This window comes from Alcanivorax jadensis T9 (assembly GCF_000756655.1).
Lineage (GTDB): Bacteria > Pseudomonadota > Gammaproteobacteria > Pseudomonadales > Alcanivoracaceae > Alcanivorax > Alcanivorax jadensis.
Window position 1 is genome coordinate 173,015 of the sequence record NZ_ARXU01000004.1, and the last position, 56,149, is coordinate 229,163.

General features: G+C 58.9%; 56 protein-coding genes (2 of these 56 cut by a window edge). 28 read left to right on the plus strand and 28 right to left on the minus strand.

From position 1 onward, the window contains the following. The 4 genes from T9A_RS07560 to T9A_RS07575 all read left to right on the plus strand — a co-directional run. Positions 1-49, plus strand: the final stretch of a protein-coding gene (locus T9A_RS07560) for a lipopolysaccharide assembly protein LapA domain-containing protein (RefSeq protein ID WP_035246561.1). 182 nt of this gene lie to the left of the window's left edge; the window shows 49 of its 231 coding nt (coding positions 183-231); the start codon falls outside the window, past its left edge; the stop codon is at positions 47-49. Then, on the plus strand, positions 46-1,215 hold the full coding sequence (lapB, locus tag T9A_RS07565) for a lipopolysaccharide assembly protein LapB (protein WP_035246563.1): 1,170 nt from the start codon (positions 46-48) through the stop codon (positions 1,213-1,215). Before T9A_RS07560 ends, lapB begins: the two co-directional genes overlap by 4 nt. 280 nt (positions 1,216-1,495) lie before the next feature. Beyond that, positions 1,496-2,191 carry an orotidine-5'-phosphate decarboxylase gene (gene pyrF, locus T9A_RS07570; protein ID WP_035246566.1) on the plus strand — a complete coding sequence of 232 codons (696 nt, stop codon included), beginning with the start codon at positions 1,496-1,498 and terminating at the stop codon, positions 2,189-2,191. 93 nt (positions 2,192-2,284) lie between these two features. Then, the gene (locus tag T9A_RS07575) at positions 2,285-2,587 is read left to right on the plus strand and encodes a ComEA family DNA-binding protein (RefSeq protein ID WP_052042612.1); all 303 of its coding nucleotides are present in this window, start codon (positions 2,285-2,287) and stop codon (positions 2,585-2,587) included. A 168-nt stretch (positions 2,588-2,755) separates the two neighbouring features. On the opposite strand, the gene T9A_RS07580 is transcribed toward T9A_RS07575, so the two are convergent. Beyond that, complete coding sequence (locus T9A_RS07580) at positions 2,756-4,078, minus strand: succinylglutamate desuccinylase/aspartoacylase family protein (RefSeq protein ID WP_408605294.1); 1,323 nt, start codon at positions 4,076-4,078, stop codon at positions 2,756-2,758. 14 nt (positions 4,079-4,092) lie between these two features. After that, the gene (locus tag T9A_RS07585) at positions 4,093-5,973 is read right to left on the minus strand and encodes an ATP-binding cassette domain-containing protein (RefSeq protein ID WP_035246568.1); all 1,881 of its coding nucleotides are present in this window, start codon (positions 5,971-5,973) and stop codon (positions 4,093-4,095) included. A gap of 308 nt (positions 5,974-6,281) precedes the next feature. On the opposite strand from T9A_RS07585, the gene T9A_RS07590 reads away from it, so the two are divergent. After that, positions 6,282-7,412, plus strand: coding sequence for a sterol desaturase family protein (locus T9A_RS07590; RefSeq protein ID WP_035246571.1), 1,131 nt, complete (start codon positions 6,282-6,284; stop codon positions 7,410-7,412). A gap of 111 nt (positions 7,413-7,523) precedes the next feature. Beyond that, positions 7,524-7,931 carry an SMI1/KNR4 family protein gene (locus T9A_RS07595; protein ID WP_035246574.1) on the plus strand — a complete coding sequence of 136 codons (408 nt, stop codon included), beginning with the start codon at positions 7,524-7,526 and terminating at the stop codon, positions 7,929-7,931. 169 nt (positions 7,932-8,100) lie between these two features. Here T9A_RS07595 and trmY read toward each other — a convergent pair whose 3' ends face one another. Then, complete coding sequence (gene trmY, locus T9A_RS07600; RefSeq protein ID WP_035246577.1) at positions 8,101-8,700, minus strand: tRNA (pseudouridine(54)-N(1))-methyltransferase TrmY; 600 nt, start codon at positions 8,698-8,700, stop codon at positions 8,101-8,103. Between the two features lie 362 nt (positions 8,701-9,062). On the opposite strand from trmY, the gene T9A_RS07605 reads away from it, so the two are divergent. From T9A_RS07605 to T9A_RS07615, 3 genes are all read left to right on the plus strand, one after another. After that, on the plus strand, positions 9,063-9,389 hold the full coding sequence (locus T9A_RS07605) for a hypothetical protein (RefSeq protein WP_035246579.1): 327 nt from the start codon (positions 9,063-9,065) through the stop codon (positions 9,387-9,389). Between the two features lie 121 nt (positions 9,390-9,510). Further along, complete coding sequence (locus tag T9A_RS07610) at positions 9,511-9,846, plus strand: hypothetical protein (RefSeq protein ID WP_035246580.1); 336 nt, start codon at positions 9,511-9,513, stop codon at positions 9,844-9,846. A gap of 95 nt (positions 9,847-9,941) precedes the next feature. Next, the gene (locus T9A_RS07615) at positions 9,942-10,157 is read left to right on the plus strand and encodes a TIGR02450 family Trp-rich protein (RefSeq protein WP_035246582.1); all 216 of its coding nucleotides are present in this window, start codon (positions 9,942-9,944) and stop codon (positions 10,155-10,157) included. 75 nt (positions 10,158-10,232) lie between these two features. Here the strand turns inward: T9A_RS07615 and mscK are convergent, their stop codons facing one another. From mscK to T9A_RS07670, 12 genes are all read right to left on the minus strand, one after another. Next, positions 10,233-13,601, minus strand: a complete 3,369-nt coding sequence (gene mscK, locus T9A_RS07620; RefSeq protein WP_035246584.1) for a mechanosensitive channel MscK — start codon at positions 13,599-13,601, stop codon at positions 10,233-10,235. Positions 13,602-13,689: 88 nt separating this feature from the next. After that, a complete protein-coding gene (locus T9A_RS17355) occupies positions 13,690-13,821 on the minus strand; it encodes a hypothetical protein (RefSeq protein ID WP_269530021.1) in 132 nt (43 codons plus the stop codon). Between the two features lie 81 nt (positions 13,822-13,902). Further along, positions 13,903-14,757, minus strand: a complete 855-nt coding sequence (locus tag T9A_RS07625; protein WP_232222035.1) for a PA2778 family cysteine peptidase — start codon at positions 14,755-14,757, stop codon at positions 13,903-13,905. A 153-nt stretch (positions 14,758-14,910) separates the two neighbouring features. Beyond that, positions 14,911-15,300, minus strand: a complete 390-nt coding sequence (locus tag T9A_RS07630) for a PA2779 family protein (RefSeq protein WP_035246588.1) — start codon at positions 15,298-15,300, stop codon at positions 14,911-14,913. Positions 15,301-15,347: 47 nt separating this feature from the next. Then, positions 15,348-17,507 carry a slr1591 family oxidoreductase gene (selD, locus tag T9A_RS07635; RefSeq protein WP_035246592.1) on the minus strand — a complete coding sequence of 720 codons (2,160 nt, stop codon included), beginning with the start codon at positions 17,505-17,507 and terminating at the stop codon, positions 15,348-15,350. Then, entirely contained in the window at positions 17,507-18,280 is a 774-nt protein-coding gene (locus T9A_RS07640; RefSeq protein ID WP_035246595.1) for a PhzF family protein, read from the minus strand. Before T9A_RS07640 ends, selD begins: the two co-directional genes overlap by 1 nt. A 37-nt stretch (positions 18,281-18,317) precedes the next feature. Beyond that, positions 18,318-19,838: a PhnE/PtxC family ABC transporter permease gene (locus tag T9A_RS07645; protein WP_156964861.1), complete on the minus strand. Its 1,521-nt coding sequence runs from the start codon at positions 19,836-19,838 to the stop codon at positions 18,318-18,320. After that, on the minus strand, positions 19,835-20,485 hold the full coding sequence (locus T9A_RS07650; RefSeq protein WP_035246599.1) for an ATP-binding cassette domain-containing protein: 651 nt from the start codon (positions 20,483-20,485) through the stop codon (positions 19,835-19,837). The genes T9A_RS07645 and T9A_RS07650 overlap by 4 nt, the downstream gene beginning before the upstream one ends. Positions 20,486-20,497: 12 nt before the next feature. Further along, entirely contained in the window at positions 20,498-21,370 is an 873-nt protein-coding gene (locus T9A_RS07655) for a putative selenate ABC transporter substrate-binding protein (RefSeq protein WP_035246602.1), read from the minus strand. 358 nt (positions 21,371-21,728) lie between these two features. After that, on the minus strand, positions 21,729-22,832 hold the full coding sequence (gene mnmH / locus T9A_RS07660; protein ID WP_035246604.1) for a tRNA 2-selenouridine(34) synthase MnmH: 1,104 nt from the start codon (positions 22,830-22,832) through the stop codon (positions 21,729-21,731). Between the two features lie 420 nt (positions 22,833-23,252). Continuing rightward, positions 23,253-24,122, minus strand: coding sequence for a MaoC family dehydratase (locus T9A_RS07665; protein WP_035246608.1), 870 nt, complete (start codon positions 24,120-24,122; stop codon positions 23,253-23,255). 234 nt (positions 24,123-24,356) lie between these two features. Next, a complete protein-coding gene (locus T9A_RS07670; RefSeq protein ID WP_035246611.1) occupies positions 24,357-25,004 on the minus strand; it encodes a TetR family transcriptional regulator in 648 nt (215 codons plus the stop codon). A gap of 301 nt (positions 25,005-25,305) precedes the next feature. Between T9A_RS07670 and T9A_RS07675 the strand changes: the two genes are divergently transcribed. From T9A_RS07675 to T9A_RS07690, 4 genes are all read left to right on the plus strand, one after another. Continuing rightward, positions 25,306-26,424, plus strand: coding sequence for a ferredoxin reductase (locus tag T9A_RS07675; protein ID WP_232222036.1), 1,119 nt, complete (start codon positions 25,306-25,308; stop codon positions 26,422-26,424). A 64-nt stretch (positions 26,425-26,488) separates the two neighbouring features. Beyond that, a complete protein-coding gene (locus tag T9A_RS07680) occupies positions 26,489-27,646 on the plus strand; it encodes a fatty acid desaturase family protein (RefSeq protein WP_035246614.1) in 1,158 nt (385 codons plus the stop codon). Positions 27,647-27,771: 125 nt separating this feature from the next. Continuing rightward, positions 27,772-28,791 (plus strand): AraC family transcriptional regulator, encoded by a 1,020-nt coding sequence (locus T9A_RS07685; protein WP_035246616.1) that lies wholly within the window; start codon positions 27,772-27,774, stop codon positions 28,789-28,791. A gap of 161 nt (positions 28,792-28,952) precedes the next feature. Next, on the plus strand, positions 28,953-29,231 hold the full coding sequence (locus T9A_RS07690) for a hypothetical protein (RefSeq protein ID WP_035246619.1): 279 nt from the start codon (positions 28,953-28,955) through the stop codon (positions 29,229-29,231). 77 nt (positions 29,232-29,308) lie between these two features. Here the strand turns inward: T9A_RS07690 and T9A_RS07695 are convergent, their stop codons facing one another. From T9A_RS07695 to T9A_RS07705, 3 genes are all read right to left on the minus strand, one after another. Further along, positions 29,309-30,634 carry a Na+/H+ antiporter family protein gene (locus T9A_RS07695; protein WP_035246621.1) on the minus strand — a complete coding sequence of 442 codons (1,326 nt, stop codon included), beginning with the start codon at positions 30,632-30,634 and terminating at the stop codon, positions 29,309-29,311. A 150-nt stretch (positions 30,635-30,784) separates the two neighbouring features. Then, on the minus strand, positions 30,785-31,300 hold the full coding sequence (locus T9A_RS07700) for an FxsA family protein (RefSeq protein ID WP_035246624.1): 516 nt from the start codon (positions 31,298-31,300) through the stop codon (positions 30,785-30,787). 57 nt (positions 31,301-31,357) lie between these two features. Then, positions 31,358-32,272: a LysR family transcriptional regulator gene (locus T9A_RS07705; protein ID WP_035246627.1), complete on the minus strand. Its 915-nt coding sequence runs from the start codon at positions 32,270-32,272 to the stop codon at positions 31,358-31,360. A 96-nt stretch (positions 32,273-32,368) separates the two neighbouring features. Between T9A_RS07705 and T9A_RS07710 the strand changes: the two genes are divergently transcribed. Further along, positions 32,369-33,286, plus strand: coding sequence for a sterol desaturase family protein (locus tag T9A_RS07710; RefSeq protein ID WP_035246631.1), 918 nt, complete (start codon positions 32,369-32,371; stop codon positions 33,284-33,286). A 566-nt stretch (positions 33,287-33,852) separates the two neighbouring features. Here the strand turns inward: T9A_RS07710 and T9A_RS07715 are convergent. Next, a complete protein-coding gene (locus T9A_RS07715) occupies positions 33,853-35,271 on the minus strand; it encodes a 3-oxoacyl-ACP reductase (RefSeq protein ID WP_035246633.1) in 1,419 nt (472 codons plus the stop codon). Positions 35,272-35,585: 314 nt separating this feature from the next. Here T9A_RS07715 and T9A_RS07720 point away from each other — a divergent pair, with 314 nt between their 5' ends. The 6 genes from T9A_RS07720 (at position 35,586) to T9A_RS07745 (ending at position 40,787) form a co-directional block, all read left to right on the plus strand. Then, a complete protein-coding gene (locus tag T9A_RS07720) occupies positions 35,586-36,872 on the plus strand; it encodes an acetyl-CoA C-acetyltransferase (RefSeq protein ID WP_035246635.1) in 1,287 nt (428 codons plus the stop codon). Positions 36,873-37,058: 186 nt separating this feature from the next. Next, complete coding sequence (locus tag T9A_RS07725) at positions 37,059-37,367, plus strand: PepSY domain-containing protein (protein ID WP_035246637.1); 309 nt, start codon at positions 37,059-37,061, stop codon at positions 37,365-37,367. Continuing rightward, entirely contained in the window at positions 37,354-37,689 is a 336-nt protein-coding gene (locus T9A_RS07730; RefSeq protein ID WP_052042629.1) for a PepSY domain-containing protein, read from the plus strand. Before T9A_RS07725 ends, T9A_RS07730 begins: the two co-directional genes overlap by 14 nt. Beyond that, positions 37,689-38,357 carry a response regulator transcription factor gene (locus tag T9A_RS07735; protein ID WP_035246642.1) on the plus strand — a complete coding sequence of 223 codons (669 nt, stop codon included), beginning with the start codon at positions 37,689-37,691 and terminating at the stop codon, positions 38,355-38,357. The genes T9A_RS07730 and T9A_RS07735 overlap by 1 nt, the downstream gene beginning before the upstream one ends. Continuing rightward, entirely contained in the window at positions 38,354-39,697 is a 1,344-nt protein-coding gene (locus tag T9A_RS07740; protein ID WP_035246644.1) for an ATP-binding protein, read from the plus strand. The genes T9A_RS07735 and T9A_RS07740 overlap by 4 nt, the downstream gene beginning before the upstream one ends. An 85-nt stretch (positions 39,698-39,782) precedes the next feature. Beyond that, a complete protein-coding gene (locus T9A_RS07745) occupies positions 39,783-40,787 on the plus strand; it encodes an alpha/beta fold hydrolase (RefSeq protein ID WP_035246646.1) in 1,005 nt (334 codons plus the stop codon). 4 nt (positions 40,788-40,791) lie between these two features. On the opposite strand, the gene T9A_RS07750 is transcribed toward T9A_RS07745, so the two are convergent. Next, entirely contained in the window at positions 40,792-41,394 is a 603-nt protein-coding gene (locus T9A_RS07750; RefSeq protein ID WP_035246647.1) for a TetR/AcrR family transcriptional regulator, read from the minus strand. A 223-nt stretch (positions 41,395-41,617) separates the two neighbouring features. Between T9A_RS07750 and T9A_RS07755 the strand changes: the two genes are divergently transcribed. Beyond that, positions 41,618-43,636, plus strand: a complete 2,019-nt coding sequence (locus T9A_RS07755; protein ID WP_035246658.1) for an NADPH-dependent 2,4-dienoyl-CoA reductase — start codon at positions 41,618-41,620, stop codon at positions 43,634-43,636. 160 nt (positions 43,637-43,796) lie between these two features. Here T9A_RS07755 and T9A_RS07760 read toward each other — a convergent pair whose 3' ends face one another. Next, positions 43,797-45,050: an NADH:flavin oxidoreductase/NADH oxidase family protein gene (locus T9A_RS07760; RefSeq protein WP_035246662.1), complete on the minus strand. Its 1,254-nt coding sequence runs from the start codon at positions 45,048-45,050 to the stop codon at positions 43,797-43,799. Positions 45,051-45,149: 99 nt separating this feature from the next. On the opposite strand from T9A_RS07760, the gene T9A_RS07765 reads away from it, so the two are divergent. Then, entirely contained in the window at positions 45,150-45,485 is a 336-nt protein-coding gene (locus tag T9A_RS07765; RefSeq protein ID WP_052042632.1) for an ArsR/SmtB family transcription factor, read from the plus strand. A 12-nt stretch (positions 45,486-45,497) separates the two neighbouring features. Beyond that, a complete protein-coding gene (locus tag T9A_RS07770) occupies positions 45,498-45,932 on the plus strand; it encodes a hypothetical protein (protein ID WP_035246665.1) in 435 nt (144 codons plus the stop codon). 35 nt (positions 45,933-45,967) lie between these two features. Here the strand turns inward: T9A_RS07770 and T9A_RS07775 are convergent, their stop codons facing one another. Beyond that, the gene (locus T9A_RS07775) at positions 45,968-46,363 is read right to left on the minus strand and encodes an NINE protein (protein ID WP_035246668.1); all 396 of its coding nucleotides are present in this window, start codon (positions 46,361-46,363) and stop codon (positions 45,968-45,970) included. Between the two features lie 16 nt (positions 46,364-46,379). After that, positions 46,380-47,573, minus strand: a complete 1,194-nt coding sequence (gene purT, locus T9A_RS07780; protein ID WP_035246670.1) for a formate-dependent phosphoribosylglycinamide formyltransferase — start codon at positions 47,571-47,573, stop codon at positions 46,380-46,382. Between the two features lie 232 nt (positions 47,574-47,805). On the opposite strand from purT, the gene tadA reads away from it, so the two are divergent. After that, positions 47,806-48,258: a tRNA adenosine(34) deaminase TadA gene (gene tadA / locus T9A_RS07785; RefSeq protein WP_035246673.1), complete on the plus strand. Its 453-nt coding sequence runs from the start codon at positions 47,806-47,808 to the stop codon at positions 48,256-48,258. A gap of 167 nt (positions 48,259-48,425) precedes the next feature. Here the strand turns inward: tadA and T9A_RS07790 are convergent, their stop codons facing one another. The 4 genes from T9A_RS07790 to T9A_RS07805 form a co-directional block, all read right to left on the minus strand. Then, positions 48,426-49,604 (minus strand): OmpA family protein, encoded by a 1,179-nt coding sequence (locus T9A_RS07790; protein ID WP_035246676.1) that lies wholly within the window; start codon positions 49,602-49,604, stop codon positions 48,426-48,428. Between the two features lie 193 nt (positions 49,605-49,797). Continuing rightward, positions 49,798-50,595 carry a GGDEF domain-containing protein gene (locus tag T9A_RS07795; protein WP_035246679.1) on the minus strand — a complete coding sequence of 266 codons (798 nt, stop codon included), beginning with the start codon at positions 50,593-50,595 and terminating at the stop codon, positions 49,798-49,800. Between the two features lie 81 nt (positions 50,596-50,676). Beyond that, on the minus strand, positions 50,677-51,189 hold the full coding sequence (locus tag T9A_RS07800; RefSeq protein ID WP_035246683.1) for a chalcone isomerase family protein: 513 nt from the start codon (positions 51,187-51,189) through the stop codon (positions 50,677-50,679). Continuing rightward, a complete protein-coding gene (locus T9A_RS07805) occupies positions 51,171-51,719 on the minus strand; it encodes a nuclear transport factor 2 family protein (RefSeq protein ID WP_232222037.1) in 549 nt (182 codons plus the stop codon). Before T9A_RS07805 ends, T9A_RS07800 begins: the two co-directional genes overlap by 19 nt. 98 nt (positions 51,720-51,817) lie before the next feature. Between T9A_RS07805 and T9A_RS07810 the strand changes: the two genes are divergently transcribed. The 4 genes from T9A_RS07810 to T9A_RS07825 are packed head-to-tail and all read left to right on the plus strand — an operon-like array spanning position 51,818 to position 55,423. Further along, positions 51,818-52,357: a DUF2878 domain-containing protein gene (locus T9A_RS07810; protein ID WP_035246892.1), complete on the plus strand. Its 540-nt coding sequence runs from the start codon at positions 51,818-51,820 to the stop codon at positions 52,355-52,357. Next, complete coding sequence (locus T9A_RS07815) at positions 52,350-53,123, plus strand: DUF1295 domain-containing protein (protein WP_035246688.1); 774 nt, start codon at positions 52,350-52,352, stop codon at positions 53,121-53,123. Before T9A_RS07810 ends, T9A_RS07815 begins: the two co-directional genes overlap by 8 nt. Beyond that, positions 53,120-54,142, plus strand: a complete 1,023-nt coding sequence (locus tag T9A_RS07820) for a cyclopropane-fatty-acyl-phospholipid synthase family protein (RefSeq protein WP_084573431.1) — start codon at positions 53,120-53,122, stop codon at positions 54,140-54,142. Before T9A_RS07815 ends, T9A_RS07820 begins: the two co-directional genes overlap by 4 nt. 18 nt (positions 54,143-54,160) lie before the next feature. After that, positions 54,161-55,423 (plus strand): sensor histidine kinase, encoded by a 1,263-nt coding sequence (locus T9A_RS07825; protein WP_035246691.1) that lies wholly within the window; start codon positions 54,161-54,163, stop codon positions 55,421-55,423. Between the two features lie 12 nt (positions 55,424-55,435). On the opposite strand, the gene T9A_RS07830 is transcribed toward T9A_RS07825, so the two are convergent. Continuing rightward, positions 55,436-56,149: the 3' portion of a GAF domain-containing protein gene (locus T9A_RS07830; protein ID WP_084573432.1), read on the minus strand. It continues 126 nt past the right edge of the window; 714 of the gene's 840 nt are visible here — the last part of the coding sequence; the start codon falls outside the window, past its right edge — the gene reads right to left on this strand; its stop codon occupies positions 55,436-55,438.

The window sequence follows — 56,149 nt, forward strand, 5'->3', positions numbered from 1 at the left end:
CTTGCTGGCCGGTATCGGGCTGCGCGGCCTGAAGAGCCTGTTTTCATGAGTGAATCGTTCTGGCTGCTGCCGTTCTTTTTTGTTGCCATCGCTGCCGGGTTTTTCCTTGGTCGGCGTGAGAGCAAGCGCCGGCAGCGTCGGCGCATGGCCTCCCTGTCCAAGGACTATGTGGCCGGCATCAACTTCTTCCTCAATGAAGAGCCGGACAAGGGCATCGAAGCCTTGCTCAAGAGTCTGGACGTGAGCGAAGAGGGTCTCGATACCCATCTTGCCCTGGGCAAGCTGTTCCGCAAGCGGGGTGAATTCGACCGTGCTGCCCAGCTGCATACCCACCTGCTGGAGCACGGCGACTATGGCCGCCCGGTGCAGGAAGAAATCCAGCTGGAACTGGCCCAGGATTACCTGGCCAGCGGCATCTTCGATCTGGCCGAGCAGGTACTGCTGGAAATGCTGGATCAGGATTGTCAGGCCAAGGATGAAGTCTGTCAGCAACTGATGGGCCTGTACGAGCAGGAGCGCGACTGGGTCAATGCCATCAGCATGGGCGAGCGGTTGATCAAGAACCGCCCGGCGCTGGGCTCGGTGCTGGCTCAGTACTGCTGCGAGCAGGCAGAAAACCTGCGCCGCGACGGCGACATCAATCCGGCCCGCCGCATGCTGAGGCGGGCGCTGTCATTCGATGAGCAGTGTGTCCGCGCCAGCTTTGCGGAAGGCGAGCTGGAGATGGGCGAGCAGAACTGGGATGCCGCTATCCAGGCCCTGCAGCGCATCTGGGTGCAGGACAGCGATTTCTTCGATGAAGCGCTCGACAAGCTGCGTACCAGCTATCAGCAGCAGGAGAAGGACGAGGAATTTATCCAGATGCTGGCTGACTACAGTGCCGAGAAACCCAGCACCAGCCGCATCCTGCTGCTCGCCGAAACGCTCAAGGAGCGCTACGGCGACAAGGAAGCGTCGGACTTTATTGCCGAATACATGAAAGCCAACCCCTCGGTACGTGGTCTCAACCGCATCATCGACATGAGTCTGGCCGGCAGCGCGGAAGGGGAAACCCGCGAGCACCTGGGCGTGCTCAAGCAATTGTCCGAGCAACTGCTCAACGACAAGAGCCTCTACAAATGCCGCCGCTGCGGCTTCGAAACTCCCTTGATGCAATGGCGCTGCCCGAGCTGCAAGCGCTGGGGCTCGATCAAGCCGGTGGTCAAGGAAGTCTGACTGTCCTCCCCACTAGGAGCGTCGCTGGCGGCGCGATACCGGTCTTCTTTAAAAGCGATTTCACCACAGAGGGCACAGAGCACACAGAGAAGAAGCTTCTTTTCCTCAGTGATCTCTGTGCCCTCTGTGGTAAATCCGTCTTTTCAGGTTTTGGGTTTATGCACTTCGTGCACCCTTCGGGCGTTGCTCCGCTGCGCGAAGCTCCTACGGTGAGGGTTGCTGGTTGAACCGTCCTCCCGCAACTCATAACATAGCGCCACCAATCCCCGAGGACGCTCCCATGCCTATTGCCAGCCCTGTTATCGTCGCCCTGGACTATCCTGATGCCGCCCAGGCGCTGGCCATGGCCGATCAGCTGGACCCGACCAGGGTGCGCGTCAAAGTGGGCAAGGAAATTTTCACTCGCAGTGGCCCGGCCATTGTCGAAGGTCTGCATAAGAAAGGCTTCGAGCTGTTCCTGGACCTGAAATTCCACGACATTCCCAACACCGTGGCCGGCGCAGTGTCGGCAGCGGCGGATATGGGTGTGTGGATGGTCAATGTGCACGCCAGCGGTGGCCAGCGCATGATGGAAGCCGCGGCCAATGCCATCGCCAACCATGCCCGTCGGCCCCACCTGATTGCAGTGACCGTGTTGACCAGCATGGAAGCGGCCGATCTGGAGCAGGTCGGGGTGACGGACGAGCCCCGGGTGCAGGTGCAACGCCTGGCCGAGCTGGCCAAGCGCTCCGGCATGGACGGGGTGGTGTGTTCCGCCCAGGAAGCGAGCATGCTCAAGGCGGCCTGCGGTCAGCAATTCGAGCTGGTTACCCCGGGTATCCGCCCTGCAGGTGTCGATGCCGGTGACCAGCGTCGCGTGCTGACGCCTGTGCAGGCGCGCGATGCGGGCGTGGACTATATGGTGATCGGCCGTCCGATTACCCAGGCCGCTGAACCTACAACGGTAGTGGACGAGATACTACAAAGTCTTGCCTGAGCCACTTACGCAATCTGTCACCCCCGGCTGATAACGCCTCCTCACTCGGCTTTCTATGGTGTGGTCTCCAACGTATAAAAAATGGAGATCAATATGAAAGCATTGAAAGCGGTTGTGATGTCCCTGCTGTTGGCGTTGAGCCTGCCGGCTCTGGCGGTGGAAATGGAAGCGGTCAAGGACGCAGCCAAAACCCAGGTTGAAAACCGTATCGATCTGAACACGGCGGACGTTACCCAGCTGCAGGAACTCAAGGGTGTGGGCCCGAAAACGGCGGAAGCCATCGTGCAGTGGCGGGACAGCCAGGGGCCCTTTACCAGCGTGGATCAACTGCTGGCCATCAAGGGGATCGGTGAAAAGACCCTGGCCAAGATGCGCGACAGCCTGGTCGTGCAGTAAACAAGTCCCCGCCCCGTTGGAGCTTTGCTCGCAAAGCGAAGAGGTAGCGGATACCGTTCGCCTTGTGAACAAGGCTCCAACGAATGGGAGTTGGGTGCAGGTTTTAAGGCATCCACAAAAAAGGCTTCCTGGAAGAAGCCTTTTTTGCTGTCTCTCTGCTTGATCGTCTCACTCTTCCGAGTGGCTTTCCTCTTCTTCCGCCTGGCTCAGGTCATCGGCGCGGTCTGCTTCAGGCTCCGGTGCCGATGAGTCGTGGGCGGGGCTGTCTTCTGATGGCTGGGTTTTCTGTTCTTTCTCCCGGGTGGCTTTTTCTGCTTTCGCTTCCACTTCCTCAGTGGTTTTTTCTTCGCCGATACGGAAGGCGGCAAAGCCGGCGTGGACCACCTGGTTCACTGCCATTCCCAGAACCCGGCCGTTATAAGGGGCAATGACGGCACTGCCGGTATTGCTGATCGGGTCGGTGACAGTGCCGAGCACCTGGCCTTTCTTCACTTTCTGGTTCAGCTCCACCTCGGCAAGCAGAATGCCGCCCTGGGTGGCACGAATCCATTCCGACTCATAGAACACCGGTTGCGGCGCACTCCAGAAACGGCTGGCCTTACGCATACCCAGATTTTCCAGCAGGGTATCGATGGCCTGTACGCCGTAGCTGACGGCCTCGGTTTCCAGCCGGTTGGGGCCGCCGGCTTCCATGGTCACCGCGACAATGTCTTTTTTCACCGCCGCGTCGCGCAGCATGCCGGTGACACCGGGGCTGTGCAGTACGGTCATGCCGCCGAAGTGCTTGGCAAAGGCGACCACATCCGGGTTGTCCAGGTCGGCGCGAAGTTGCGGCTGGTTGACCCGTTTCTGGGAGCCGGTGTGCAAATCCACCAGGTAATCACAGTGGCGCACGATATTACTGAACAGGGAGTGAGCCACGCGACTGGCGGCACTGCCTTTCTTGTTGCCGGGGAAGTAGCGGTTCAGATCCCGGCGGTCACTCAGGTAGCGTGAGCCATTGCGAAAGCCATCCAGATTGACGATGGGCACGCCGATCACGGTGCCGGCCAGCTGGTCCGGTTCCAGCTCGTACATGAGCCGGCGCACCATCTCGATGCCGTTCAGTTCATCGCCATGAATGGCCGCAGTGAGACACAGCCGTGGCCCGGGCTTGTCGCCATGGGCGACCAGCACGGGCACCGGGGTGGCGATGGAGGCGAACGATTGATCCGGGGTCCAGTGCAGGGTGGCAAAGCTGCCCGGTTCCACTTGCCGTCCCAGCAGGGGCAAGGGCAGTGGAGCCGGTTCGGCCGGGTCATCCGCTACGGCGCTGTCGGCTTTGTCCGTGTCCGTATTGCCGTCACCGGCAGTGGCCTGGCCATCGCTTTCCTGCTGGCGTTCCACGGCCCGTTCCTCGTCTTCCACTTCATTGGCCCAGCCTGGCGTTGCCGCCAGGCCGAACAGGACAAACATTGCCGTGATAGCGAATGAGGACCATGTTTTATACACAAAAACTCCTTGATTCAGCCAAGCTGATCCAGCTCGTCCCAGCGAGCGAAGGTGGTTTCCAGTTCCGCCTGTAGCTCGGTTTGTTGCTGTTGGGCGGCGCTGATCTCGGCCGGATCACCCTTGAAGAAAGCCGGGTCCGACATACGAGCCTGCACCGCTTCCAGTGCCGCTTCCAGTTGCTCGATCCGTTCCGGTAATTGCTCCAGCTCCCGCTGATCCTTGTAGGACAGTTTTTTGGCTTTGGGTGCCGTCGGGGCAGGTTCGAGCACTGGCTTGGCGGATTTGACGGTTTTTCCCTTCACAGGTTCCGGACGCTGCCGCAACCAGTCCTGATAACCGCCCACATAGCTGTTGAGCTCGCCGTTTTCGAACACCAGGGTCGAGGTCACCACATTGTCGATGAACTCCCGGTCGTGGCTGACCAAAAGCAGGGTGCCCTGGTAGTTCATCAGCTGCTCTTCCAGCAGCTCCAGGGTTTCCGCGTCCAGGTCGTTGGTGGGCTCATCCAGGACCAGCAAGTTGAAGGGGTTGGTGAACAGCTTGGCCAGCAGTAGCCGGTTACGCTCGCCGCCAGACAGGGACTTCACCGGCTGGCGCACCCGGCTCGGGTCGAACAGGAAATCCTGCAAATAGCCGATCACATGCTTGTTCTGGCCGTTGATGGTGACCACATCGGAGCCTTCGGCCACGTTGTCGATCACGCTCTTTTCCTCGTTGAGGGTATCGCGCAGTTGATCGAAATAGGCCACCTGTAGCTGGGTGCCCAGCTTCACGTTGCCGCTATCCGGTGCCAGCCGACCCAGCAGCAGGCGAATCACGGTGGATTTACCGCAGCCATTGGGGCCAAGGATACCGACCCGGTCGCCGCGCAGCAGATTGACCGAGAAATCCTCCACAATGGTCTTGCCGTCCACGGTGTAATTCAGGTGCTCGGCTTCCACCACCACCTTGCCGGAGTTGTCGCCGCTCTGGATGGTCAGGCTGGCGGTGCCGGTGCGGTTGCGGCGCTGGGCGAATTCATCACGCATGGCCTTGAGCGCACGTACCCGGCCTTCGTTACGGGTACGGCGTGCCTTGATGCCCTGGCGAATCCACTTTTCTTCCTGGCTGAGTTTCTTGTCGAACTCGGCATTGGCACGCTCTTCCGCTTCCAGAGCCGCCTGCTTGCCGCTCAGATACTTCTCGTAGCTGCCCGGCCAGCTGGTCAGCTTGCCCCGGTCCAGCTCGATGATGCGAGTGGCCAGCGAACGGATAAAGGCCCGGTCGTGGGAAATGAACACCAGGGTGGCGCCGTAGCTCTTGAGAAATTCTTCCAGCCACTGGATGGAATCCATGTCCAGGTGGTTGGTAGGCTCGTCCAGCAGCAGGATATCCGGCTCCTGTACCAGCGCTCGGGCCAGCAGCACCCGGCGTTTCATCCCCCCGGAGAGGCCGGCAAAGGCCTGATCGCCATCCAGTTTCAGTTTGGACAGCACCGTATCCACCCGCTGGGACAGCTGCCAGGCACCACAGGCCTCGATCTCACTGCTCAATTGTTCAAACCGGGCCAGCATTTTGTCGTCAGCATCGCCAAGGTGGTGGACCAGCTCGGCGTGCTCGCTGAGCAGGGCACCGTGCTCGCCCAGCCCTTCAGCTACCATGAAGTGGACGCTGTGATCCTGGTCGTCCGGCACTTCCTGCTCCAGGCGGGCCACGGTCAGCCCCTGGGTCTTCTCGATCTGGCCGTCATCTGCATGGATCTCTTCGGCAATCACCTTCATCAGGGTGGATTTGCCGGCGCCATTACGACCAATCAAACAAAGCCGCTCCCCCGGGTCGATGGACAGGGTGACGTGATCCAGCAGCGGCTGCTGCCCATAACTGAGCTGAATGTCGCGGAGGGTAATGAGAGGCATACTGTGTGAATAACCAAAGTTTTGAATAATGGGTTGCCGGTGTGACAATATTCACCGGCTCTGGAATGAGTTGAAAGTTCAAAAGCGCGGGAGGGGAGGCTGCTTTGATGGCAAATGCCGTGCCAGCGCTTGGCTGCCTTTAATCGCGGCCGCCCCGTTTTCCGGATGGCGGCCAGGCTTGCCCGCGTTTCAACTTTGAACTTTCAACTCGTAACTCAACTGAACGCGCAGTGTAGCAGCTTGTTACGGGCGTGTAGTGGTGTCTGAACGGATCATCGGGCAGCCTTGGCCCAGAAGGAGAACAACAGATGACAGACTTTTTGCGGGAACGTTACGAAGAGGTGGATCTGACCCCGGGCCAGGGCAAGATCACCGCCACCGTGTCCATTGGATTGGGGGTTCTGGCGCTGATGGGCAGCTTCTGTTTCCTCTACCCGGAGCTGCTGACCACCCCGGAATTCCGTGCCTTCTACAACGCCGAGGTGCTACGCATTGCCCTGTTCATCGGCATCGGTATCGGCTTTGTCTGTGGCTTTTTCAGTGTGCTGCGTCATCAGGAAAAGCGCTACGGCATTATCGGCATGGTGCTGGCCTGCATGGCCGCGCTGATCGGCTCCGGGCGGCTGGATGTGCCGCCGGTGGAAGGTCGCAGCCTCTATGCCGGGCTCGACTATTTCATCCTTACCCTGTTGGTACTGGCGCTGGTGTTTATCCCCCTGGAACGGGCCTTCCCCAAAGACCCGGACCAGAAAACCCTGCGCGGGGGCTGGGTCACGGATATCAAATACTTCCTGTTCAGCCATGTGGGCCTGCAGCTGATCAGCTTCTTCACCATCATCCCCATTCAGGTGGTGCTCCACGACAAGGTGGACATCGGCTTCCAACAGGCCATCGCCAGCCAGCCCCTGTGGCTGCAGTTCATCGAGATTCTTATCGTTATCGATCTGGGCAGCTACTGGATTCATCGGGCCTTCCACGAAGTGCCATGGCTGTGGAAATTCCATGCCGTGCATCATTCCACTACCCAGATGGACTGGCTGGCCTCCTCACGCCTGCATGTGGTGGAAATCATCGCCAACCGCTTTATCGGCTACCTGCCCATCTTCATTCTGGGCTTTTCGCCGTCGGCGGTGTACGCCTACCTGGTGTTCGTGTCCTTCCACGCCATCTTTATCCACGCCAATGTGCGCTTCCGCTTTCCGGGCATCCGCTGGCTCATCGCCACCCCGGAATTCCACCACTGGCATCACTCCTCGGAAGACCAGGCCGTGGACAAAAATTACGCCGCGTTTCTGCCCATCTACGATAAACTGTTCGGCACCCTGATCATGCCCAACCGGCTGGCTGCCGAGTACGGCACTCGGGCCAGCACCAAGGTGCCGGAAGGCGTGGTCGACCAGTTCCTGTTCCCGTTCCGTCGGGATCACCGCCAAGGGTAAAAATTGTATCGTTGGAGCTATGCTTGCATGGCGAATTGTCCAGGCGAAATTCGCCATGCAAGCATAGCTCCAACAACCATTCTGCTGACAATGCCAACCGGGACGCTGTAAATGGATGACCTGATCGACCTGCTGCGCGAACGCCACCAGGGCGCACTGGTAGCCCTGGAACTGCCGGACGAAGACCGGCTGGTAGAAATCGAAGAACAGCTGCTTATTTCTTTGCCGGGGGAGTACAAGGAATTCCTGCTCACCACCGGCGACATTATTTGCGGCAGCCTGGAACCGGCCACCGTCACCGACGACTACGCCCACAACTTCCTCCCCGAGCTGGCCGCCCAGGCCTGGAGCCAGGGCATGCCCCGTTCGCTGATTCCTGTCTGCCAGGCCGAAGAAGGCGTTTACGCCATCGGCCAGGACGGCCAGATCGTCTTCTGGGTACCGGGGGAGGGCGTCAACGAGGACGAGGATTGGAGTTCTATCTGGCAGTGGGCACGTGAGGTGTGGCTGGAAAGCTGATTAAGAGCAGTTAATAGCTAAACCCGACATCCAGCCGACCTGACGAAGCCGCTGTAGGAGCTATGCTTGCATGGCGATCTGAGCCTTGGCGAAGAAACGGCGCCCGCCCGCGCGCCCAATCCATCACGATGAATACGGCTCCGGAGGCTTTACGCCTCGTGAGAGCCTTCTACATCCCTGCCAAATCCAGCTCATTCTGAATCAACACCACACACTGCGACGCAAACAGCATCCGCGGCCCCAGGCTGATCTTCTCCGCTCCCAGTCGCTTCAAACTGTTGAAGGTCTTCTTCGGCATGGGGATATGGTCGGTGAGTAGAAAGCAGGGGTTCTCCCCGAAATCCAGCTCACGGATGCTGTCGCCCTTCTTGTCCATCACATACAGCTGATGGTCCTCCGCCAGATCCTTCACCAGCCGCTCAAAACTCAGTGTCCGCACCCGGATGCCCGGCTCCACGGCCCGTTCCTGCTCCTTGCCCAGTCCCTGAGACACATCCAGGGCGTTGGCCACCTTGGCCAGCAACGCTTTCTCATGGAAGCCGCCAATATTCTGCATCTCCGCCCCGGTGAAACTGATAGTGCGGGAGTAATCCTGGGTGCTTTCCAGCACCAGATGCACCACCACGTCATCCCGGTGAGACTGGGCCACAAACAGGCTGTTCATCAGCGTATGGGCGAGAATTTCCGTATGGGCATCGCCACCCACATTGGCCAGCAGAGCCTGGCTATCGGTGGGCGCGGCGCGGGCGCGGAGGACGAAAGTACGCATTATATAGGGCTCAGGAGAGTGTGAGGTGATTGTACATCAGTCGCTGCCGGGTCGTAGATCCTTGCCCATAAGCTGGCAATAGTTGCCCGTTTTCAACGGAACGTTCCGACTATCCTGCAGAGGCCAATTCCAATGCACTGATTTCAATGACAATTCCTACACGGGGTGCGAGGTTGGCAGGAACAGAATTCAAAGGAGTGTTCCTTTGAACTCTGTGTAGGAAATTTGCCATTTCACTCTAACCGATTGATATGGGAGTATTTTGCTAGATCGTGTGGGGCGGGTGACTCGGAGTTATGCAGAACTGGGTTATACGGAACGTTCTAACTAATACGCTGTTATGCATTAAATAAGGGAGAAGAATGCAATTACTTAATGGTCTTATGACGGGCGCTATGTTCGCAGCAAGCGCTTACCTGGTTATTACTCTTAATGGGATTGCGAATACAGCAGGGGAGAAGGGTAAGAAGCTTCTGAAGAATGCGCTTCTGTTTTTGGTGATAATTCCAGTGGTTGCTGGTTTTCTTAAAGGTGTGTTGGGGCTTGGAAATGAGACTGCGTCTGGTCTATATATTGGCTATTTTGCGTATGTCTCTGGCATTGCAGGTGTCTTTTTTCTCGCAAAAGGGCTTCGGCAAGCCATTCTTGAGGCTTCAATGCCAAAAAATGTCGAAACTGAAGAAGCATAACAATGCCATGCATGCGACAAGCGCATGATGGCCGGCGTTATGCATCGCCAATTTGAGATGTTCGATGGAAATCTATTTGAGTACTGCCACTTTAACTTCGTATGAAAACAGAAGGAGCAGTATGAATTTACACTTTAACCCTATTGTTTATTTTAAAGGGTTATGGCAATTCCCTGTGGAATACTTAGAAGATATAAGCTGGGAGATCACATCCAAAGAATTAGGGGTGATCACATTTGAAGAAATGGAGATAGGTGTCGACTCCCCTCTCAGCACTGAGGATGGATCTGCCTTCATTCAGTTTTCTTTGAAGAAAAAGGATATTCCTTTTATCTATGATGACTGCGGTTGTGAAATAAGATTTAAAGGGGTGCTCGAATTTCCACATGGCCGCACCCCGTTCGAAAAGGTGTTTTGGGGTGTTATTAAAGCCGTATGGTCCGAGGGCTTGAGATAAATGCATAACAAGTCAATCAACTTCGCGCCTTCGGCGCCGGACGCAGGCAAGCTGCGCCGGTTATTGAGGCGTTAGGTTGTAACCGAAGAGTAGCAATGAATAAAATCAATCCCCAAAAGTTGCTTAACAGCAAGTGGACTGCGGTCAAGCCAGTAAAGAAAGAAAAACATTTTCTGGTGACAGAGGTCGAGTTCGATGAAGAGGGTGAAGTCATTCACTGCCTGATAGAGGCGGTTATATCAAACCGTTCAGATTCTATTGATTGGAAAGCACTAAGAGATGAATCGAACTGGCAGCAGGGCTGGAAGTAGTTATTCCGGTCGTGTGGCCTCTGGAGAGCGGGGCGTAGGGCGGAGATACCCGGTCGGTATTTCCGCCCTGCGGGTTTAGCGGGGGTCGTTGCTTTCGTTGTGCTCCCCGTCGTTGGCTTTTGGTGCCTGACCCTTGTCGTCTTGCTGTATAGATTTTTCCTTCTTTTCCCCCTCAATACACAGCTTGTCGCCATCCCCATTTCGGATATGGATATCCAGCTGGCTGAAGGCGATTTCGATGTCGTGTTCCTTGCACAGGGCATCGATGTGGCGGTTGAGTTCGTCTGTGGCGGCCAGGCGGTCGCCGATATCGTTCACGTGGACACGCAGTTCGTGGTCCAGGGTGCTGGCACCGAAGGTGAGGAAGAACACCACCGGTTCCGGGTCACGCAGCACCCGTTTGTTTTCCCGGGCGGCCTGCATGAGGATGTCGCGGCATTTTTGCAGGTCGGAGCCGTAGGCGAAGCCCACCTTGATGATGATGCGGGTGACGGTGTCGGACAGGGACCAGTTGATCAGTCGCTCGGTGACAAACACCTTGTTGGGCACCAGGATCTCCTTGCGGTCGAAGTCGATCAGGGTGGTGGCGCGGATGCGGATGCGGCTGACGGTGCCATCCAGGTTGTTGATGGTAATCACGTCGCCGATGCGGATGGGGCGCTCGAACAGCAGGATGATGCCGGAGATGAAGTTGGCGAAGATTTCCTGCAGGCCAAAGCCCAGGCCCACCCCCAGTGCGGCCACCAGCCACTGCATTTTGTCCCAGCTCAAGCCCAGAGCACCGAACGTGATGATCACACCGCTGGCCACGATCACATAGGAGAGCAGGGTGGTGGTGGCGTAGCTGGTGCCCTGGCGCAGGTCCATGCGTGACAACACCAGCACTTCCAGCAGGCCTGGCAGGTTGCTGGCCAGCAGGAAGGTGACAGCGCCAATGATCAGGGCGGTCATCACATCGCCCAGGCTGATGGGGGAGGTGCCACTGGCCTGGCCGGCAGCATCGGCGGTTTCCCAGAGCACGATGTTTTCGGTGTAGGAGAAGGCGTGGAACACATCTGCCCAGACCCAATACACCAGCAGGCCGATACCGGCGATCAGTGCCAGGCGGATCAGGCGCAGGGATTGTTGGTTGACCTGTTTCAGGTCCAGCTGCGGTTCTTCCACTTCCACCGCTTCTGATGCAGCAGAGGAGGTGTCAGAGCTTTTTTGCTCGGCTTCCCGCTGGGCCACTGCGCGCCGGTAGGCCAACCGCTGGGCGGCCACGGCCAGGCCGCGAACCGCCACGGCGTCGAGCAGAATCCATAGCACCACCAAGTAGAGGCTGTAGATCATGTGGCCGCTCAGTCGCACCGAGGTGTAGTAGTAACCGATGCCGATCAGCACGGTGAGGATAAGAGGGGCGGCGGCGCACAAGCCGGTGGATAGGCCTTTCATGGTGCGGCTGTAATGCCGGCCGGGATAGCTCCTGGCCACCGAGGGCAGGCTGATCATCACCACGATCAGGCTGACTACCATGATTACCAGGCCGAGCCGGTCGTTACTGAGTTGCGCGGGCCACTGGTCACCGAAAGCGATGATGAAGGTCATCGGAATAAAGGCCAGGCCGGTGAGCGCCAGGCGGCGACGCATATGCTGATTTTGCTGGTTGTCCCAGCGGAAATGGCGCTGGGCAATACCACCGTTTTTCAGCAGTCGGTAAAGCATTTCGAACACCAGCCAGAGCAGGGCGAGCTGGGCCAGGGCGGCCCCCAGTACGCTGTTAATGGTGCTGGGCTGACGCCACAGTCCGGCGGCAATCACGGCCAGGGCGATGGGCGCGGGAGACGAGATCAGCACGGTATAGATAAGACTCAACGGGGTGTGCAGTTGGCTGTCGCGGCGCAGGAAACCCACATCCTTGTTCATGGTGTCGATGCGTTTTTTCAGTCGTGGGCGCAGCAGCATCAGAATAATGGCGGGAATCGCGGCCAGCACCAGCCAGCCCCATTTTCCGGTAACCAGTTCGCGGGCGCCCTGCCAGAGGGCTTTCCAGGGCATGTCGCGCAGTTGCTGGGTGATATGCCCGGGCAGCTTGCCGAGCCATTCCAGGCTCACCGGCTGGGTGCTGGGCATCCAGAAGGTCTGCTCGGAGATAATGCTGTGCAGGCTGCGTGATACCTTGTCCAGTTGCTCCTTGTTGAGCTGGGTACGGGTGAGGATAGCCAGTTGCCGACCCAGCTCCTGATTGAGCTGGTCGTACAGCTCGCGCCGCTCCCGATGCAAGATGGTAAACGCTTGCTCCAGATCCGGGGAGAGCTCCCCTTTGATTTTTTCCTGTTCTGGCAGGGGCGAGTTATCCAGCGACTGGATCTTTTGCTCCAGCTCGAATTGCTCCAGGCGAGCGTCGGAAATGCGTTTCTGCAGGTTCATGTCCGACTGGGTCTGCGGCAGGCGTTTCTGTTGCTGATACAGCACCCGTGACAGTAGCAGGCTGCCATCCAGCAGGCGGATCTGATCGTTGACGGTGCTGGACAGGGCGCGGGCCTTGTCCAATTGCGTTTTGGTGTCGATGGCGCGGCGCAGCAGACTGTTGACGGCCTGGCTGGTGCTGGCGAGTTGCTCACGCAGGGCCTGGTTTTCCGCCTTGGCATTCTGGATCCGCTTGTTTTCCAGCACGCTGTCCGGCAGCGATGATTCTGGCGATTTGGCCATCTCTTCCAGCTGATTGATACGGCGTTGCTGGATCAGGGGCTGCACGGCATCAAGCTGGGCTTCCAGGGTGGCTTGCTCGGTACGCAGTAACTGTTGTTCCAGGCGGGCCACATCCTGTTTCTTGTCGACGACGGTCAGTTCCTGGTTGTAGCGCTCGATACGGGTTTCCAGGGCGCGTAGTTCGGTATTGAGCCCCTGTTCCTGCTTTTCGCTGAGCGGCTCACCGTTTTCGTCGGTGCCCTCATTGAGCCGGGAGCGGATGGTATCCATGCGCTCCATGGCCTTGCTGATCACATTCTGGGCCTGTTCGGGCAGGGTCTGGGCGCGGGTCAGTTCACCGTTGACCTCGGCCAGGCGGCTCTGGTTCTTCTCCAGCGCATCCAGGCGGCTGGTCAGCCTCTCGATAAGGGCTTGCAGCGCCAAGTCCTTATATTGCGCGGCCCAGTCCTTGTCCTGCTGTTGCCGGGCCTTGGCCAGCTCGGCGTTGAGGCGTGCCCGCTGGGTGGATGCCTGTCGCGCGAAAGTTTCCAGATCCTTGATGGTTTGCTGGTTGCTGTCGATTTCGCGGCGTAGTTCCAGGGTCTGTTGCAGAATTTTCTTGTCAGGGTTGGCGCTGCCATCGCTGCTGGTGTCTTCGCTGCCGGATATCTGTTTTTCCAGGTCGCCGACGCCGGGCAGGGAAAAGCCGCCGATTTGGGCCTGCGCCATGGCGGGGAGAAAAATCAGCAGGAAAAGGGGCAGACGTCGATCCATAACCAACAAGCTCCAATGGGTAAGGGGGCTATCAATGTGTTTTGCAGGGAAATTTGCCGCGTTCACTGCACCCTGCAGAGACGATTATTTACGCCCAAGTCTCGGCAAGCTTACCAAGGCGTTGCAAGGGGCGCAGCAGTTGTTCTGCCTGCGTCGGCATCTGTTGCTTGAGAATAGCTACGTTCATGTTTATCAGCATTAAGAGCAGCATCAGACGCATGCCATGTATGCGTTCTTTGCATCGGCTGGCGCAACTGGCGGAAGGGGAAGCCAAGCTGGCCAGGTTACGTGAGCAGCGCGATCAGTTATCGGCGCAACAGACGGAACCGGTCGACGAGGCCTCGTCGGGACAGGATTGACCGGTCAGCTCCATGACGCTATCGCGGATGGCTTTGTCCTGGGGGGCAAGGGCATGGGCACGGCAGATACTGTCGCGGGCTCCTTCCTCATCGCCCAGTGCCTGCTGGGCGTAGGCCAGGTTATTCCAGGCGGCGGCAAAGTCTGGCGCCTGGCGGGTTGCCCGTTGGAAGGCGTCGAGCGCCGGTTGCTGTTGATCCTGGCTCCACAGGCTGTTGCCGTGGCCGAACCATAGCTTGCCGCTGTTCGGGAACGCCTCTACCGCCGCCGGCCAGAAGGCCTCGGCATTGGGCAGGGCAGAAATCGCCCGGAACAGGCTTTCCGGTTCCGCACTGGCCGGCAGTTGTCCCGGTTCGACCAGGGTAAAGCCCCATTGATCGGCACGGGCCCAGGTGCGGATAAAGCGGTTCCAGTGGCTGGTCTTGCCGGCGTCGGTGCCGCTGTGCAGCACCATGGTATTACCTTCGTCCTGATAGCCGGTGACTACGGCAAAATGCCACTGAGGCCAGCGACGCAGGGCCAGGTTCTGCAACACCAGTACCGGCCGGCCAGCCTGCAGTTCGCGGAACAGCGCCTCGCTGTTTTCCACCGGGTAAGCCATCAGGCCACGGCTGCGGGCGGCGGCACGCAATTCGATGCCCAGGCTGCCTTCCCGCTCTGGTAACCACACCTCATCAACCAGACTGTTTGCACTCACCGGCTTGCCGGCCCATTGCAGCATCATGGCCAGGGCGGCGGGCCCGCATTGGTATTTTTCCTGGGGGACAAAGGGCACCACTAGCTGCTGCTCGGTTTCCACCTGCGCACTTTGAGGAGGCGGGAAACTTTGACATCCACTCAAGGAAAGCAGAGCCAGCAGGCTGACAAGGCATACCAGGTTGAAAGGGCGGGTAAGGCTTACGAGTGAAAGGCGAGGAGCGATTGGCTCCTCGCCATAGGGGACAGACATGGATCAGTTTATAGGATCGATAACCGGAAAGACGTCGGTGGCGCCCAGCAGATCCAGCAACACCAGAATCAGGATGATGGCGAGGATTACGCCAACCACGCCTTGACCCGCGGGCAACTCTTCCGCTTTCTGGGCCAGCTGCTGCAGTTCCTGATCAGTAAGACGGTCGAGACGCTGGCTCACCTGATCTTGGCTGACACCGTAATCACCCAGTGCCTTGGCGGCGACCTTGTGGTCCATGAGCTCCATTACCTGCGCCTTCATGGCCGCACGGTCCTGTTGTTGAATTACCGTGTCGTTACCGATCATGGCGGCCTGGGCGGCCGGCACAATCATCAACTGCATGAAAAGCAGCAATGATGCACTGAGAATACCGGTAATACGCTTGGTCATGGGATATCTCCATTCAGCTCAATGAATTCAACACTAACACCTTGACCCTAATGCAGAAGAATATCTCTCGAAGAATCACCATTTTTTACAAGGACTTTACCAATTTCTGACGCGTTCACTCCCGCTTCACGCAATTGCACAAGGGCCTGGGCCAGTGCCGCTTCGGGAATGCTGAACAGCAGTCCGCCGGCGGTTTGCGGGTCACACAGGATAGTCAGTAGCGACTCAGCAATCTGCTGCGTATCGCAATGCATCAACACTTGCCGGTTGGCCTCGTTGAGGGTGCTAATCACTCCGTTTTCAATCAGCGACAGAGTGCCGGGCAGCAGGGGAACGCTGTCGCTATCGACGGCCATGGCCACATCACTTTGCTGACAGATTTCATGGAGATGGCCGAGCAGACCAAAGCCGGTGACATCGGTGCAGGCGTGCACGGGAAAACCCTGCATGACCTGCTGGGCGATGCGATTGCTGACCAGCAGGTGGTCCAGAGTGGCATCCAGCCAGGGGCCGTACAGTTTATTTTTCTGCATCATGGCGGCCAGCTGCACGCCGCTGCCCAGGGGTTTGGTCAGCAGCAGACGATCGCCGTTCCGGGCGCCGCGTTTGTGCCAGAGTTGTTGCGGGTCCGCCTGACCGTTGACGGTAAAGCCGGCGGCCATCTGCGGGCCTTCGATGGTGTGGCCGCCAACCAGGGTGCAGCCGGCGGTGTTCAGTTCTTTCACGGCACCAGCCATCAAGCGGTGCAGATCCCGACCCTGCAATTTCGGGTGGTGCCAGGGCAGGGTCACGTTGGCGAGGGCAGAGTGGGGCGTGGCGTTCATGGCGTACAGATCGCTGAGGCTGTGCAGGGCGGCGACTCTGCCGAACAGGTAGGGCTCGTCAATGAAGGCCGGGAAATAATCCAGGCTCTGCACCAATCGCTTGTTGTCTGCCCAGTGAATGATGGCCGCGTCGTCGGCGGCATCAACGCCGGCTTCAATGCCGTCGCTGAGATAAGGCTGTAAATCCCGCAAGGCATCATGGAGCGCGCCACTGCCCACCTTGGCGCCGCAGCCGGCGCAATGCAGGGTATCCGGGTCCGCCGCAGGCGGTGTCATGGTGGGTAACTGGCGATCGAACTTGTCCATGAAGGCGCGATCGATGCGATCCTTCCAGCGCCATACCCAGTGTCCGGCAACGGACAGGGTTCCGCCACGGCTGGCCACTGCCTGCTTGCCGCCAGCGGAGAGCAAAGAAAGAAAGCGTTTCTGCGGTTGGTAGGCCTGCAAGGGTTGCCCGCTGATGGCGGCGTTCAGGTTGTGGGCCAGCACCTTGGCCTGACGCACGGCATAAACGCCGGCCTTGGGCAGGCTGTCGGGGAAGGCGGCGCAATCGCCGGCGGCAAACACGCGGCTGTCGCTGCGGCTTTGCAGGGTCTCGTTTACCCGCACAAAGCCCTTGTCGTCACAGTCCAGGTCGCTGTCAGCGATCACCCGGGTGCCACGTACGCCGGTGCACCAGAGCACCCGGGTGGCGTCCAGGGGAGCTTCGTTGGCGTAGAGCGCATCGCCGCGTTTTTCCACCCGTGTATGCTCACGCAACTGGATGCCGTAGTCATCCAGATAGCGTTGCATGCGCCGCCGCACGGATTCCGGGTAGCCTGGCAGTAGTTCTCCGCCGCTGATGAGTGACAGGGCTCCATGGTGTCCGGCCTGTCGCTGATGTTCGGCGATGGCCAGGACCATTTCCGTACCACCGGCGCCAGCGCCTACCACGGCCAGTGGGCTGTCATGATCACGCCATTGCTGCCAGCGCTGGTGGAAACTGGCTACCGGTTTTACCGGCACGATGTCCGGGTGACCGCCACCCACGGGTTGCAGGTCCGGTGTGGCGCCCACATCCAGGCTTAGCCAGTCATAGTCCAGGGTACTGCCATCATCCAGAGTCAGGCGCCGTTCGGCGCTGCAGATCTGTGTTACCGCAGCGCGGATAAAGCGGGTGCCGGTGGTCAGGCATAGCCGGTACAAATCCACGTGGCTATCGGTGAGGGTGTAGTGGCCGGCGATCAGGCCGGGCAGCATACCGGAATAGGCGCTCAACGCATCGGGCGACACCAGGGTAATCCGTACGCCGGGGATCGGTTTCATTGCCAGCATGCGCAGGGCCAGGGCATGGCTGTGGCCGCCGCCAATCAATACCAGGTCGTGGTTGGCCAAGGGGGTCATCACAGCAGAATATCGCCTTTCAAAAAGCAGCGGGCCTGGCCACTCAGGGTAACCCGGTCTCCTTTCAGGGTGCAGTGTAATTCGCCGCCCCGTGCAGAAAGCTGGCGGGCATGCAGGGTGGTCTTGCCCAGCCGTTCGGCCCAGTAGGGCACCAGGGTGCAATGGGCGGAGCCGGTCACCGGGTCTTCCGGCACGCCCTTGGCCGGGGCGAAAAAGCGGCTGACGAAATCGCAGTCATCGCCGGGGGCGGTGATCATGATCGCAAAGGTATCCAGTTTGCCGATGGCGGCAAAATCCGGCTGGAAGTTGCGTACCTGTTCCGCACTGTCCAGCACCACCAGGGTATCGCGAGCCTGAAGAACCTCCGTAAGAGGAATGCCCAGCGCCTGCTCGTAGGGTGCCCGGCTGCTGACCGGGTGCGCCGGTCGGCTGGGGAAATCCAGGCTCAGGGTCTGGCCGTTGCGCTCCACATACAGGGCACCGGATGCGGTATTGAAACGAATCCGCTCACCGGGAAATCCCAACGCATTGAACACTACCCAGGCAGCCGCCAGGGTGGCATGGCCACACAGATCCACTTCCACACTGGGGGTAAACCAACGCAGCGTATGGCCGGTGTCGTCCGCCACCAGAAAGGCCGTCTCCGACAGGTTGTTCTCCATGGCGATGTTCTGCAGCAGGGCATCGTCCGGCCAGCTTTCCAGCGGCACCACGGCTGCCGGGTTGCCGGCAAACAGGGAAGAGGTAAAGGCATCGACTTGATAGAGTTTCATGAGCTGCCTTGAAAATAACGCGTTCGTTTCATTGCCTTCATAGACCCAACCCCGGTTTTAGCCGTAACCGCTTGCGCAATCCCCGAGACAATGCATCCACCGCCAGATTGAGCATCACCGTGGCCAGGATCAATAGCAGGGTCCGATCGAAGCGGAATTCCGCCACGCTGGAATCAATATAGAAACCCAGGGTATGAATGCCAAGAATCCCCAGCACCGCCGTTTCGCGCATGATCACTTCCCAGCGGTAGAGCAGGAAGGCCAGCAGATTGGGGGTGACGCGGGGCAGTACTTCCCAGGCGTAGCGTTTGAGGCCGGTGGGGGCATCGGCGCGCAGCGTCAGGCTTTCGCTGAAGCGGCCGGTGAGGTGAGCAACGATGGCACCGGTGTGCAGGGCCAGGGCCAGGATGCCCGGCAGCATGGATGGGCCGAGCAGAATCAGGAAGAAGAAGGCGAGAAAGAATTCCGGGGTGGTGCGCATGACCACCAACAGGCCATGGCCGGCGGTACGGCTGACCCGGTTGCCGAACAGGGGCGAGATCAGAGGAAACAGCAGCAGCGATAGCAGGCCGGTGAGCAGCAGGGCTCCGAGGCCCAGCACCAGGGTCTGCCAGAGCCCCGGCCACAGTTGTTGTTGCCAAAGCATGGCAAACCACTGCCACAGTTCCGTCAATCCTCCGCCCTGGCGTAACGGCATTGGTACCAGATCCACGGTGACAAAGCGCACCAGGGTATCGAGCCGACCGGTGAACAGCGGTGGCGCCCAGGCAATGGCGGCCAGCAGGTATACCGGAATCAGCGCCGGGCGCAGCCACCAGCGCAGGGTAAAGATGATGGCAAAGAACAGGTAAAGCAGGGCGGCGCCCTGGTCGTAGCTGCCTTCACGAAAGGCGGTTTCCAGATGGAAACCCAGGGTGGGCAGGCCGATGAAACCCAGGATGGCTGAGGCGCGGATGGCGCATTCCAGCCGGTAGCCGCCGTAGGCCTTGAAGGCCTGCCAGACCAGTGGCAGGCGGGCATAGAAAAACACGCTCAGGCGCTGGCCGCTGGCTGGCAGGGCGCTGGCGGGGGCCGCGTCGGCTTCCTCCAGAAATTCACCGAAGACCTTGGCGAAGATGCCCGCGTAGGGAATGGCGATGGCCAATACCCCGGTGACGGTGCTCAGCCCGGCCACCTGTAACAACAGCAACCCCCAGAACAGCTCATGGACAGCGCGGATGCTGGCGGCAAAGCTCCGCACCCAACGTTGATGCCAGACCATGGCCATGAGAAAGCCGAACAGGGCGGCCAGGGCGGTGCCCTGCCAGGCGAAGGCCAGGGTATTGGCCAGTGCTCGCCAGAGGTTATCGGTGGAGAAAAAGTCTGGTGCCAGAAAGCCCTGGCCCATGCGCAGCAGCTCGCTGCCCGGGGAGGAGCGGGCTATCTCCAGGTCGGCAAACGCCAGGGCAATCAACCCGGCTACGGCGAGCCAGAAGCTGGCACGGCGCCAGCGGGAGGCGGTGGTGTTGATGACGGGATACCGGGCGCCGGAAGCCTGGCCGTGCTCGCCGGGGCTCATTGGTAGAGCGTGTCCAGGTCACCCAGGCTCAGGGTGCTGGCGGGGGCGTCGAGCAGAATCTTGCCGTCACCCAGGCCGATGATGCGGTCGCAGCATTGCAGCGCCAGCTCCCGATCGTGCAGCGCGACCACGGCGGTATGGTGGCGGCCCAGTGCCTGGCGCAGCAACGCCAGCCCCTGGTGTTCATCCAGGCTGGAGACCGGCTCGTCGGCCAGCAGTATCGGTCGTTGTGTGTAGAGCGCACGACCCAGAGCAACCCGTTGCGCCTGACCCCCGGATAACTGGTCCACGCTGGTGAACAGCTTGTCCTGTAACCCCAGCTCCCGGGCCAGTTCGCCGACGCTGGACTTTTCCCGGGCGCTGGGCCAGATCAGGTTGCGCAGGTTGGTCAGGGTCGGGTTACGGGGTAGGGCGCCCATGTAGAGATTGTGGAAGACGCTGAGCATGGGGACCAGGTCGCCGGCCTGGGGGCACCAGGCACAGCTGGCTTCCTGTTGCTGGCGCAGTGCCGCCAGCAGGGTGGACTTGCCGGCGCCGGAGGGACCCAGCAAGGCGACTTTTTCCCCGTCGGCAATGGTCAGCGACAGGGACGCAAACACGACCTGGCCCGGGTGGCCAAGTCGTGCATTCTCAAGATGGAATGTCAAAATCCGATCCTGTTACTGTGCGTCCAGCAGGCCGATGGCTTCGGCAGTTTCCTCGATTGGCGCAAAGTCGTCATTGCTGGCGGGGATGAATTTTTCCCGCGGGAACGCATTCAGCAATACCGGGTCATCGATGGCCAGCAGGGCCTCGGTGACGCGCTGGCTGAAACCGTCGCCGAACTTGTCATTCAGATCGCCGCGTACGGTCCAGTGGTAGTCCGGATAACCGGGGGTTTCCCAGATCACCTGTACCTTGCTGGTGTCGATCTTGCCTTCTTCCAGCTCGCGCTCCCATACCTTGTAATTCACCGCGCCGGTAGCGTAGGCGCCGCTTTGTACCAGGGCGATGGTGGCGCTGTGGTCGCCGGAGAAGCCGACTTTATCAAACAGTTGGTCCGGGGCCTGGTTGAAGGTCTCGCGCAGGTAGAACTCCGGCATCAGGCGCCCGGAGGTGCTGCCCTTGGAGCCGAAGGTGAAGGACGGCTGATCGATAAAGGACTCGGGGAGGGTATCGGACTGAGTCAGGCCGGTACTGGTGTTGGCGATGAAGTAGGACTTGAAGTCAGGATCTTCCAGGCCCTGTGCGATGGCCTGGGAGCCGGGCACCAGGCGACGAGCCTGAACACCGGACAGACCGCCGAACCAGGCCATCTGCACTTCGTTATTGCGGAAGGCAGTGACGGCAGCGGCATAGGATTTCACCGGCACATATTTCACCGGCACGCCCAGTTTTTCTTCCAGATAGAGGGCAACCACGCCGAAGCGTTTTTCCAGTTGCGATTCATCCTGATCAGGGATGGCGGTGAAAACGAAGGTCCCGGTGTGGGGTTCATTACAGGCAGAGAGCAGCAGTGCTGCAAACAGGGCGGCAAGAAGCTTGAAACGCATTGTTGACTCCGTTCAATAGGGAGGCTTACCGGACAAAGTGGACATTCCGTCGCGGGTCCGGCCAGACACGACAAGGTGATTATAGAGCGCCGGGTGCTGGATACCAGTGTACAACGCAGCCTGGAAGAGAAATCCCTGTTGGAGCCTTGTTTGCAAGGCGAAGGGCGTTATTCCGGTGCCATGCCAGCGGGTAGCTCTTCGCTTTGCGAGCAAAGCTCCAACGGAGGCTTCGGAGGCAAACCGGGGAGATAATTCCCCTCCGCCTTTCGTTGGAGCCTTGCTTGCAAGGCGAATGCCCGCCAATAGGTTCTGCGGATTATTCGCCTTGCGAGCAAGGCTCCAACAGTCGCTTGGAGTTTCAGGCGTCTGGCGTCTGGCGTTCTTCCAGAAACGCCATGACCTCGTTGCGGCTACCCTCAAAGACGATGTCCCCTTCCCGGCGGGAAAGCATGTAGTCGTACATGGGGTCGTAGTAGTCGCTGAGCAGGGTGCGGATCCAGTCTTCGTGTAGTCCGGTGTCACCGCTGATGGCCTGGACGGCCAGAGCTTCGGACAGTTGCTGGCGGAGCTGTTGGTGGCGCAGTCCGCCCAGGCGGCGGCGGATGCGGTCCATGGCGGCGAGCAGCTCTTCCCCCAGATAGTGAAGAGCCTGCTTTTCGCCAAAGTGCTGGCGGTATTCTTCCAGCGGTCCTACCACGTAATCTTCCAGGGTCACCTGCACCCGGGATTCCAGCGTCTCGTTGATGATGATGCGCGGGCAGGTGCTGATCTTGTCCTGCAGGGAAAAGGGTAGGTGGCAGCGGCCGATCAGTTTGCTCTCGTCTTCCAGCAATACCCTGGCCGGGCTCTGTGCTCGCTGCTTGAGCATGGCGATGGCCAGGGCATTGTCGAAATCGATCTGGGTGGGCTGACCGCCGGGGCGTCGGCCGAAGGAAGAGCCACGGTGATGAGCCAGCCCTTCCAGATCCACGGCATTGGTCTGGCTTTCGATGACCCGGGTCTTGGCGCAACCGGTGCGACCGCAGAGGATCTCGAAGGGCAGGGCGGCAATGCAGGCTTCCATCTCGTCGAGCAGGAAACGGCGCATGGCCTTGTAGCCACCGGTAACCAGCGGCGCATCGATCCCGGCTTCACGCAGCCAGGCCTGGGTGGTCTGGCTGCGCAGCCCGCCCCGGAAGCAATACAGATAACCGTTCGGATTGGCCTGCCACCATTGCTGCCAGGCTTGCATGCGCTGTTCGCGCTCGGTTCCGCTGACCAGTTCGTTACCCAGATCAATGGCCGCCTGCTGGCCATGCTGCTTGTAGCAGATGCCGATCTGGTGGCGTTCGTCGTCGTTGATCAGGGCGATATTGGCGGCACCGGGGAAGGCGCCTTTGGCAAATTCCACAGGGGCACGCACGTCCAGCAGGGGCGTGCCGTTCAGGAAGAGGGACAGGAAATCGTCGGTGTCGTTGCGCATGGGAAGCGAGTTTAGAACAGCTACAAGCTACAAGCCACGCTTGTAGGAAAGGGAAAGGCTGGAAAATTCCCCGGACCTCGTCATTTCTACGAAGCCGCTGTAGGAGCTATGCTTGCCCCCCAGGGGATCTGCGACATGCGAACCGCGCTTGCGCGGAAATCGGCCGCAGGCTGATCAGGGATATCAGCGCTCGACAGGTTCCAGAAAGAATGGCGGACGGACTTTGATCTTTGTCGTCTCGCTTCGCTCGGTTCGCACCTCAAGAGGTGCTCCTACATCAACAACCTACGGCAAGGTTCGAATCGCGCCGTGAGCGACGCTCCTACCGTTCTTTGCAAGCCAGCCACAAAAAACGCGGGCAGGGCGCTATGTGATTAGCACGGCCCTGCCCGCGTTGCAGCTTGCGGCTTGAAGCTGTTTTTACTCCGCCGGGCGGATCTGGCCGGCCAGGTGCGGCTTGATGCCGTCCTTGGCGAGCAGGCGGAAGTCGCTGCCGCCGTCAGCGGCTTTGTTCTCGAACTTCACGGTGGCAGGGATAAACATGGGCAGTTTGAACTGCACATCCACGGTGAAAGCTTCTTCCGGCAGCTGGTTCTGCAGCTCGGCCAGGCAGCGGGCCTTGGACCACATGCCGTGGGCGATCTGGCGTTTGAAGCCGAACAACTTGGCGGACAGCGGATACAGGTGAATCGGGTTGCGGTCACCAGAAACAGCGCCGTAGCGGCGGCCGGTGTCGCCGGGAACCTTCCATTCAACGGTATCAGTGGCTGGCTGCGGTTTGGGCGCATCTTTCTTCTTGCTGCTGCTACCGCCGCCGCTACGGAAGAAGTTCACCGATTCGCTTTCCCAGACCCGTTCACCGCCGGTGCTGATGCTGGTGAAGATGGAGAACTCGTAGCCCTTGTCCACCTTGGTCAGGTTGCCCAGGAAACACTTCACGTTCAGCTGCTCGCGCTCGCTGATCGGACGGTACTGGGTGATGCTGTTGCGCACGTGCACCAGGCCCATGGCCGGGAACGGGAAGCCGTCGCTGAGGATCAGGGCCATATGCAGCGGAAAGGCGTGCATGTGCGGGTAGGTGACCGGCAGCTTGCCGTCGGCGGCGAAGCCACACACCTTGCGGTAGGCCGCCAGGTGTTTTTCATCCAGTGCCACGTCGTTCAGACGCAGGCCGATTTCCGGCAGGGTGGGGTTGCTGCCCGGCTTCACGGTGGCGCGCAGGACCGCCTTGGCGAAGTTGATCACCATGGGGGGCGCATTTCGCAGTTCGCGGAATTTTACCTCACTCATTACTCGATCCTTTCCCGTTGGTCGTGTGGTGGTCTCAGACCCATGATCTTTATGTCCCTGAGTTGTGACAGGCAGAGGCGCAAAGATCATGGAACGACGACACGGAAGGAGTATAGAGCAGGGTAGCCGGCACGCTATTGGCCGTGCAGACAAGCTGTATAGGGACTAAAGCACACGAAAAGAAAACTGTGATGGAGGTTTGCTGTCGGGAGGAAAGGGCCGCAAGCCCGGGGATCATTGATCCGCTTTGGACTTCCAGAAGCCGACGCCGAAATAGATAAGCCGCAGCTGTTTTTCCGCCGTGCCGAGCACCTGGTTCTGACCGAATTCGTCGTCTTCTTCCAGTTCCAGCATTTCCTGGGTCAGGGCCGTCACATTGTTGACCACCAGCCCGGCCATCATCTGCAGGTCTTCCGCGTTGACATGATTCAGAAACGGAAAGCGTGCCATGTCCATGGCCAGCTCGTTGGTGAACATGCGGATTTCCCGGCGAATGGCGTTGCGCATGGTGGGGGTGCCACCGGCCAGTTCCTTGGAGACGAACAGGAAGTGAGCGCGGTTGTTGCGGACATAGTTGAAGTACACCTCCAGGGAGCCGCGCAGCATGCGCTCGTTGGGGAGCTCTTCCTGGCGGACCTGGCGCATCATATGGCGCAGGGTGCGGAAAGATTCATCCAGCAGAGTCAGACCCAGGGCGCTCATGTCCGGGAAATGCCTGTAGAAGGCAGTGGGTACCACGCCGGCACGCTTGGTGACTTCGCGCAGACTGAGGCTGGAGAAGGGGGCTTTCTTGACGACCAGATCCAGCGCCGCCGCCATCAGAGCCTCACGGGTCTGGCCCCGTTTCGGCTTGCGGGCTCTGCTGGTGGTTTCCTTGGTCATTACCGGTCGCCTCTGCATTGGGTTTCAGGTCGCTGGTCAGGCCTGGCCGGCAGTTTTTCCACCTGTTTCCGGCTGGCCGGGCAGGAATATGCCGGGGTGGTGGCAGGCTTAAGACACCAACAGACCCTGAAAATACGCTGTAAATTCTCCTCGTTGTGGGGCCGTGATGCAACTGGTGCGCAAAAAACATGTGTAACTGCATGATAATGCAGGTATTTACAAAATTAAGTGTACAGGTGTTGACTTAAATCGTGGGTCTATGAATAATGCGTACAACTGTTCACTTACAGGGATGAACCCAATGAACGCAATGACACAGACCTCCAGCCGTTTCCAGCAAGGCCTGACCCGCCTGCTGCAGTCCCGTGTGGCGGATATTCTTTCCTATCCCCACGGTGTTGACCGTTATCTGGAAGTGTTCAATCCGCTGTGGTCCGTTAATGAGGTGCGCGCCAAGGTTGAAGATGTGCGCTACCTGACCAATGACAGCGTGACCCTGACCCTGCGTCCCAATCATAACTGGGAAGGCTTTATTCCCGGTCAGTTTGTCCAGCTTTCCGTCACCATTGATGGCAAGCGTCAGACCCGCTGCTATTCACCGGCCAACTCCCTGCACCGCGCTGACGGCTGCATCGAGCTGACCGCGAAAGTGCACGCCAACGGCTTTGTTTCCCGCCATTTGCGTGAACAGCTGAGTGTTGGCGATGTGGTGCTGTTGTCTCAGGCGGACGGTGAGTTTGCCCTGCCGGCACAGCGTCCTGAGCAGGTGCTGCTGATCAGTGGCGGCAGTGGTATCACCCCGGTGATGTCCATGCTGCGCACCTTGTGTGATGAGGGCTTCAGCGGCCCGATCACCTTCCTGCATTACGCCAACAGCGCCGCCGACATGATCTACGCCAGCGAGCTGGACGAGATTGCGCGGGCTCATGACAACGTGACCCTGGTGCGCTGCTTCAATAACGAGGGTGAACAGGGTGAGCTTTCCGGTCTGTTTTCCCGTGAACATTTGTACATTGCTGCGCCGGAATTTGCACAGGCAACCACTTTTCTGTGCGGTCCGCCGCCGATGATGGCTGCGGTGGAAAAAGTCTGGGAAGAGGATGGCCTGGCTGAGCGTCTGCACAAGGAGCAGTTCACCCTGGCGACGCCGCAGATCGAAAGCGACAGCGCCGAAGGCGAAGTGCGCTTCGTACAGAGCGAAAAAATGGCCATCAACAATGGCGCCACCCTGCTGGAACAGGCCGAGTCCGCCGGTCTTACCCCGGAATCCGGTTGCCGCATGGGTATCTGCCACGCGTGTACCTGCCGCAAGACGGCCGGTGAAGTGCGCGATATCCGCACCGGCGAGATCACCAGTGGCGAAGAAGACATTCAAATTTGCATCAGCGTGCCGGTGGGCACGGTGACCCTCGACATCTAAACGGATTCACCCAAACCGAAGCGTCCCGAGACGAATCTTCAAACCGGGTTTAAGGAGAAAGCACATGAGTATTTTCAGCAATTTGACCGCCGAACAATTCGAGACCATTGGCCAGGAACTTGACGTCATCCGTAATCGTGAAATGGCGGACCTGGGCGAAGAAGATGCCACCTATATCCGCACCCTGATCAAGCGTCAGCGTCGTCTGGAAGTGGCCGGCCGCGGCTTGCTGATGGCGGGTTTCCTGCCGCCGGCATGGCTGGCGGGTGTGGCTTGTCTTTCTGCCTCCAAGATCCTGGACAACATGGAAATCGGCCATAACGTGATGCACGGCCAGTACGACTGGATGGGCGATCCGGCCATCAACTCCAAAGTCTTTGACTGGGACAACACCTGCACTAACACAGCCTGGAAGCAGACCCACAATTTCGAGCACCACACTTTCACCAACGTGCTCGACAAGGACCATGACATTGGTTACGGCATCCTGCGCATGTCGGAAGACCAGGAGTGGGAACCCCGCTTCCTGTTCAACCCGATCCTGGCAGGTATCCTGGCGACCTTCTTCCAGCATTTTGTGGCGATTCAGAGCCTCAAGCTGGAGGACTACCTGATCTACAAGACCAAGACCAAGGAAGAGGTGAAGGCCGAATTCAAGCCGACCTGGAAGAAGATGCGCAAGCAGTTGGTCAAGGACTACCTGCTGTTCCCGGCCCTGGCGGGACCGTTCGCCCCCTTCGTGTTCGCCGGTAATATGGCGGCCAATGTGGCGCGCAACCTGTGGTCTTCCCAGGTGATCTATAACGGTCACTTCCCGGAAGAGGTGGAGCAGTTCCCCGAGTCCGTGATCGAGAACGAGACCCGTGGCCAGTGGTATGTGCGTCAGCTGCTTGGTTCGGCCAACTTCGAAGGTGGCCGTCTGATGCACGTGATGAGCGGCAACCTGAGCTTCCAGATCGAACACCACCTGTTCCCCGATCTGCCGGCTCACCGTTACGCCCGCATTGCGCCTGAAGTGCGTGCCATCTGTGAAAAACATGGCCTGCCGTACAACACCGGCTCTTTCGTGAAGCAGTCCCTGAGCGTCTGGAAACGGATCTTCAAGCTGTCCCTGCCCAGCAAAACGGAAGGCGGCAGCAAGAAGGGCCCGCTCAATGGTCTGCGCGCCAAAGTAGTGTCCCTGACCCGTGAACCTGAGTCACAGACACGCAAGGCTGCCTGATAGCCTCAAGGTGGTCTGATCTCCTGGTTCGGGCCGGTCCTGCGCTGGTTCCGGCCCTGCCATCCTTATGCTACTCTCAGTCGATCTGAGAGTAGCTTTTTTTATTTGGGGACAAGGCAGAACGCATGGCAGAAATGACAGATTCCGGTGTGCTGTTGCGAATGGCCTATAAGGCCATGATAAACGCCGGTGTTGATGCCGATGCCGTGTTGGCAGAAGTCGGTCTCGACAAATCCATCCTTCAGGTGCCGGACCTGCGTACGCCCCATGATGCCCAGGAATGGTTCTGGCAGGCCCTGGAGAAGGTGTCCGGCGATGAACACATCGGCCTGCATCTGGGTGAGCATATTCCGGTCTACAAGGGCCAGGTGCTCGAATACCTGTTCCTTTCCAGTCCCACCTTTGGCGAAGGCCTCAAGCGAGCCCTGGATTACCAGCGCCTGCTGTCCGATGCCGCCCAGGGAGAGTTGTTTGAAGAAGGCGACCGAGTCTTCCTCAAGCAGATGATCTGGAGCAAACGCCTCAGTCATCTCAACGAATGCATGATGATGGGCGTGATCAAATTTTTCCGCTTTGTTACCGACGGGGCCTTCGAGCCGCTGGAGGTGCACTTTGGTCATACCCGCCATGCGGACAAACTGGAATACGAACGTCTGTTCGACTGCCCGGTGAAATTCGACATGCCGAGCATTGGCATGTACTTCGATGCCCGGGTCATGAATTTGCCGTCAGCCCACCACGAGCCGGAACTGCTGCACCTGCATGAACAGCTCGCCAGTGAGCAGGTGGCGCGGCTGGAAAAGCAGGACCTGGTGGCCCAGGTCAACCGGTTGATCGGTGAGCTGCTGGAATCCGGTCATGCCAATTTGGAAGAAGTGGCCGAACGCCTGGGCATCAAGGCCCGTCAGCTACGGACTCGGCTTGCGGATGCCGGCACCAACTTCAACCAGCTGGTCGCTGACTATCGTTGCCGTTTGGCCAAGCGTCTTCTCGCCGGTACCGAAGAATCCATTGATGAAATCGTCTATCTCACCGGCTTCTCGGAACCGTCCACGTTCTACCGGGCTTTCAAACGCTGGGTCGGCATGACCCCGATCGAGTACCGCAAGTTGAAGGCGGAAGAAGACGCGGCGGAGAACCGTTGAGCGTTGCGAGTTGAAAGGTTAAAGCAAAAGAAAGGCGCCAGTGGCGCCTTTTTGCGATTTATCGTAGAAATATTTTCAGGCGTCACCATGCAAGGGTGCCGTAATTCTTCGCCTCACCGGGTGGTGGGGCATCCATCAAAACGTTTAGTCGGTGTTAACCAGTGAAAGAGTCTCTGCGCAAAGTTTTCTCTCCCATTCTCACCCCCTTTGAGTCTGGTGATGACAGCTATGCCTATCGCCCCTCGCATCGAAAAATTCTGATTGTGGTCGGTACATTGTTTCTGGTGCTTGCTACCGGGGCCCTGGCGGCAACGCTGGTGGCGCAGCTGTATGGCGGGCTGATTCCTGTCGCTGTTTTCCTGGCGGTGGGTCTGGTGTGTGAAGTGGTGGGTTTGTTGGGCAGTGACAAGGCGGTGGCCCGTATGTGGAAGAGTAAGTAATTCGGAGCTGTAGCGTTTGTTGGTTCGTTGAAGCCTTGTGAAAAAGGCTCCAACGGTCAAGCTAGCGGACGCTTTATTCAGAGCACCATGGCAGCCAGCCAACCTGCGGCGATCAGTGGCAGGTTGTAATGAATAAAAGTGGGAATCACCGTGTCGCGGATATGGTCGTGCTGACCATCGGCATTCAGGCCGGCGGTGGGCCCCAGCGTGGAGTCCGAGGCCGGGGAGCCCGCATCTCCCAGCGCGGCAGCGCTTCCGACCAGGGCGGCGGTGGCCAGCGGGGAGAAACCCAGTGCCAGGCAGAGCGGCACATACAGGGTGGTGATGATGGGGATGGTGGAGAACGACGAGCCAATCCCCAGCGTCACAAACAGGCCGAGCAGTAATAACAGCGCCGCTGCCAATGGTGGACTTTGCAGGCCGCTGGTCACGCTTTCCACCAGCACGGGCACCTGCCCGCTGGCGCCTACCACCGCGGCATAGCCGTTGGCGGCAATCATGATAAAACCGATCAGGGACATCATTTTCACGCCCTGGGTAAAGGCATCCTGGGATTCCCGCCAGGGCACTACACCCCCCGCTGTAAACACCAGAAACCCCACCAATGCCCCGAGAATAATGGAGTCGCTGTAAAGCTGTAGTGTCAGGGCCGCGGCCAGGGCGATGGCGGCGACGATGACGTTGCGCGGCGAGAGCGAGACGTGCTGTTCCTCGCCGGGGAGCTCTACCGGCTGATAATCGCGGGGCTTGCGATAGCGGATGAACGCCAGAATCAAACCCACCACCATGCCCGCAGCGGGCAGTAGCATGGCCAGCGGTAGCTCTGCTTTGGGAATCTCAAGGCCGGCTTTTGCCAGGCTGGGGCCGAGCTGGGTATGCAGGAAAATACTGCCGAAGCCCACCGGCAACACCATGTAGGGCGTGATCAGCCCGAAAGTGAGCACGCAGGCGGCCAGTCGTCGATCCAGGCGCAGCTGGTGCATCACCTCCAGCAACGGTGGCACCAGGATGGGGATAAAGGCGATATGAATGGGCACCAGATTCTGGCTCATGATGGCGGCAGCCAGCAGTACCGTGAGTAGCAGGGTACGGATCAGGCGCAGCTGGTCCGGGGCCGGGGCGCGACCGAGTCGGGCGATGATCCGTGCGGCTAACCATTCGGTGATGCCGGAGCGGGCAATGGCCACCGCAAAGGCGCCGAGCAGGGCATAGCTCAGTGCAATATTGGCGCCGCCCCCCAGGCCATCGCCAAAGGCTGCAAGGGTGTTTTCCAGGTTCAGTCCACTACCAATGCCCGCCACCAGCGCCGCGCACAATAGCGCCAACACCACGTTCATGCGCGCAATACTCAGTCCCATGAGCAGAATCACGGACCAGACGATGGGGTTGAGTAACGGGTTCATGGCGCCTCCGCCGGGCTGGCTGGGTCGGTTGGAAGGCGCGGAGTTTAGCAGGGGAGGAGGAAGGCGTGCTAACCCTGGGGCGGTGCACGCCGACCTTCGGCGCGCGCAGGGTAAGCTGCCGCTGGTGGTCTACCTGACAAGATGGTGAGGTTACCGGTCGTCGGTGCGGTGCGCTTCCCCCTCTATCGTCACATTGCCATCGTGATTTTGGCGGGGTGGTTGCTGGAAGGGGTTGGCGCCCTGTTGGTGTTGGGTATAGCGGGTTTGGGTATAGGTAAAGCCGCCGCCCTGCATGGTGGTGAAGCCCTGCAGGGTGCCTTTCTCTATGACCTTGCGAGCCATGGCACGGCGTGAACCTGGTAGCAGCAGGGCAAAGCCCACCGCATCGGTGATGAAGCCGGGGGTGATCAGCAGGGCGCCGCCGAGCAGCAGCATGATCCCTTCCACCATTTCCTGGCCGGGCATGTCGCCCTGTTGCATACGCTGGTTGAGACGTATCCAGGTCTCCAGCCCCTGGCGGCGGAACAGGTAGCTACCCAGCAGGGCGGTAACCACGGTGGCGACGATAGTGATCGGCCAGCCAATCAGGCTAGCCACTTTCGCCAGCACCAGCACTTCCAGCAGGGCAAAACCGAAGATGAAGAAGAAAATGCGACCGAAACCCATGGGGTGTCCTGTGTCAGAGGTATATGTGTCTCAAGATGGTGTTATTTGGACAGGGATTCAAGGGGCTGGTTCCGGGGCCATGGAATCGGTCAGTTGCTGGCGCAGCCAGCGATGGGCGGGGTCACGTTCCTGGGCTTCTGCCCAGAGCATATAAATCGGTACCGGGGGGATCGACACGGGAAAGGGCAATACCTGCAATTGCAGTGCCTCGGCGTAATGGCGTGCCAGGCGTTCGGGAACGGTGGCGATCATGTCCGAGCGGGCGCTGACGGCCAGCATGCTGGCAAACTGGGTCACCCGGGCACCGGTGCGGCGCTGCCAGCCTGGTGCGTTGAGAATCTGGTCCAGCGGCAGACGGCGGTTACGGTCAGGCAGCACCACATGCTCGGCCTCCAGAAATCGTGATTTACTGCAGCGCCCCTTGAAGAGAGGGTGGCCTCGGCGCGCCACCACCACCAGGTTTTCTTCCACCAGGACCTCACGGTGGAGTCGGCTGTCTTCCTGGACGAAAGCATCCACGGCCAGGTCGGCGTGGGCCTTGTGCAGCATCTCGGCCATGTTGTCGCCGGCGGGGGCGATTTCCAGCACCACGTTAGGTGCCCGGTGGCGAATGCGCTGCAGTAGTGGTGGCAGCATCACCATCTCGAAGTAATCCGCGCTGAGCAGCCGGAAATGGCGCTGGCTGCTGGTGGGATCAAAGCGGTTGCCTGGATCGAGGACATCGCCCAGGGACGCCAGTTGGGGAGCGAGCAGCAGGTGCAATTCCCGGGCGCGGGGAGTGGGTTCCATCCCCTGGCGGGTTCGCACAAACAGCTCGTCGTCCAGGGTGTGACGCAGCCGTTGCAGCGCCGCGCTGATAGCGGGTTGACTCATCCCCAGTTGGTCGGCGGCTCGCGACAGTTGCCCAGCTTCCATGATGGCAGCGAAGACGGGAAGCAGGTTCAGGTCGATACTGCGTAAGTTCAGCTTCATGGATATTACTTATATCAAATATCAATTAGGAAAAGGAGTGCCGGCTGGTTATTTTCTGGGGTGTGCGCAACGACAGGATTAAACCGGAGAATAACAATGGATCAGCAACTGACCGCCTTTGTAACGGTATTCATCATTCTGACAGCAATCTGGGAGCTGGTGGCCGGCCGCACCCGCGACGGTAAAAAGACCCGGCAGGACTGGAAAATCGCTTTTCTGGCCACCTTCATGATGGTGGCCGTGCAGCGCCCCCTGGTGTTGCTGCTCCTGACGCTGGGGCTTTCCCGGCTGTTTCCCGGCAGTGCCGGTTCTCTGGCCTGGCTGGAAGCGCAGTATTTCTGGCCGACACTGATCGTCTTCTTCTGCATTGAAGAGTTGATTCACGGCGCATTTCACCTGTTTGCCCATAGCCGCCGACCGAAGAACCGTTTCCTGCAATGGGTGCAGGCGTTCTACAAGATGAGCCATCGTCCCCACCATCTGGCTGGTGGCCAGGACAACAAGGGCCAACTGTCAGTGACCCAGACCTTTGTGAATGGTTGGGCCTGGTGGCTGATCATGCCGAATTACACCTTCCAGCTGGTGTGCCTGTATCTGGGCCTGGTGGAAGTGTTTCTGGTCGGCACCGCCATCAAGGGCATCTGGGCCGCGCAGACCCATGTGAACTGGAACTGGGATCTCTACTTCCATAATCACCAGTGGGCCTGGGTGCGCAAGACCATGTGGGCGCTGGCCCATGTGCTGACCTTCCCGACCCAGCATCACCACCACCATTCCCGTGGCCCCAATTCCGCCAAGAATGTGACCTCCACGCTGGCGATCTACGACTGGCTGATCTTCGGCACCCTGGCCATCGAAAAGCAAAAGCCTGACGTCTACGGCTGGCGCCAGAAGGATGACGAGGCCAACAGCGTGCTTAAACGCTATTTCTTCTGGGATGTGCGCCAGTACATGCGGGGTGGGGCGGCGAAAGCCAAAAAGAAGCGCGAAGAAAAATTGGCGAAAGCGGCCTGACAGTTACCGCGCTGATGTTGTAGCGCCTCGTTGCGGGAGAGCACGGGATCTTTCGCGCCCTGCCGGGGATAGCCTGGCGGGGCTTTTTAACATCAGTCTCGAGTGACGAGGAGCGAGTTGCGAAAAGATAAAACCGGGGACCGGATGCGCCAGGACTTCTACGATGATCTTGTTGGTGGTGGGCCTTTACTACGGCATATCTATGAAACCGCTGTAGGAGCTCCTCTTGAGGGGCGAACCGAGCGAAGCGAGGCGGCAGACATATCCGTTCCCGCACCCTTTTTTAAAACCTGTCCAGTCAGCGTCTGATCATCCTTCGGTTGATTCCCGCGTTCACACACGGTTCGCCCTTCAAGAGGAGTTATTCGCTACGCTCACCCTTCGGGCCGCACGGAACTACGTGTGTTACTCCGCTACGCTCCGTTCCTGCAGCGGCTATCGTTGATAGATTGGGAGCACAACCCACACACAAAAAAGCCGCCCCTTGCGGCGCGGCTCCTTTGTTGATCATGTGGCAAAAGCCTCAAGTCGCGTTTCAACTTGAAACTTTCAACTTGCTTCTGGGTTTAGGCACCCAGCAGCATCTGACCACACACACGCACTACGTTACCGGTCAGACCCTGAGAGGCCGGGCTGGCAAAGAAGGCGATGGTTTCGGCTACATCCACCGGCTGACCGCCCTGGTTCATGGCGTTCATGCGACGGCCCGCTTCACGGATGGTGAAGGGGATGGCGGCGGTCATCTGGGTTTCGATGAAGCCCGGCGCCACGGCGTTGATGGTGATGCCTTTCTCGGCGTACTCATCTTTGTAGGCGTCGATCATGCCGATCACGGCTGCCTTGGAGGTGCCGTAGTTGGTCTGGCCCAGGTTACCGGCGATACCGGCGATGGAGCTGATGGAGATGATACGGCCACCTTTGCCCATGCCGCCGTCAGCCAGCAGTTTTTCGTTGATGCGCAGCTGGCTGGCGATGTTGATGTTCAGCACCATGTCCCAGAATTTCTCTGGCATGTTGCCCAGCATCTTGTCGCGGGTGACACCAGCGTTGTGCACGACCACATCGTAGCCGCCGATTTCCTTGGCCTTGGCGGCGATGGTGGCAGGGGCGTCGTCAGCGGTGATGTCCAGTTCCAGGGTATCGCCACCGATCTGCCCGGCCACCTGGTTCAGGTCGTCGGCCATGGGCGGAATATCCAGCACGGTAACGGTAGCGCCGTCACGGGCCAGTACTTCGGCAATAGCAGCACCGATACCACGGGAGCCACCGGTTACCAGGGCTTTCTTGCCGGCCAGCGGCTTGTCCCAGTCAAACTTGGCAGCCTTGAAGCCCGCTTCGGTGGCGCGAACCACCTGGCCGGATACGTAGGCAGATTTCGGTGACAGGAAGAAGTGCAGGGGAGACGCCAGTTGCGCTTCTGCGCCTTCGTCTACATACACCAGCTGGGCGGTGGCGCCTTTCTTGATTTCCTTGCCCACGGAGCGGGTGAAACCTTCCAGGGCACGCTGGGCTACGCGGGCAGCGCCAGTCTGTTTTTCCGGGGTGCGGCCGATGACCACAACGCGGGCACATTTATCCAGCTTGCGGATCACCGGGTGGAAGAATTCCCACAGGGCTTTCAGCTCGTCCGGGTTCTGGATGCCGGTAGCATCGAATACCAGGCCCTTGAACTTGGCATCGTCTTCGCGGTTGGCGGTGTAGTTGTCCGCGCTCACGCCCAGCTTGCCGGCTTTCTTCTGCAGCTCGGTGGCGTTACCGGTGTTGGCCAGTACCGCGACCTGTGCTTCCGGAGCCCCTTTCAGGGTCGCCAGGACGGTGTCGATACCGGTGGAACCGTTGGCGGCACCCACCAGCACACGGCCCTTGATGAAGGAAGCCTGGCCCGGCTGCCAGCGCTCGAGAATGACCGGAATAGGGAGGTTGATTGCGCCAAACAGCGCCTTGCCCATAGAGGAATTGGCAATCGCCTGATAGGTATCGCTCATGGTCCTGTCCTTTGCCATCAAATGATGAATGAGTCCCGCTTAACCTTATGTCAACCGGGACAGGTTTAAAGGGGTGCCGGAGAAAGAATGGTCAAAATAAGACTTCTTTCGTAGGGCATGACGGTCAGCCCTGTCGCACACTGGCGCGTATTGAATCACTGCAATGTGGCGGGTGTATTGACCGGCGCCGGTAGTCAAACAGGCGTTTGAGCCAATGAGGCCGTGCCGGTTGCGGGTAGACTGCGCCCATTCGAGTGAATACTTAAGCGTTTTCACGCTGTTGTTGCTCACCGCCATCTTTAGAGGACATGACTATGCTGGCAGGTAAAGCCGTACGTAAGGTTGCCATTATCGGCGGTAACCGTATCCCGTTTGCCCGTTCCAACTCCGCCTATGTTGATACCAGCAACCAGGACATGCTGACTGCTGCCATCGACGGTCTGGTGGATCGTTTCAAGCTGCACGGCGAGAAAATCGACGAAGTGGCTGCCGGTGCAGTCATGAAGCACGCCCGTGACTTCAACCTGGTGCGCGAATGCGTGCTGGGTTCCAAGCTGGCCCCGGAAACTCCGGCCTATGACCTGCAGCAAGCCTGCGGCACCGGCCTGGAAGCGGCCATCCTGGTGGCTAACAAGATCGCCCTGGGGCAAATCGATTGCGCCATCGCTGGCGGTGTGGATACCACTTCTGACGCGCCCCTGGGTGTGAACGAAGACGCCCGCAAGGTGTTCATGGCTCTGAACCGTGCCAAGACCAACGGCGAGCGCGCCAAGCTGGGCCTGAAGCTGCTCAACCCGAAATCCCTGATGCCCGACATCCCCAAGAACGGCGAGCCGCGCACCGGCCTGTCCATGGGCGAGCACCAGGCACTCACCGCCAAGGAGTGGGGCATTGCCCGTGAAGATCAGGACGAGCTGGCGTGGAAATCCCACCAGAACCTGGCCAAGTCCTATGAAGATGGCTGGCAGGATGACCTGATCACTCCTTTCAAGGGTCTGGAACGCGACAACAACATGCGCGGTGATTCCACCCTGGAAAAACTGGCTACCCTGAAGCCTTGCTTCGGCGGCCCGGACGGCACCATGACCCCGGCCAACTCCACCCCGCTGACCGACGGTGCTTCCACGGTACTGCTGGCCACCGAAGAGTGGGCCAAAGAGCGTGGCCTGCCGGTACTGGCCTACCTGACCATCGGTGAAGCCGCAGCCGTGGACTTCATCGGCAAGAAAGAAGGCCTGCTGATGGCCCCGGCCTACGCCGTGCCGAGCATGCTGGACAAGCTGGACCTGACCCTGCAGGACTTCGATTTCTACGAAATCCACGAAGCCTTTGCGTCCCAGGTACTGTCTACCCTGAAATCCTGGGAAGACGAGACCTTCTGCAAGGAAAAACTGGGCCGCAAGAAAGCGCTGGGCAGCATCGATCGCAGCAAGCTGAACGTGAAAGGCTCCTCACTGGCAGCCGGTCACCCGTTCGCTGCTACCGGTGGCCGTATCATCGCCAACGCTGCCAAGCTGCTGAACGAAAAAGGCTCCGGCCGCGCACTGATCTCCGTGTGTGCTGCTGGCGGCCAGGGTGTGGTAGCGATTCTCGAGAAGTAATCGCTGGCATGACTCAGAAAAACCGGCCTTCGGGCCGGTTTTTTTATGCCTGAAATATACGACGGGGATATCTGCCCACCCATTCATGCTGGTTTCAGTTACCGTTCAGGGTAGATTCAGGTTGTACTCGTACAGTGTTCTCAATCCCGACAGGGAAACCCAACCCAAAAGGAAAGGAGAAACACCATGACATTGACCCGAACCACTCTGATCGCAGCCCTGCTTGGCGTGGCTGCCGCCGGCACCGTTTATGCTGATGATGTTCCCCACCAGCAAGTGCCACAACTGGTGAAAGACGGCACGATTCAGTCATTGGAGACGCTCGACAAGGTGGCTCTGGACAAGCACCCGCAAGCACAGATCACCGACACCGAACTGGAAAATGAATATGGCCGCTACATCTACCAGGTGGAGCTGCGTGATGCCCAGGGACAGGAATGGGACGTGGACATTGATGCCAGTACCGGCGATGTGCTGAAGGATGAGCGAGACTGATCCCTTGCCAATCCCGATCCTGGCCGGCAGGGCGAGTCTTCTCGTCCTGCTTGGCCTGATGTCTCCTTCGTTGACCGCAGATGATGTCGGCCATGAAGAGGCCCTGCGATTACGAGAGCAGGGCCTTGTGCTGCCTTTTGAAACCGTACTGGACGCTATCCATGATCGTTACCCCGAGGCCCGCCTGCTGGAGGTGGAGCTGGAGCGGGATGACGGTATTCTTGTCTACGAAATCGAGTTACTGACCCGTGAGCGTGTGGTGCGTGAGCTGGAAATCGATGCCCGTGACGGAACCTGGCTGGACGATGAGCGAGACGATTGATGCGGTTGATGTTGGTGGAAGACAGCGTATCCCTGGCTGATCAACTGATCCCCATGTTGCGTGAGCACGGTTATGCGGTGGACTGGCTGGCTGATGGCCGGGATGCACTGGTAAAGGCGCACGATGATCCTTTCGATCTGGTGATTCTCGACCTGGGCTTGCCCGGCATGGGCGGGCTGCAGGTATTGCGTCAGTGGCGGGCAGAGGGCCTGGGCGTGCCGGTGCTGATTCTCACCGCCCGGGATAGCTGGTCGGAAAAGATCGAGGGCCTGCAAGTGGGCGCTGACGACTACCTGACCAAACCCTTCCACCCGGATGAATTATTGTTGCGGGTACAGGCCCTGCTGCGGCGCACCCATGGCAACGTCAATGACTCGCGCCTGCGCGTCGGCAGCCTGACACTGGATGAGCAGCGCCAGAGCGTCTGGCAGGGTGAGCAGGAAATGACGCTGACCGGTGCCGAGTTCCGCATGTTGCGGTATTTCATGCATAACCCGGGTCGGTTGCTTTCCAAGGGGCAACTGGCTTCCCACCTCTATGACAACGAAAGTGACCGGGATTCCAATGTGCTGGAAGTGCATGTAAACCGGCTGCGCCGCAAACTCGGCAAGGGTGCGATCGAAACCCGCCGGGGGCAGGGCTATGTGTTCATCGGGGGCGACGGATGAGATCCATTGGCCGCCGCTTGGGTATCAGCCTGTTTGTCAGCTTGCTGCTGGCAGGGTTGTTGATTAGCCAGGGGGCACTGTGGTGGCTGGAGCGGGAGCAGCGTGAAGCGCTAAGCGATTCGCTCCGTGACGATGCTGCCGGAGTGCTCACCGCCATCGGCCGGGGGCAGAATGATGAGCTCACCCTCGACCCGACCCGTCTGCATCCGGCCTATCGGCGGCCTCTGTCCGGGCGTTATTTTGTGGTGGAAGTGGCTGACAGCCGCTGGCGTTCCCGGTCCCTGTGGGACGCCACGCTAACACTGCCGGGCCTCCCCGGCATGGACGAGGCGCTGCAGCCAGGCCCGGGTAGTCAGCAGTTACTGCGTTATCGTGGTGAGTACCGGATGAATGATCAGCCGGTGACGATCGTTGTGGCCCAGGATTACACCCCGGTAATGACAGCGTACAGCCGTACCCGCACCGCCGTGCTGATCGCCTGGTTGGTGGTATTGCTGGCGTTGGCTGTGGTGCAGCAGTGGTTGTTGCGCCGGGGGTTGTCGCCATTGCGACAAGCGCGCAAGGAAATCGAACAACTTCGCGGTGGGCAGCGCAATGCGCTTAATGAAGACGTGGCGCTGGAGCTGCATCCGCTGGTGCTGGAAATCAATCGGCTGCAGCGTCATACCGAGCAGCAGCTGCAGCGCTCCCGTCACGCTTTGGGTGACCTTGGGCACGCGCTGAAAACCCCGTTGGCGGTGCTGAAAAATCGCTGCAATGAACCACTGAAAACCGCTGACCCGGCTCTTCATGCATTGCTGGAAGAGCAGCTGGGTCAGATGGAAGCGACTATCCGCCGGGCTCTGGGGCGGGCCCGCGTGGCGGCCGGCGTGACAGCCAGCAACCGGTTTTGTCCTGCCGACCATGTGCCCCTGCTTTTAACCACGCTGGAGCGGGCACATCACCGTTCTCTGCAAGTGGTGGTGGAGGGCGATCAGCTGCCCGCTCAGCCACTGGAGCGGGACGATATGCTGGAAGTGCTGGGCAACCTGCTGGATAACGCCTTCAAGTGGGCGGATAGCCGCATTCGCCTGACCCTCGATGACCGCGACGGGCATCTGCACCTGTGCGTGGAGGATGATGGCCCGGGTATTGCGCCAGAGCGACGCCAGCAAGTGCTGCAGCGTGGTCAGCGCCTGGACGAACGCACTCCGGGGGATGGCCTGGGGCTGGCCATTGTCAGCGATACCGTGGCGGCTTACGGGGGCGAGCTGTCCCTGGGGGAGAGCGCCTGGGGAGGTCTGCGGGTGGAACTGCGGTTGCCGGTCCCGGCCGCAGGAAGTTATTCAGAGGCTCCCTAGCCATAATCCTGGTTGGCCGGGAACCCCGGTGCGGCAATAGCACTCGGACCATAAACACCTGACAACGCCTGATAAGGAGCGCCCCATGAAAGTACAGCCACTGTGGCTGGTGCTGGCGGGACTGTTGCTGGCCGGACGCCTGGTCGCTGCCCCGCTGTCCCTTGATGTCCGTCTGACGGGTTTCTCGTATCCCTCCCCGGTGCAGACGCTGAGCCTGAACGATCAGCAACAGGATCTGGAAATGGCCTACATGGATGTGGCGCCGAAACAGGGCAATGGAAAAACGGTGCTGCTTCTGCACGGCAAGAATTTTTCCGGTGCCTACTGGGAGCGCACCATCATCGAATTGCTGGCCGATGGTTACCGCGTGGTGGTGCCGGACCAGATCGGTTTCGGCAAGTCCTCCAAGCCGGCACATTTCCAGTACAGCTTTCAGACCCTGGCGGACCACACCCGTCGCCTGCTGGATACCCTGAAAGTGGACCGCGTCACGGTGGTGGGTCACTCCATGGGCGGCATGCTGGCTACCCGTTTTGCGCTGATGTTCCCAGAGCGCAGCGATGGGCTCGTGCTGGTCAATCCCATCGGCCTGGAAGACTGGCAGCAGAAGCAGGTGCCATGGCAGTCCGTGGATGCCTGGTATCAGGGGGAGCTGAAAAAGACCCCGGAGAAAGTGAAGAGCTACATGACCGCCAGCTATTTTGATGGTCAGTGGAAGGAGGCCTACGACCCGCTGCTAACTCTGCAACAAGGCTGGATTCGTGGGCCGGATTACCGCCGTATTGCCTGGAATTCGGCGTTGCACTACGACATGATTTTCAGCCAGCCAGTGGTGCAGGATTTTGACCGCCTTGCGGTACCGACGTTGCTTGTTATCGGTACCCGTGATCGAACTGCCCTGGGCCGTAACCGGGCTCCCGAGGGGATTCGTGAGGCCCTGGGCCGCTACGACCAGCTGGGCGAAAAGACCGCACAGCGCATACCGGATGCCACCCTGGTGGAACTGGAGGGTATTGGCCATGTGCCCCAGTTCGAAGCCTTTGAACGTTATATGGCAGCGTTACGGACATTTCTGCAACAAAGTCGTTAGCCGATCATGCTGAAGGGGCCAGGGCTGCCATGATCAGTGCCACTGACTGTTCGCTGACGGCTTCTATGTCTTCCCGGTTCACGTAGATACCATCGATCAGCAGACGGCACAGGCCATGGACGGTGGCCCAGCTGGCCTGGGCCACACGCAGGGGGTCGGTGTCAGCGGGCAGTCGTCCCTGAAGCTGGCTCCCAAGCCGTTCGGCATAGTTGCGGAAGCTGCGATAGGCCACCGCCTTCAGTTCCTCGGTGGGAGCCCCGCTTTTCCAGATGGTGCGGCCGAACATCAGCTCGTACTGTTCCGGGTGTTCGGTGGCAAAGCGCAGATACTCGCGGACAAAGTGCTGAATCCGTTCTTTCGAGCCTTCCCCCTGTAATTGCCGACCGATCATTTCATCCAGTTGGCTGAACGCCTGGGTCGCCAGAGCGCAGAGCAGCGCATTCTTGTCACGGAAATGGTGGTAGGGTGCGGTACGGGAGACGCCGGCCCGTTCCGCCAGCTTGCGCAGGGACAGGCCATCAATGCCATCCTCGTCCAGCAGCCGGTTGGCTTCCCGGAGCAGGGTGGAATGCAGGTCGCCGTGGTGATAGCGCGCGGGTCGTGACATGAAAATGATCCTGGCGTGATTATCCTGTGGCAAGTTACCCACCAGACAGAGTCTGCGGTGGTTTCCATTCAGTGAACCCGGTGGTCTCTGTGGTAAAAATGCCTATTCTGTTCAAACACTAGTTTCAGCAATAATCTTGACAGTGTCAAAATAAGCCATTAACTTGACGCCGTCCAGATAATTAACGCGTAGCCATCTCTGGTGACGATACGGAGCACACACCATGACAGCCGACCGCTATTCCAACCTGCTTTCCCCCCTGGATCTGGGCCATACCCAGCTCAAGAACCGGGTGATCATGGGGTCCATGCACACCGGTCTGGAAGACCGCTTCTGGCAGTTTCCCAAGCTTGCGGCTTACTTTGCCGAGCGTGCCCGTGGCGGTGTTGGCTTGATTGTTACCGGTGGCTTCAACCCGAACAAGAAAGGGTGGTTCTACCCGTTCTCCGGGCTGTTCAACAGCCGCTTTGATGTGATGAACCACCGCAAGGTCACCGATGCGGTGCACCGGGAAGGGGGCAAGATTGCCCTGCAGGTGCTTCATGCGGGCCGTTACAGCTACCACCCGTTCTCCCGTTCCGCCTCGGCGATCAAGAGCCCGATCAACCCGTTCAAGCCCAAGGCCATGTCCACCAAGGAAGTGGAGCAGACGGTGAAAGATTTTGCCCACACTGCCTACCTGGCCAAGAAGGCCGGTTATGACGGTGTGGAAATCATGGGGTCCGAAGGTTATCTGATTAACCAGTTCACCGCGCCGCGCACCAACAAACGCAAGGACAAGTACGGTGGCAATGCAGAAAATCGCCGTCGTTTCCCGGTGGAAATCGTCCGCGAAACCCGCAAGCGTTGTGGCGATGATTTCATCATCATGTTCCGCATGTCGGTGATTGATCTGGTGCCGGAAGGCTCCACCCGCGAAGAAGTGCTGGAACTGGCCAAGGCCCTGGAAGCAGCCGGCAGCAGTCTGTTGAACTCCGGTATCGGCTGGCACGAGGCCCGTGTGCCTACCATCGTGACCTCTGTGCCCCGGGCAGCCTTTGCCGAAGCCACCCGCCAGGTGAAAGAGGTGGTGTCCATTCCGGTGGTCGCCTCCAACCGCATCAACGATCCGGATGTGGCGGAAGAGATTCTCAAGAGCGGTCAGGCGGATGCGGTGTCCATGGCCCGTCAGTTGTTGGCGGACCCGGACTTCGTGAAGAAGACCGAGCAGGGCAAGGCCGACGAGATCAATACCTGTATTGCCTGTAACCAGGCCTGTCTGGATCACACCTTCCAGCTCAAGCGGGCATCCTGTCTGGTCAATCCCCGTGCCTGTCACGAAACCGAGCTGCTTTATCTGCGCACTGCCAAGCCCAAGAAGGTGGCGGTAGTCGGCGCCGGCCCGGCGGGCCTGTCCTGTGCCACGGTGGCGGCAGAGCGGGGCCATGATGTGACCCTGTTCGATCAGGCCGGCGAGATCGGTGGCCAGTTCAACATGGCCAAGGTGGTGCCGGGCAAGGAAGAGTTCCACAACACCATTCGCTATTTTGGCAAGCGTATCGAAAACACCGGGGTGACCCTGAAGCTCAATACCCGTGTGGCAGTGGCAGATCTGCAGGCCCAGGGCTTTGATGAAATCGTTATCGCTACGGGTGTGCTGCCGCGTACACCGGGTATTCCCGGCATCGATCACCCCAAGGTGCTGTCCTACGTAGATGTTCTGCGTGGCAAGGCCCAGGTGGGTGAAAAGGTGGCAGTGATCGGTGCTGGCGGTATTGGTTTTGATGTGTCCGAATTCCTGGCTGAACACCCCCGTGACGGCGAGCAGCCCTTGCCAGAGTGGATGAAGGAGTGGGGCGTGGACATGGATAGCGATGCCCCCGGTGGCCTGGTTGAGCCGGAGGTGGAAAAACCCGCCCGGCAGATCACGCTACTGCAGCGTAAACCGACCTCTTTGGGCAAGGATCTGGGCAAGACCTCCGGCTGGGTGCATCGCGCCACCCTGAAATCCCGCAATGTGGACATGCTGAAAGGCTGCAGCTACGAGAAAATCGATGATGCCGGCCTGCATATCAAGATCGGCGAGGAAAGCCGGGTGCTGGATGTGGACCACGTGGTGATCTGTGCCGGTCAGGAATCCCTGCGCGAGCTGTATCAGGAAGAAGCGAAAAACTTCCACCTGATCGGCGGTGCCGACCTGGCTGCAGAGCTAGACGCCAAGCGCGCCATCAAGCAGGGTGCGGAAGTAGCCGCGGCCCTTTAAGGGCGGGATGTAGGAGCGGCGCTTGAGCCGCGAAGCGTCCCTGGGAATGTTTTCGCAAGCAGGTTCGCGGCTCAAGCGCCGCTCCTACAAAAAAAGCCCTTGCCGGCAAATCTCGGCAAGGGCTTTTTTGTGTTTTTCGCTATTAACTATTCACTGCCTTTCAGCTGTTTGCCCGCAACCGTCGGGTCTTGAAGCTGCCGATACCCATCTCCGTGATCACCTTGAACAACGATAGCAGCACGCTTTCATCCGGTTTCGGGTCCTGTCCCTTGCCCATGCGGTGCAACTGACGGGAAAACCAGGAGACTTCCATCATGGCCATCTCGTCGATCATCTTGATGCCTGTCTTGCGCGGTGTGACCCGGCTTATAACGCCTTCCTGGCCGGCAAGAATGCGATTGGCCAGATCTGGTTCCACTGCCAGGGGGCGGGCAATGCCGACCAGGTCGGTGGCGCCGCTTTCCACCGCTTGTGCCATGGCCTGGGCGGAGCGGAAGCCGCCGGTGACCATCAGTGGCGTGGAGACTCGCTTGCGAATGGCCTGGGCGTAATCCAGGAAATAGGCTTCTCGTTTAACGGTGCTTTCGCGCACGCCCCTGGCGCCAGCCATGGCCGGGTTTTCATAGTTGCCGCCGGAAATCTCCAGCAGATCCAGACCTTCATTGGCCAGGGTTTCCGCTACGGTCATGGATTCTTCTTCGGTGAAACCACCACGCTGGAAATCCGCAGAGTTGAGTTTGATGCTTACCGGGTAATCCGGGCCAACGGCCTCACGGATGGCGCGATAGATTTCCAGCGGAAAACGCATGCGGTTTTCCAGGGAGCCGCCCCATTTGTCAGTGCGACGGTTATGGTGGCCGGACAGGAACTGGCTGACCAGGTAGCCATGGGCGCCATGAATCTGCACGCCAGTGAAGCCGGCTTTCTTCGCCAGTGCCGAGCTGGTAGCGAAACGGCGGATGATGTCGAAGATTTCATCTTCTGTGAGCGCCCGTGGCGTCTTGAAAGCGCTTTTGAGTTCCTTGCCGAAGGGGACAGCGGAGGGGGCCAGGGTATCACCGCTGGCGAGCATGCGCGGGATCTGCTTGCCCGGGTGGTTGAGTTGCACCCAGATATCATTGCCCTGGTTTTTGCCGGCCTCGGCCCAGCGTTTCAGCAGGGTCATGTCGCGCTCATCTTCCAGTACTACGTTACGGGGCTCGCCGGTGTGGTTGCGGTCAATCATGATGTTGCCGGTAATCAGCAGTCCGGTACCGCCCTGGGCCCAGCGACCGTAGAGCCGCTCCAGTGCGGGGGTGACATGATTATCGATGGTGCCCAGCGCTTCGCTCATGGCAGATTTGGCGAAGCGATTTTTCAGCGTTATTCCGCAGGGCAGGGCCAGTGATTGTCCGAGAGTGTCCGCGTGGCTCACGATTGTCCTCCAGCGACCTGTGCAGGTCAGCAGCTATATAGTTTGATGATGGTCAAACTATAAGTTAGTTTTATACCCGTCAAACCATTTTGTGTGGAGGTGCCGGTTTTGGCACAGAAAGACATACCGGAGAGTTCAGCGGATCAGTTGGCAGCGGCCTTTCGTGCCCTGTCGAACCCTAACCGCTTGCGTATCTATCAAGTGATTCTGGAGCACTGTCGTGCCCATGGTCATGCGGATCTGGCGAAAGTGCCGGCGGGTTGTGCCTTCGGGGATTTCATGCAGCGTCTCAATATCGGTGCCCCCACAGTCTCCCACCATGTGCGAGAACTGGCCGAGGCCGGGCTTATCCGGGTGGAGCGGGAAGGGCGGCGGCGTTATTGCCATGCCCAGCCGCAAATGCTGGCCACCCTGGCGCATTTTTTCGAATTATAAGGAGAGAAAAGAATGACAGCAGACCAATGGGCGTTGTGGGCTTGCGGTATCTACTTTCTGACGGGGCTGCTGACCGGGGTGTGGAAATACTGGCAGATCGCTACCAGTGAAAAGGGGCGGGCACATTACTATGTGGATGTGGCGCACCGGGCGAGCCTGATGTACGCGTTTGCCTGTCTGGTACTGGAGCGGTTTGCGCTACTCAGTGTCTGGGATGACTGGATCAATACGCTGGCGGTGCTGGCAAACGTGGTGTTTTTTGGCCTGGCTATCGGCAGCTATATTCTCCACGGCTTCCTGCAGGACACCCGTAATCAGTTGCAGCGCCCCCATCGTCTCGGTGGCGGTAGTGTGCCAGAGCTGGCCATGTCTACCTTCATGGTGTCGTTGATCGTGGCCGAGGTGGGTGGCTTCGCGGTGTTGTTTGCGGGGTTTGTGATGCGTTGACGCCACCCCCGCCATGGGCGTGGCGTCTGCCGGGTTCAGGCCAGGCGGTTCTTTTCGGTGATCTGGCCGTTCAAGGTCCAGAAATCGTAGAGGATGCCCAATCCAAACAGCCCGGCGGTAAGCAGATAGATGATGCCGGTGATCACCTTGCCCATGTAGAAACGGTGGATGCCGAAGATGCCCAGGAAGGTAAGCAGAACCCAGCCGATGTTGTAATCGATGCTGCCGGGTTCGTAGCGTTCGTCCGCTGCATCGTCCATGCCGGGGATCAGAAACAGATCGATGATCCAGCCGATGAAAAACAGGCCCAGGGTAAAGAACCAGATGGTGCCGGTGATCTGGCGGCCATAGTAAAAGCGATGGGCGCCCATGAAACCAAAAATCCACAGCAGATAGCCGATCACCTTGCTGTGCGTGTCCTGATTTTGCATTGTTATTATCCTCGTTTTAAAGATCTACGCTCAGAGCCGCGCTGGCAGCATTGGCCTTGTCCCGCGCTTGCTGGATGGATTCGCCTCTCGCCAGAGCGACACCCAGGCGGCGGCTGCCTTTCACTTCCGGTTTGCCGAACAGGCGCACTTCCGTTTCCGGTTGGGCCAGGGCCTTGTCTAGGCCACTGTAACGCATCTCGCTGGATTCACCTTGCACCAGCAGTACCGAGGAAGCGCTGGGGCCGCGTTGTTCGATATCCGGAATCGGCAGGCCAAGAATAGCACGGGCATGCAGCGCGAATTCCGACAGGTTTTGCGACAGCAAGGTCACCAGCCCGGTGTCATGGGGGCGAGGAGAGACTTCGCTGAAGTAGACTTGATCGCCCTTGATAAACAGCTCAACGCCAAAAATACCCATGCCGCCCAGAGCTTCGGTGATGGCGCCGGCGACCTGTTTAGACGCTTGCAGTGCTTTTTCGCTCATGGCTTGCGGCTGCCAGGATTCCTGGTAATCGCCGTTTTCCTGGCGGTGGCCGATGGGAGCGCAGTAGGTGGTGGCATAGCGGGTGCCATCCCGGTGTCGCACGGTCAGCAGGGTGATTTCATAATCGAAATCCACAAAGCCTTCCACGATGACCCGACCCTGTCCGGCGCGGCCACCGGATTGCGCATAGTCCCAGGCGGTCTGGATATCCGTTTCGGTTTTCACCGTGCTCTGGCCCTTGCCGGAGGAACTCATCACCGGTTTGACCACGCAGGGCAGGCCGATCTCGGCAACGGCCTGTTGGTAGTCCTCCAGGCTTTCTGCAAAGCGGTAGGGCGAGGTGGGTAGAGATAATTCTTCTGCCGCCAGCCGGCGAATGCCTTCACGGTTCATGGTCAGTTTTGCCGCCCGGGCAGTGGGCACGACGGTAAAGCCTTCGCTTTCCAGCTGTACCAGTTCGTCGGTGGCGATGGCTTCGATTTCCGGGACGATCAGCGCCGGCTTCTCCTGTTCTACCAGTTGGCGCAAGGCGGCCCCGTCGAGCATGTTGATGACATGGCTACGCTGGGCCACCTGCATGGCAGGGGCGTGATCATAGCGGTCAACGGCAATCACTTCGCAGCCATAACGGATCAGTTCGATGGCCACTTCCCGGCCCAGTTCGCCGCTGCCCAGCAGCATGACGCGGGTGGCGTTGTCGGTAAAAGGCGTTCCGATGGATGTCATAACAGCTCTCAATGCGGTTGATGGCATGATTGTAACGAAATGGGGTGTTGGTGCTAGCCCGGACTTCTCGTCTAATGCATGGCAAGCGTGAGATACAAAATGGAATCTACTCTAAAATGGCTTTCTGTCTTGTATAGTAGTGCCAAACCCGAATTGAGGAGCGTTTGGGTGAGAAATCCGGGCTAGGGCCGGCTGCGACATACCATGGCCCCGCATTGATCAGGATAGAGCCATGAACGACGAAATCTGGATGCAGCGGGCGCTGGAACTGGCCCGGCAGGCTGCCGAGGCGGGCGAAGTGCCGGTGGGGGCCGTGCTGGTGCGTGATCAGCGGGTGCTGGGTGAAGGCTTCAATCAACCCATCATCGCCCATGATCCGACAGCTCACGCCGAAGTGGTGGCGCTACGTGCGGCGGCGGAGACCGAGCAGAATTACCGGTTACCGGGAAGCACGCTGTACGTGACCCTGGAGCCCTGCACCATGTGTTTCGGTGCCCTGGTTCATGCCCGTGTGGCTCGGCTGGTTTATGCGGCCAGTGAGCCCCGTGCTGGCGTTTGCGTTAGTCAGCTGCAGTTACCGCAGGTGGATTTCTACAACCACAAATTGCTGGTAGAAGGGGGTCTGATGGAGGCGGAGAGTGCGGCCATGCTGAAGGCGTTTTTCGCGGCTCGCCGAAAGGGGTGAGGTGTGGGTAGGGTGCACTGAGCCTAAGGCGAACTGCACCATTCAAACGCCGGGGTGGTGCAGTTCGCTTAGGCTCAGTGCACCCTACGGTTTCGAACATGCTTGAGACTTTGTGACCATAAAAAAAGGCCGGCAAATGCCGGCCTTTTTTCGTTCAGGAAACGCTCTTATTGGTACTGAGCTTCCTGGGTAGTGGCCTTCATGATGGCTTCTACGCGACGGTTTTCCGCGCGGCCTTCACTGGTGCCGTTGTCGGCGATCGGCTTCTCTTCACCGTAGCCTTCAGTGGTGATGCGGTCAGTGCTGATGTTGAACTCTTCCACCAGAACTTTCTTCACTGCATCAGCACGCTTCTTGGAGAGCGACTTGTTGTAGCTCGCTGCGCCAGTGCTGTCGGTGTGACCTTCCAGTACCAGGTCGGCAGAGGGATACTTGCGCATCTCTTCAGCCAGACGCTCCAGCTCAGGGTAGGAAGTCTGACGGACCTCAGCCTTGTCCAGGCCGAACTCAACGTACAGGGTTTCCTTCACGTCTTTTTCCAGGTACTGCTGACAGCCCTTGTCGTCTACCAGTGCGCCAGCCGGGGTATCCGGGCATTCGTCGGCACTGTTGACTACGCCATCACCGTCGTCGTCCAGTTCACAACCGGTGGCATCGACCTGGGCACCTGCAGGGGTGTTGGCACACTGATCACGGTCATCAGGTACGCCATCGCCGTCACTGTCGGTTACCACGTTCTCAACCACTGGTGCGGGCTCTTCTTCTTTCTCGGACGCACCGATCAGGAAGTTCAGGCCAGCATAGACTTCTGCGTCCCAGCGTTCATTGTCAATGCTGTACATAGCGCGAGCGCCGACGTCCATCAGGAAGTGCGGGTGCAGCATGGTCTGGAAACCGGTTTCCAGGGTACCAATGGTTTCCTTGAAATCTTCATCTGATAGTGATCGGGCTGCGACGCTTGCACGTGAAAACTCAGTGCGGAACTCACCGGCACCGATACCCAGGTAAGGTTCGAACGCGGAATTTCCGGCGAAATGTTTACGCAGGCTACCGTGGGCAATGTTGATATCTGCTTTCTCAAATAGCCGTGTGTTGGAGTTGTTACGCTCCCACCAACCTTGGACAGACCAGTCACGATTAAACCGGTAACCTATCTGAGCACCCGGCAAAGTCACTGAGTTGTCGCTAGTATCGCCGTCAAAGTGATCACCCAGGTCTAAAAAGTTCTCACTGATGTGACCACCAAAGTAGAAATAACGCTCGGGGATGTCGTCAGCAGTGACCGCAGTGGTCGCAGTGACGGATGCGCAAGCAATACTCGCCGCCAAAAAATGTTTAGCGTTCATAATTTCCTTCCTTGTTTTGTCCAAATAGGCAGTACAAACACGAGGTCAGTGTTGTGCAGCCTGTCTCCCATGTAAATCCTCACATGACAGATTAATAAAAAAATTTACAAATATGGAAAATGTTTGGTAGCAGGAGGTCTTTTTTTGTAATTATCTAATGTAAAAGCATTACTTTTTATTTTTCAGATAAGATTTAAAGGTTGTTTCTTGATGGATCAGAACGGTCGCGTCCTTCGTTTCGGTTTTGATAAAGCGCGTAGTCGGCTTCGTTAAGTAGCGGGTTGATACTGCGGCCACTGTTTTCTGTACTGGCAACGCCGATTTTTGCGCTGATTTTGACATTGTCCTGGTGCGCATTTTCAGGTTGCTGGCTAGTCAGCCGGATGCCGGCGGTGAGAGCGCGCAGACCTTCGCCCATGCGGGCGGCATCGTCATAGCTGGTGTGAGGGAGTACCAGCAGGAACTGGGCGCCGTCGAAGCGCCCGAAGAGATCGCTTTCGCGAATTTTTTCACGAATACAGTCGGCAAACAGGCGTAGCGCCTTCTCGCCAGTGTGACGTCCAAACTCATCCAGCAGCTGGGTGAAGTCGTTGATCTCGAGCAGCAGGATGGACACGATGTAGTTATGACGCTGGCTCAGAGCCAGTTCCCTTTCCAGCATGCTGAGCAGGTGAGGGCGGTTGAAAAGGCCGGTGAGATGATCTTCCCGAGCGAGCTGTTGCAACTGATGGTTCTGCCGGTCCAGAGACATCAGTCGGCTGCCCACCAGATAGAGAGGGGGGGGCAGCAGTAGCAACGGGAGCAAGGTGGCCAGCACCAAGGCGGAAAGCCAGTCTCTTTCGCCAGCGACCAGAATGGCGATGCTGGTGAGCACCAGGGAAAGTAATACTGCACTGATGGTGATCAGAAGAGTGCCTTTCAGCGCAGTGGCACGGTCGTGCCGGCTGGTCTGCCGGGCAGAAGCGGCCAACACATGGAACAGCTTGGACATGCTGCGATATCCCCAAAAGATATTGATTTTTATGTAATCAGTATCCCGATTGGCCTGCCAAGGCGCAATAGCGGCGGGGCCTCAGGGGTTACCCAGCAAGGCTTCCTTGAGGTTGTCTGAGTAGGGCTTTTCCCCGAACCAGATTCGCAGGTAGGCCTTGGCGAAACGATCTCCCTGTTCATTGGTGAGCGGATCATTATTGAGCATCAGAAAAAGCTGTTGATCCTGATAGACCATGGCATAGGTGTCGCCATCGCCAATATCCTGATAATGACTGTTAAAACCCTCAAAACGTGGTTTCAGTTGCTCGAAATCCTTGTCGTTGAGGTTTTTTTCCAGAAAGTTCATGGCCGCCTTGGCAAAGGCATCGCCGGGAACCTCACGGTAGTAACTGAATTCCAGCCTCATTGGCGCTGCCAACAGGTTATCGACATTGCAGTCCTGGCGAAGCAGGCGGGCCTCTCCCACAGTGATAAAGCGCAGAGCCTTTACATCGCTGCGGTGGCATAGCTGCCAGTCGCTGGCGTGGGCTGTGTTACCCAGCAGGCAGGCCAGTGAAAACAGAAGGGGGCATATCAGTGATCGCGTAGCCATCGTGTCATCGGTCCTAATAGTGGCAAATGCTGGTCCAGGCCCTGGCTGCTGTCCCAGAAATCCTGGTGGAAGAAAACCTGCCCATTACGGTTGAAGCGTAGCTGGCTGATACCGATGGTCCGCGACAGGCGCTCTCTGCCCAGCAAGGAGAAGCGTGCCTCCATCACCCAGACCAGATAGATCTGGTTGTCGTCGCGGATCACATTTACCGGTTGCAGTGACATCTGACGTAACCGCTCGGCGGTAGCCAGCAGATGTTCCTGCAAAGCATTCCGTTCCAGGAGGGTGACCAGGGTGTCATTGAAGTACAGGTCCTCGGCGTAAATCTTGTCCATGCTGTTGGCAATCTGATCCTGGTCGAGGGGATTGTAGAAACTGATAAAGCGGGACAGGGTCTCGTCATCAGGTAGCACGGCATCCTGGGTGGCAGTACTGCTGCGCTCAAGGTAATGGTCTGTATAGCCGTAGGGGCCAAGTGGTGTCGAGCTGCAGCCTATCAGCAGCAGCGGCACGAAGAGGACACTTGTCATAAGTAATGATTTCATCAGTTAACTGTGATCCCACGCGGGTGATTCGCCTGTGAAGGAATTTCACAGGCCATTGACGAGTGGTGGCGCACTGTTCGCTGATGAAAAGATTACCAGCCTCTTTGATTATCAATTTTGTCGGCTTCCAGCTGTTGTGGGCGTCGGCGGTATTTGGCGGCGCCAGGGACATGTCCTGGCCATCCTGGGCTGTGCTGGGAGTAATGCTGGCAGGGCAGTGGTGGTTTGACCCCCGCTGGGTCAAAAATACCCCCATGCTGCTGTGGGGCCTTGTGCTTTGCTTATTGCTTGAGCCGATCTGGCTGAGCAACGGCTTTTTGGTTTATACAGGTTGGGATCACCCTTGGCTCGCACCGGGGTGGATCTGGGCATTGTGGTTGGGATTTGCCGTAAGCTTTCACTACAGCCTGCGCTGGTTATGTGGCAGGCCTTGGCTGGGCGCCGCTTTTGGCGCCGTGGGTGGTATCTTTTCCGTCACCATGGGCATCAGACTGGGGGCGGCCAGCGCGCCGCTCGACTGGCTGCCAATCGCAGTGACCTATGGTGTGGTCTGGGCTGTGGCGGTGCCGCTGCTGGCCTACGGGGCGCAACTCACCGGTGAAAGGGAACATCATCATGCCTGAGATACATTATTTGTTGCTTATCGCCTTGCTGATCGTGGCCTCGGTGTTGTGGTTGCAGCAGTTGCAGACTCGTAATGCGGGCTGGGTGGATGTGTTCTGGTCCTGGTCGGTGGGTGTGGTCGGACTCATTTTTCTGGTGATGGGCAGTGGCGCCTCCCTGCCGCGGTGGGCGGCCGGTGCGCTGCTGTTGCTCTGGTCCGTGCGGCTGGGCAGTCATATTTTTCGGCGGGTGGCCAGTGAATCCCATGAAGATGGTCGCTACGCGGCCATGCGTGAAGCCCTGCAGGAAAAGACCCAGCCGGTATTTCTGTTGTTTTACTGGGGCCAGGCTCTGCTGGCCTGGGGTTTTGCCCTCACGTTCTGGGTGATCGGCAGCCAGCAACACAGCTACGGCATTACGGTCGTCCTGGGCGCCTGTCTTGGCGTACTGGCGATTGCCGGAGAGAGTCTGGCCGACAGGCAACTGTCGCGTTTCAAGCAGAAGCCGGACAGCGCCGGGCGCACTTGCCGTGAAGGGTTGTGGCGTTATTCCCGCCATCCCAATTATTTCTTTGAATGGTTGCACTGGTGCAGTTACCCGCTGATCGCCATTGGCGCTACTCAGGGGGCCTGGCTGTGGTGTTTGCCGCTGGCCATGTTTGTTTTCCTCTGGTTCGTCACCGGCATTCCCTACACGGAAAAGCAGGCACTGAAATCCCGTGGCGACGATTATCGAGACTATCAGCGCACTACCAGTGCGTTCTTTCCCTGGAGACCCAAATCATGATGATTCAAATGGCGGAGTCCGGCCTGTTGCCGGATGCCCTGGTACGTTTCGGTATCCGGCGTTTGCTGGGAAAGCGGCTTGAACAGGAGCGACAGAAGCACAATCGTGATGACCTGGAAAGCTCGCTGAAGCAGGGCCCGGTGGCAGTGGGCCAGAATGAAGCCAACGAGCAGCATTACGAGGTGGATTCGCGTTTTTATGAACAGGTCCTCGGCCCGTATCTGAAGTATTCCAGCGCTTACTGGCCGGACGGTGTTAATGACCTGGCAGAGGCCGAGCGCGCCATGCTGGCGATGACTTGCGAGCGTGCCGAACTGGACAACGGTCAAGAGATCCTGGAAATGGGGTGTGGCTGGGGGTCACTGACGCTGTGGATGGCAGAACACTACCCGGGCAGCCGTATTACCGCCATTTCCAACTCGGCATCACAGAAAGCCTTCATCATGGGGCGGGCGAAAGAAAAAGGCCTGACCAATGTGCGAGTGATTACTGCAGACGCGTCATTGTTTCAGCCTGATCAGCCCTTTGACCGGGTCGTCTCTGTGGAGATGTTCGAGCACATGCGCAACCACAGTACCCTGATGGCGCGGATTCATGACTGGTTGAAACCAGGCGGCAAGCTGTTTATTCATGTGTTTTGCCATCTCAATCTGACCTATCTGTTTGAAGATGAGGGCAGCAGCGACTGGATGGCGCGGTATTTCTTTACTGGCGGCATGATGCCCTCCTACGACTGGTTGCCCCACTGTGCGGGCAAACTGGAGGAGGAACAGCGCTGGGCAGTGAATGGAACCCATTACGCGCGGACCCTTGAGGGCTGGCTGGAACTGGCGGACCAGAAGCAATCCCGGCTGATCCCGTTGCTGGATGAGGTGTATGGCAAGGGTAATGGCAAGGTATGGTTGCAACGCTGGCGTATGTTTTTCATGGCCTGCGCGGAGTTGTTTGACTATCGTGACGGGGAAGAATGGTTCGTGGCCCATTATCTGTTTTCCCGTCCGGCGAATACTGCCGACTGAAACCGTTGAGTATCTTGCATGAAGAAAACCGGCGTCCAGCAGCGAATTACCCGCGTCTACCTGCTTCAGTTGTTGCTGATCAGTCTGACTACGGTGCTGGGCGTGTGGGCCACGGCCAACATTATCGAACAGGTTCTGGTGAAGCAGGCACTGATCAAGGAAGCCGAGCACTACTGGACCCTGCTGGATGAGAACCCGACCCAGCCACGCCCCAACACGCGTCACCTGCTGGGATTGCTGACCAGCGAGAAGGTCAACGATGATATCCCGCAGGTATTGCAGTCTTTGCCTGACGGTTACCAGCGGGCGGATCTGGCCGGCGAGCGGCCGATCGTCTATCTGGAGCGGAAAGGGGATGCCCGGCTATATCTGATTTTCGATGAAAAGCGGGTGTCGGTACTGGCTTTTCTGTTTGGTATTCTGCCTCTCACCGGTGTGCTGCTGGTGATCTACATCACCTCGTTTCTGGGCTGGAAAAAATCCCGCGATCTGTTGTCGCCATTAGTGCAGCTTGCTGACCGGCTACGGCATACCCCGGTGGAAGACCCCAGTATTGCACGGCCGGATCTCAGTGGTATTGATGCGGATACCGACAGCGAAGTGGCGGTGTTGGTGTCGGCGCTGGATGCCTATGCGGACAGGCTGGTGAGCTTTGTGGAGCGCGAACGGCAGTTTACCCGTGATGCCAGTCACGAGTTGCGCACGCCACTGGCAGTGTTTCGTGCCAACCTGGAATTGCTGGTCAGCCAGATCGGTGATCGCCCCCTGATCCGCCGCATGGAAGATACCGTGGAGGACATGGAGGCAACGCTGGAAACGTTGCTGATGCTGGCTCGCACGGAACAGCGCCAGCCGGACAGCGAGGACGTGATCGTCAACGACCTGGCCGTGAACCTGATGGAGCGTCTCAGTCCGCTGGCGGACCGCAAGCAGATTCGCCTGCAGGTTCGCCAGACGGCCCTGCTGACCGTGCACAGCCCGGAAGTGGCGCTGACCATTGTGCTGACCAATCTGGTGCGCAATGCCATCAACTACAGCGGTTCTGGCGACGTCACCATCCTGGTGGCGGAAAAGACCGTGCACGTGGTGGATTACGGGGCCGGTATGGATGCGGATGAGCTGGCGCGGATTCTGAAACCGTTTGAGCGCGGGCAAAGCCAGGAAGCGGGGCATGGCCTGGGCCTGGCCATCGTGCAACGGCTGTGTGAGCGCTATCACTGGCACCTGATGGTAACCAGTGCCCCCGGTCGGGGTACCGAAGTGGCGATCCGGTTTTCCTGATTCAGAGGCTCCTTAGCCGCTGATCAGCATTTCCTGATCAATGCGCACCAACAATTGCTTGGCATTCAGCGCGTCACGAATCCGATCTGCCACGCGGCGGGATTTTTCCTCGTCGGTGTCGGCAAGAAGAATCCCGAAACAGTTACTTCCCAGGTGGGCAATGCTGTCCTGTTCCCTTAGCAGTGCGGCCAGGGAGTCGGCAATGGTCAGGCTGTCACCGTCTTCCGGCGCCTGTAGATAAAGGACCGATGCCTGCAGACCAAAATCCCGGCAATTGCTGGCTTCCTGTCGACAAATATCATCCCAGCCTTTACGGCCCGGCAGCCCGGTATCGTCACAGCGATCCGGGTGTTCCACAAAGGTGGTGAGCCGTTTTTCCCTGGCTTCGCGCACCGCATTGTTGAGCAGAAAACTGATCAGGGCAGCGTCGTGGGTCAGGGAGGGCAGAGCGTTGGCAAGATCGGCCGGTTGGGCCTGGGGGTCCATGGCGCACAGTGTGCCGAACAGGCGATTGTCGCTGTCTACCAGGGGCAAACCGATGTAGGCGCCGATATCCAGAGAGTTGTTCAGTGAGCTGAACGGATCATTCGGGTCCGTGCTCACATCCGTGGTGATGCGGGGGGCGCCCAGTTCCACCATACGAACACAGTAGCTGTTCTGCCATTGCAGTCGTTCTCCCCGCTGCAGACCGTAATGCCCATCCTGCACTCGTAACAGGATCAAATC

Bases quoted from the DNA above. Each gene is read 5' to 3' on its own strand.
- lapB (WP_035246563.1), top strand. From the start codon at position 46: ATGAGTGAATCGTTCTGGCTGCTGCCGTTCTTTTTTGTTGCCATCGCT.
- pyrF (WP_035246566.1), top strand. From the start codon at position 1,496: ATGCCTATTGCCAGCCCTGTTATCGTCGCCCTGGACTATCCTGATGCC.
- T9A_RS07575 (WP_052042612.1), top strand. From the start codon at position 2,285: ATGAAAGCATTGAAAGCGGTTGTGATGTCCCTGCTGTTGGCGTTGAGC.
- T9A_RS07585 (WP_035246568.1), bottom strand. From the start codon at position 5,973: ATGCCTCTCATTACCCTCCGCGACATTCAGCTCAGTTATGGGCAGCAG.
- T9A_RS07590 (WP_035246571.1), top strand. From the start codon at position 6,282: ATGACAGACTTTTTGCGGGAACGTTACGAAGAGGTGGATCTGACCCCG.
- T9A_RS07595 (WP_035246574.1), top strand. From the start codon at position 7,524: ATGGATGACCTGATCGACCTGCTGCGCGAACGCCACCAGGGCGCACTG.
- trmY (WP_035246577.1), bottom strand. From the start codon at position 8,700: ATGCGTACTTTCGTCCTCCGCGCCCGCGCCGCGCCCACCGATAGCCAG.
- T9A_RS07605 (WP_035246579.1), top strand. From the start codon at position 9,063: ATGCAATTACTTAATGGTCTTATGACGGGCGCTATGTTCGCAGCAAGC.
- T9A_RS07610 (WP_035246580.1), top strand. From the start codon at position 9,511: ATGAATTTACACTTTAACCCTATTGTTTATTTTAAAGGGTTATGGCAA.
- T9A_RS07615 (WP_035246582.1), top strand. From the start codon at position 9,942: ATGAATAAAATCAATCCCCAAAAGTTGCTTAACAGCAAGTGGACTGCG.
- mscK (WP_035246584.1), bottom strand. From the start codon at position 13,601: ATGGATCGACGTCTGCCCCTTTTCCTGCTGATTTTTCTCCCCGCCATG.
- T9A_RS17355 (WP_269530021.1), bottom strand. From the start codon at position 13,821: ATGCGTCTGATGCTGCTCTTAATGCTGATAAACATGAACGTAGCTATT.
- T9A_RS07630 (WP_035246588.1), bottom strand. From the start codon at position 15,300: ATGACCAAGCGTATTACCGGTATTCTCAGTGCATCATTGCTGCTTTTC.
- selD (WP_035246592.1), bottom strand. From the start codon at position 17,507: ATGACCCCCTTGGCCAACCACGACCTGGTATTGATTGGCGGCGGCCAC.
- T9A_RS07640 (WP_035246595.1), bottom strand. From the start codon at position 18,280: ATGAAACTCTATCAAGTCGATGCCTTTACCTCTTCCCTGTTTGCCGGC.
- T9A_RS07645 (WP_156964861.1), bottom strand. From the start codon at position 19,838: ATGAGCCCCGGCGAGCACGGCCAGGCTTCCGGCGCCCGGTATCCCGTC.
- T9A_RS07655 (WP_035246602.1), bottom strand. From the start codon at position 21,370: ATGCGTTTCAAGCTTCTTGCCGCCCTGTTTGCAGCACTGCTGCTCTCT.
- mnmH (WP_035246604.1), bottom strand. From the start codon at position 22,832: ATGCGCAACGACACCGACGATTTCCTGTCCCTCTTCCTGAACGGCACG.
- T9A_RS07665 (WP_035246608.1), bottom strand. From the start codon at position 24,122: ATGAGTGAGGTAAAATTCCGCGAACTGCGAAATGCGCCCCCCATGGTG.
- T9A_RS07670 (WP_035246611.1), bottom strand. From the start codon at position 25,004: ATGACCAAGGAAACCACCAGCAGAGCCCGCAAGCCGAAACGGGGCCAG.
- T9A_RS07675 (WP_232222036.1), top strand. From the start codon at position 25,306: ATGAACGCAATGACACAGACCTCCAGCCGTTTCCAGCAAGGCCTGACC.
- T9A_RS07680 (WP_035246614.1), top strand. From the start codon at position 26,489: ATGAGTATTTTCAGCAATTTGACCGCCGAACAATTCGAGACCATTGGC.
- T9A_RS07685 (WP_035246616.1), top strand. From the start codon at position 27,772: ATGGCAGAAATGACAGATTCCGGTGTGCTGTTGCGAATGGCCTATAAG.
- T9A_RS07695 (WP_035246621.1), bottom strand. From the start codon at position 30,634: ATGAACCCGTTACTCAACCCCATCGTCTGGTCCGTGATTCTGCTCATG.
- T9A_RS07700 (WP_035246624.1), bottom strand. From the start codon at position 31,300: ATGGGTTTCGGTCGCATTTTCTTCTTCATCTTCGGTTTTGCCCTGCTG.
- T9A_RS07705 (WP_035246627.1), bottom strand. From the start codon at position 32,272: ATGAAGCTGAACTTACGCAGTATCGACCTGAACCTGCTTCCCGTCTTC.
- T9A_RS07710 (WP_035246631.1), top strand. From the start codon at position 32,369: ATGGATCAGCAACTGACCGCCTTTGTAACGGTATTCATCATTCTGACA.
- T9A_RS07715 (WP_035246633.1), bottom strand. From the start codon at position 35,271: ATGAGCGATACCTATCAGGCGATTGCCAATTCCTCTATGGGCAAGGCG.
- T9A_RS07720 (WP_035246635.1), top strand. From the start codon at position 35,586: ATGCTGGCAGGTAAAGCCGTACGTAAGGTTGCCATTATCGGCGGTAAC.
- T9A_RS07725 (WP_035246637.1), top strand. From the start codon at position 37,059: ATGACATTGACCCGAACCACTCTGATCGCAGCCCTGCTTGGCGTGGCT.
- T9A_RS07730 (WP_052042629.1), top strand. From the start codon at position 37,354: ATGAGCGAGACTGATCCCTTGCCAATCCCGATCCTGGCCGGCAGGGCG.
- T9A_RS07735 (WP_035246642.1), top strand. From the start codon at position 37,689: ATGCGGTTGATGTTGGTGGAAGACAGCGTATCCCTGGCTGATCAACTG.
- T9A_RS07740 (WP_035246644.1), top strand. From the start codon at position 38,354: ATGAGATCCATTGGCCGCCGCTTGGGTATCAGCCTGTTTGTCAGCTTG.
- T9A_RS07745 (WP_035246646.1), top strand. From the start codon at position 39,783: ATGAAAGTACAGCCACTGTGGCTGGTGCTGGCGGGACTGTTGCTGGCC.
- T9A_RS07750 (WP_035246647.1), bottom strand. From the start codon at position 41,394: ATGTCACGACCCGCGCGCTATCACCACGGCGACCTGCATTCCACCCTG.
- T9A_RS07755 (WP_035246658.1), top strand. From the start codon at position 41,618: ATGACAGCCGACCGCTATTCCAACCTGCTTTCCCCCCTGGATCTGGGC.
- T9A_RS07770 (WP_035246665.1), top strand. From the start codon at position 45,498: ATGACAGCAGACCAATGGGCGTTGTGGGCTTGCGGTATCTACTTTCTG.
- T9A_RS07775 (WP_035246668.1), bottom strand. From the start codon at position 46,363: ATGCAAAATCAGGACACGCACAGCAAGGTGATCGGCTATCTGCTGTGG.
- purT (WP_035246670.1), bottom strand. From the start codon at position 47,573: ATGACATCCATCGGAACGCCTTTTACCGACAACGCCACCCGCGTCATG.
- tadA (WP_035246673.1), top strand. From the start codon at position 47,806: ATGAACGACGAAATCTGGATGCAGCGGGCGCTGGAACTGGCCCGGCAG.
- T9A_RS07790 (WP_035246676.1), bottom strand. From the start codon at position 49,604: ATGAACGCTAAACATTTTTTGGCGGCGAGTATTGCTTGCGCATCCGTC.
- T9A_RS07795 (WP_035246679.1), bottom strand. From the start codon at position 50,595: ATGTCCAAGCTGTTCCATGTGTTGGCCGCTTCTGCCCGGCAGACCAGC.
- T9A_RS07800 (WP_035246683.1), bottom strand. From the start codon at position 51,189: ATGGCTACGCGATCACTGATATGCCCCCTTCTGTTTTCACTGGCCTGC.
- T9A_RS07805 (WP_232222037.1), bottom strand. From the start codon at position 51,719: ATGACAAGTGTCCTCTTCGTGCCGCTGCTGCTGATAGGCTGCAGCTCG.
- T9A_RS07810 (WP_035246892.1), top strand. From the start codon at position 51,818: ATGAAAAGATTACCAGCCTCTTTGATTATCAATTTTGTCGGCTTCCAG.
- T9A_RS07815 (WP_035246688.1), top strand. From the start codon at position 52,350: ATGCCTGAGATACATTATTTGTTGCTTATCGCCTTGCTGATCGTGGCC.
- T9A_RS07820 (WP_084573431.1), top strand. From the start codon at position 53,120: ATGATGATTCAAATGGCGGAGTCCGGCCTGTTGCCGGATGCCCTGGTA.
- T9A_RS07825 (WP_035246691.1), top strand. From the start codon at position 54,161: ATGAAGAAAACCGGCGTCCAGCAGCGAATTACCCGCGTCTACCTGCTT.